71 protein-coding genes, 1 tRNA gene and 1 other RNA gene (1 of these 73 cut by a window edge) are annotated in these 53057 nt (G+C 64.8%); 27 read left to right on the top strand and 46 right to left on the bottom strand.

Features of this window, described 5'->3' with window-relative positions:
• Together BCL79_RS13810 and BCL79_RS13805 are read right to left on the bottom strand one after the other, a co-directional pair.
• Positions 1-216: the 5' portion of an RnfH family protein gene (locus BCL79_RS13810; RefSeq protein ID WP_121042054.1), read on the bottom strand. Its footprint begins 45 nt before the window's first position; 216 of the gene's 261 nt are visible here — the first part of the coding sequence; it begins with the start codon at positions 214-216; its stop codon lies off the left edge, out of view.
• Between the two features lie 3 nt (positions 217-219).
• Positions 220-648, bottom strand: a complete 429-nt coding sequence (locus BCL79_RS13805; RefSeq protein WP_026069778.1) for a type II toxin-antitoxin system RatA family toxin — start codon at positions 646-648, stop codon at positions 220-222.
• Positions 649-705: 57 nt separating this feature from the next.
• On the opposite strand from BCL79_RS13805, the gene smpB reads away from it, so the two are divergent.
• Entirely contained in the window at positions 706-1209 is a 504-nt protein-coding gene (smpB, locus tag BCL79_RS13800) for an SsrA-binding protein SmpB (protein WP_088433158.1), read from the top strand.
• Between the two features lie 57 nt (positions 1210-1266).
• Here smpB and BCL79_RS13795 read toward each other — a convergent pair whose 3' ends face one another.
• Positions 1267-1980, bottom strand: coding sequence for a hypothetical protein (locus BCL79_RS13795; protein WP_259462179.1), 714 nt, complete (start codon positions 1978-1980; stop codon positions 1267-1269).
• Between the two features lie 203 nt (positions 1981-2183).
• Here BCL79_RS13795 and BCL79_RS13790 point away from each other — a divergent pair, with 203 nt between their 5' ends.
• The 5 genes from BCL79_RS13790 (at position 2184) to BCL79_RS13770 (ending at position 5452) form a co-directional block, all read left to right on the top strand.
• The gene (locus BCL79_RS13790) at positions 2184-2537 is read left to right on the top strand and encodes a hypothetical protein (protein WP_121042052.1); all 354 of its coding nucleotides are present in this window, start codon (positions 2184-2186) and stop codon (positions 2535-2537) included.
• A 107-nt stretch (positions 2538-2644) separates the two neighbouring features.
• Positions 2645-3047, top strand: a transfer-messenger RNA (tmRNA) gene (ssrA, locus tag BCL79_RS13785).
• Positions 3048-3209: 162 nt separating this feature from the next.
• Entirely contained in the window at positions 3210-4457 is a 1248-nt protein-coding gene (locus tag BCL79_RS13780; protein ID WP_121042050.1) for a tyrosine-type recombinase/integrase, read from the top strand.
• 183 nt (positions 4458-4640) lie between these two features.
• Positions 4641-5009: a hypothetical protein gene (locus tag BCL79_RS13775; RefSeq protein WP_121042048.1), complete on the top strand. Its 369-nt coding sequence runs from the start codon at positions 4641-4643 to the stop codon at positions 5007-5009.
• Positions 5010-5101: 92 nt separating this feature from the next.
• Positions 5102-5452: a hypothetical protein gene (locus BCL79_RS13770; RefSeq protein ID WP_183073784.1), complete on the top strand. Its 351-nt coding sequence runs from the start codon at positions 5102-5104 to the stop codon at positions 5450-5452.
• Positions 5453-6321: 869 nt separating this feature from the next.
• Here BCL79_RS13770 and BCL79_RS20115 read toward each other — a convergent pair.
• The 41 genes from BCL79_RS20115 to BCL79_RS13565 all read right to left on the bottom strand — a co-directional run bounded on the left by BCL79_RS20115 (position 6322) and on the right by BCL79_RS13565 (position 38038).
• On the bottom strand, positions 6322-6771 hold the full coding sequence (locus tag BCL79_RS20115) for a hypothetical protein (protein ID WP_147433904.1): 450 nt from the start codon (positions 6769-6771) through the stop codon (positions 6322-6324).
• Positions 6772-7100: 329 nt separating this feature from the next.
• Complete coding sequence (locus BCL79_RS13760; RefSeq protein WP_121042042.1) at positions 7101-7469, bottom strand: hypothetical protein; 369 nt, start codon at positions 7467-7469, stop codon at positions 7101-7103.
• Positions 7470-7474: 5 nt separating this feature from the next.
• Positions 7475-12514: a host specificity factor TipJ family phage tail protein gene (locus tag BCL79_RS13755; RefSeq protein ID WP_121042223.1), complete on the bottom strand. Its 5040-nt coding sequence runs from the start codon at positions 12512-12514 to the stop codon at positions 7475-7477.
• Positions 12514-12909: a peptidoglycan endopeptidase gene (locus tag BCL79_RS13750; RefSeq protein WP_121042040.1), complete on the bottom strand. Its 396-nt coding sequence runs from the start codon at positions 12907-12909 to the stop codon at positions 12514-12516. Before BCL79_RS13750 ends, BCL79_RS13755 begins: the two co-directional genes overlap by 1 nt.
• Positions 12909-13370 (bottom strand): DUF1833 family protein, encoded by a 462-nt coding sequence (locus BCL79_RS13745; protein ID WP_121042038.1) that lies wholly within the window; start codon positions 13368-13370, stop codon positions 12909-12911. The genes BCL79_RS13750 and BCL79_RS13745 overlap by 1 nt, the downstream gene beginning before the upstream one ends.
• Positions 13367-13723, bottom strand: coding sequence for a hypothetical protein (locus BCL79_RS13740; protein ID WP_121042036.1), 357 nt, complete (start codon positions 13721-13723; stop codon positions 13367-13369). The genes BCL79_RS13745 and BCL79_RS13740 overlap by 4 nt, the downstream gene beginning before the upstream one ends.
• Before the next feature lie 41 nt (positions 13724-13764).
• On the bottom strand, positions 13765-17142 hold the full coding sequence (locus tag BCL79_RS13735) for a phage tail tape measure protein (protein WP_121042034.1): 3378 nt from the start codon (positions 17140-17142) through the stop codon (positions 13765-13767).
• A gap of 2 nt (positions 17143-17144) precedes the next feature.
• The gene (locus BCL79_RS13730; protein WP_121042032.1) at positions 17145-17462 is read right to left on the bottom strand and encodes a phage tail assembly chaperone; all 318 of its coding nucleotides are present in this window, start codon (positions 17460-17462) and stop codon (positions 17145-17147) included.
• Between the two features lie 28 nt (positions 17463-17490).
• A complete protein-coding gene (locus BCL79_RS13725) occupies positions 17491-17883 on the bottom strand; it encodes a hypothetical protein (protein WP_121042031.1) in 393 nt (130 codons plus the stop codon).
• A 96-nt stretch (positions 17884-17979) separates the two neighbouring features.
• Positions 17980-18447, bottom strand: a complete 468-nt coding sequence (locus BCL79_RS13720; RefSeq protein WP_121042029.1) for a hypothetical protein — start codon at positions 18445-18447, stop codon at positions 17980-17982.
• Positions 18448-18916: 469 nt separating this feature from the next.
• On the bottom strand, positions 18917-19159 hold the full coding sequence (locus BCL79_RS13715) for a hypothetical protein (protein WP_121042027.1): 243 nt from the start codon (positions 19157-19159) through the stop codon (positions 18917-18919).
• A 9-nt stretch (positions 19160-19168) separates the two neighbouring features.
• Complete coding sequence (locus BCL79_RS13710; protein ID WP_121042025.1) at positions 19169-19573, bottom strand: phage tail terminator-like protein; 405 nt, start codon at positions 19571-19573, stop codon at positions 19169-19171.
• Positions 19570-19995: a hypothetical protein gene (locus tag BCL79_RS13705; protein ID WP_183073783.1), complete on the bottom strand. Its 426-nt coding sequence runs from the start codon at positions 19993-19995 to the stop codon at positions 19570-19572. The genes BCL79_RS13710 and BCL79_RS13705 overlap by 4 nt, the downstream gene beginning before the upstream one ends.
• On the bottom strand, positions 19976-21067 hold the full coding sequence (locus tag BCL79_RS13700; protein WP_121042023.1) for a phage minor head protein: 1092 nt from the start codon (positions 21065-21067) through the stop codon (positions 19976-19978). Before BCL79_RS13700 ends, BCL79_RS13705 begins: the two co-directional genes overlap by 20 nt.
• Entirely contained in the window at positions 21067-21423 is a 357-nt protein-coding gene (locus BCL79_RS13695; protein ID WP_121042021.1) for a hypothetical protein, read from the bottom strand. The genes BCL79_RS13700 and BCL79_RS13695 overlap by 1 nt, the downstream gene beginning before the upstream one ends.
• Positions 21420-21932, bottom strand: coding sequence for a DnaT-like ssDNA-binding protein (locus BCL79_RS13690; RefSeq protein ID WP_121042019.1), 513 nt, complete (start codon positions 21930-21932; stop codon positions 21420-21422). Before BCL79_RS13690 ends, BCL79_RS13695 begins: the two co-directional genes overlap by 4 nt.
• Before the next feature lies 1 nt (position 21933).
• Entirely contained in the window at positions 21934-22059 is a 126-nt protein-coding gene (locus BCL79_RS20510; protein WP_259462178.1) for a hypothetical protein, read from the bottom strand.
• Complete coding sequence (locus BCL79_RS13685; RefSeq protein WP_121042017.1) at positions 22056-22403, bottom strand: hypothetical protein; 348 nt, start codon at positions 22401-22403, stop codon at positions 22056-22058. Before BCL79_RS13685 ends, BCL79_RS20510 begins: the two co-directional genes overlap by 4 nt.
• 45 nt (positions 22404-22448) lie before the next feature.
• Positions 22449-23381, bottom strand: coding sequence for a DUF2184 domain-containing protein (locus tag BCL79_RS13680; protein ID WP_183073782.1), 933 nt, complete (start codon positions 23379-23381; stop codon positions 22449-22451).
• 12 nt (positions 23382-23393) lie between these two features.
• Positions 23394-23861 (bottom strand): structural cement protein Gp24, encoded by a 468-nt coding sequence (locus BCL79_RS13675; protein WP_121042015.1) that lies wholly within the window; start codon positions 23859-23861, stop codon positions 23394-23396.
• Positions 23862-23864: 3 nt separating this feature from the next.
• A complete protein-coding gene (locus BCL79_RS13670) occupies positions 23865-24989 on the bottom strand; it encodes a DUF2213 domain-containing protein (RefSeq protein WP_121042014.1) in 1125 nt (374 codons plus the stop codon).
• A 3-nt stretch (positions 24990-24992) separates the two neighbouring features.
• Entirely contained in the window at positions 24993-26780 is a 1788-nt protein-coding gene (locus tag BCL79_RS13665) for an anti-CBASS protein Acb1 family protein (RefSeq protein ID WP_121042013.1), read from the bottom strand.
• Positions 26780-28351 (bottom strand): phage terminase large subunit, encoded by a 1572-nt coding sequence (gene terL, locus BCL79_RS13660; RefSeq protein ID WP_259462177.1) that lies wholly within the window; start codon positions 28349-28351, stop codon positions 26780-26782. Before terL ends, BCL79_RS13665 begins: the two co-directional genes overlap by 1 nt.
• Positions 28263-28727 (bottom strand): terminase small subunit, encoded by a 465-nt coding sequence (locus BCL79_RS13655; RefSeq protein WP_121042011.1) that lies wholly within the window; start codon positions 28725-28727, stop codon positions 28263-28265. The genes terL and BCL79_RS13655 overlap by 89 nt, the downstream gene beginning before the upstream one ends.
• Before the next feature lie 2 nt (positions 28728-28729).
• Positions 28730-29206 carry a lysis system i-spanin subunit Rz gene (locus BCL79_RS13650; RefSeq protein ID WP_121042217.1) on the bottom strand — a complete coding sequence of 159 codons (477 nt, stop codon included), beginning with the start codon at positions 29204-29206 and terminating at the stop codon, positions 28730-28732.
• Position 29207: 1 nt separating this feature from the next.
• Positions 29208-29423 (bottom strand): hypothetical protein, encoded by a 216-nt coding sequence (locus tag BCL79_RS13645; RefSeq protein ID WP_121042010.1) that lies wholly within the window; start codon positions 29421-29423, stop codon positions 29208-29210.
• Positions 29420-29743 (bottom strand): hypothetical protein, encoded by a 324-nt coding sequence (locus tag BCL79_RS13640; RefSeq protein ID WP_121042009.1) that lies wholly within the window; start codon positions 29741-29743, stop codon positions 29420-29422. Before BCL79_RS13640 ends, BCL79_RS13645 begins: the two co-directional genes overlap by 4 nt.
• Entirely contained in the window at positions 29740-30366 is a 627-nt protein-coding gene (locus BCL79_RS13635; RefSeq protein ID WP_121042008.1) for a glycoside hydrolase family 19 protein, read from the bottom strand. The genes BCL79_RS13640 and BCL79_RS13635 overlap by 4 nt, the downstream gene beginning before the upstream one ends.
• A gap of 14 nt (positions 30367-30380) precedes the next feature.
• A tRNA-Met gene (locus tag BCL79_RS13630) sits at positions 30381-30455 on the bottom strand.
• Positions 30456-31007: 552 nt separating this feature from the next.
• Positions 31008-31574: a hypothetical protein gene (locus tag BCL79_RS13620; RefSeq protein ID WP_121042004.1), complete on the bottom strand. Its 567-nt coding sequence runs from the start codon at positions 31572-31574 to the stop codon at positions 31008-31010.
• Complete coding sequence (locus tag BCL79_RS13615; RefSeq protein WP_121042002.1) at positions 31564-31788, bottom strand: hypothetical protein; 225 nt, start codon at positions 31786-31788, stop codon at positions 31564-31566. Before BCL79_RS13615 ends, BCL79_RS13620 begins: the two co-directional genes overlap by 11 nt.
• On the bottom strand, positions 31785-32294 hold the full coding sequence (locus tag BCL79_RS13610; protein ID WP_121042000.1) for a hypothetical protein: 510 nt from the start codon (positions 32292-32294) through the stop codon (positions 31785-31787). Before BCL79_RS13610 ends, BCL79_RS13615 begins: the two co-directional genes overlap by 4 nt.
• Positions 32291-32479 (bottom strand): hypothetical protein, encoded by a 189-nt coding sequence (locus tag BCL79_RS13605; RefSeq protein WP_121041998.1) that lies wholly within the window; start codon positions 32477-32479, stop codon positions 32291-32293. Before BCL79_RS13605 ends, BCL79_RS13610 begins: the two co-directional genes overlap by 4 nt.
• Positions 32476-32889: a hypothetical protein gene (locus BCL79_RS13600; RefSeq protein WP_121041996.1), complete on the bottom strand. Its 414-nt coding sequence runs from the start codon at positions 32887-32889 to the stop codon at positions 32476-32478. Before BCL79_RS13600 ends, BCL79_RS13605 begins: the two co-directional genes overlap by 4 nt.
• The gene (locus BCL79_RS13595; RefSeq protein WP_121041994.1) at positions 32889-33113 is read right to left on the bottom strand and encodes a hypothetical protein; all 225 of its coding nucleotides are present in this window, start codon (positions 33111-33113) and stop codon (positions 32889-32891) included. The genes BCL79_RS13600 and BCL79_RS13595 overlap by 1 nt, the downstream gene beginning before the upstream one ends.
• Positions 33110-33691 carry a DUF551 domain-containing protein gene (locus BCL79_RS13590; RefSeq protein WP_121041992.1) on the bottom strand — a complete coding sequence of 194 codons (582 nt, stop codon included), beginning with the start codon at positions 33689-33691 and terminating at the stop codon, positions 33110-33112. Before BCL79_RS13590 ends, BCL79_RS13595 begins: the two co-directional genes overlap by 4 nt.
• Entirely contained in the window at positions 33688-34242 is a 555-nt protein-coding gene (locus BCL79_RS13585; protein WP_121041990.1) for a hypothetical protein, read from the bottom strand. The genes BCL79_RS13590 and BCL79_RS13585 overlap by 4 nt, the downstream gene beginning before the upstream one ends.
• Complete coding sequence (gene dnaB / locus BCL79_RS13580) at positions 34239-35723, bottom strand: replicative DNA helicase (RefSeq protein WP_183073781.1); 1485 nt, start codon at positions 35721-35723, stop codon at positions 34239-34241. The genes BCL79_RS13585 and dnaB overlap by 4 nt, the downstream gene beginning before the upstream one ends.
• Positions 35720-36664, bottom strand: coding sequence for a phosphoadenosine phosphosulfate reductase family protein (locus tag BCL79_RS13575; RefSeq protein ID WP_121041986.1), 945 nt, complete (start codon positions 36662-36664; stop codon positions 35720-35722). Before BCL79_RS13575 ends, dnaB begins: the two co-directional genes overlap by 4 nt.
• The gene (locus BCL79_RS13570; protein ID WP_121041984.1) at positions 36661-37515 is read right to left on the bottom strand and encodes a helix-turn-helix domain-containing protein; all 855 of its coding nucleotides are present in this window, start codon (positions 37513-37515) and stop codon (positions 36661-36663) included. Before BCL79_RS13570 ends, BCL79_RS13575 begins: the two co-directional genes overlap by 4 nt.
• Positions 37516-37594: 79 nt before the next feature.
• Positions 37595-38038, bottom strand: a complete 444-nt coding sequence (locus tag BCL79_RS13565; protein ID WP_121041982.1) for a phage regulatory CII family protein — start codon at positions 38036-38038, stop codon at positions 37595-37597.
• Positions 38039-38183: 145 nt separating this feature from the next.
• Between BCL79_RS13565 and BCL79_RS13560 the strand changes: the two genes are divergently transcribed.
• Positions 38184-38438: a hypothetical protein gene (locus BCL79_RS13560; RefSeq protein ID WP_121041980.1), complete on the top strand. Its 255-nt coding sequence runs from the start codon at positions 38184-38186 to the stop codon at positions 38436-38438.
• Positions 38439-38494: 56 nt separating this feature from the next.
• Here the strand turns inward: BCL79_RS13560 and BCL79_RS13555 are convergent, their stop codons facing one another.
• The gene (locus BCL79_RS13555) at positions 38495-38707 is read right to left on the bottom strand and encodes a transcriptional regulator (protein WP_121041978.1); all 213 of its coding nucleotides are present in this window, start codon (positions 38705-38707) and stop codon (positions 38495-38497) included.
• An 82-nt stretch (positions 38708-38789) separates the two neighbouring features.
• On the opposite strand from BCL79_RS13555, the gene BCL79_RS13550 reads away from it, so the two are divergent.
• The 14 genes from BCL79_RS13550 (at position 38790) to BCL79_RS13490 (ending at position 46795) form a co-directional block, all read left to right on the top strand.
• Positions 38790-39509: an XRE family transcriptional regulator gene (locus tag BCL79_RS13550; protein ID WP_121041976.1), complete on the top strand. Its 720-nt coding sequence runs from the start codon at positions 38790-38792 to the stop codon at positions 39507-39509.
• Between the two features lie 22 nt (positions 39510-39531).
• Entirely contained in the window at positions 39532-39882 is a 351-nt protein-coding gene (locus BCL79_RS13545) for a TM2 domain-containing protein (RefSeq protein ID WP_121041974.1), read from the top strand.
• Between the two features lie 31 nt (positions 39883-39913).
• Positions 39914-40378, top strand: a complete 465-nt coding sequence (locus BCL79_RS20110) for a hypothetical protein (protein ID WP_147433902.1) — start codon at positions 39914-39916, stop codon at positions 40376-40378.
• Between the two features lie 202 nt (positions 40379-40580).
• The gene (locus BCL79_RS13540) at positions 40581-41000 is read left to right on the top strand and encodes a hypothetical protein (protein ID WP_121041972.1); all 420 of its coding nucleotides are present in this window, start codon (positions 40581-40583) and stop codon (positions 40998-41000) included.
• Entirely contained in the window at positions 40997-41236 is a 240-nt protein-coding gene (locus tag BCL79_RS13535; protein ID WP_121041969.1) for a hypothetical protein, read from the top strand. The genes BCL79_RS13540 and BCL79_RS13535 overlap by 4 nt, the downstream gene beginning before the upstream one ends.
• Positions 41233-41355 carry a hypothetical protein gene (locus BCL79_RS20505; RefSeq protein ID WP_259462176.1) on the top strand — a complete coding sequence of 41 codons (123 nt, stop codon included), beginning with the start codon at positions 41233-41235 and terminating at the stop codon, positions 41353-41355. Before BCL79_RS13535 ends, BCL79_RS20505 begins: the two co-directional genes overlap by 4 nt.
• Positions 41355-41603, top strand: a complete 249-nt coding sequence (locus tag BCL79_RS13530; protein WP_121041967.1) for a hypothetical protein — start codon at positions 41355-41357, stop codon at positions 41601-41603. The genes BCL79_RS20505 and BCL79_RS13530 overlap by 1 nt, the downstream gene beginning before the upstream one ends.
• Before the next feature lie 44 nt (positions 41604-41647).
• Positions 41648-42193, top strand: coding sequence for a hypothetical protein (locus tag BCL79_RS13525; protein WP_147433901.1), 546 nt, complete (start codon positions 41648-41650; stop codon positions 42191-42193).
• Positions 42194-42278: 85 nt separating this feature from the next.
• Positions 42279-42587, top strand: coding sequence for a KTSC domain-containing protein (locus BCL79_RS13520; RefSeq protein WP_121041963.1), 309 nt, complete (start codon positions 42279-42281; stop codon positions 42585-42587).
• Between the two features lie 262 nt (positions 42588-42849).
• Positions 42850-43788 carry a hypothetical protein gene (locus BCL79_RS13515; protein ID WP_259462175.1) on the top strand — a complete coding sequence of 313 codons (939 nt, stop codon included), beginning with the start codon at positions 42850-42852 and terminating at the stop codon, positions 43786-43788.
• Positions 43789-43790: 2 nt separating this feature from the next.
• A complete protein-coding gene (locus BCL79_RS13510; RefSeq protein WP_121041958.1) occupies positions 43791-45584 on the top strand; it encodes a YqaJ viral recombinase family protein in 1794 nt (597 codons plus the stop codon).
• Between the two features lie 226 nt (positions 45585-45810).
• Complete coding sequence (locus BCL79_RS13500) at positions 45811-46320, top strand: hypothetical protein (protein WP_121041954.1); 510 nt, start codon at positions 45811-45813, stop codon at positions 46318-46320.
• A complete protein-coding gene (locus BCL79_RS13495) occupies positions 46317-46538 on the top strand; it encodes a hypothetical protein (protein ID WP_121041952.1) in 222 nt (73 codons plus the stop codon). Before BCL79_RS13500 ends, BCL79_RS13495 begins: the two co-directional genes overlap by 4 nt.
• On the top strand, positions 46535-46795 hold the full coding sequence (locus BCL79_RS13490) for a hypothetical protein (protein ID WP_121041950.1): 261 nt from the start codon (positions 46535-46537) through the stop codon (positions 46793-46795). The genes BCL79_RS13495 and BCL79_RS13490 overlap by 4 nt, the downstream gene beginning before the upstream one ends.
• Positions 46796-46800: 5 nt before the next feature.
• On the opposite strand, the gene BCL79_RS13485 is transcribed toward BCL79_RS13490, so the two are convergent.
• Positions 46801-47511, bottom strand: coding sequence for a hypothetical protein (locus BCL79_RS13485; protein WP_121041948.1), 711 nt, complete (start codon positions 47509-47511; stop codon positions 46801-46803).
• 29 nt (positions 47512-47540) lie between these two features.
• On the opposite strand from BCL79_RS13485, the gene BCL79_RS20330 reads away from it, so the two are divergent.
• The 6 genes from BCL79_RS20330 to BCL79_RS13460 are packed head-to-tail and all read left to right on the top strand — an operon-like array spanning position 47541 to position 52937.
• A complete protein-coding gene (locus tag BCL79_RS20330; protein ID WP_183073780.1) occupies positions 47541-47678 on the top strand; it encodes a hypothetical protein in 138 nt (45 codons plus the stop codon).
• Complete coding sequence (locus tag BCL79_RS13480; RefSeq protein ID WP_121041946.1) at positions 47678-47995, top strand: hypothetical protein; 318 nt, start codon at positions 47678-47680, stop codon at positions 47993-47995. The genes BCL79_RS20330 and BCL79_RS13480 overlap by 1 nt, the downstream gene beginning before the upstream one ends.
• Before the next feature lie 52 nt (positions 47996-48047).
• A complete protein-coding gene (locus BCL79_RS13475) occupies positions 48048-49898 on the top strand; it encodes a DNA cytosine methyltransferase (RefSeq protein WP_121041944.1) in 1851 nt (616 codons plus the stop codon).
• Positions 49895-52408 carry a DNA methyltransferase gene (locus BCL79_RS13470; RefSeq protein ID WP_121041942.1) on the top strand — a complete coding sequence of 838 codons (2514 nt, stop codon included), beginning with the start codon at positions 49895-49897 and terminating at the stop codon, positions 52406-52408. Before BCL79_RS13475 ends, BCL79_RS13470 begins: the two co-directional genes overlap by 4 nt.
• Positions 52405-52665 carry a hypothetical protein gene (locus tag BCL79_RS13465; RefSeq protein WP_183073779.1) on the top strand — a complete coding sequence of 87 codons (261 nt, stop codon included), beginning with the start codon at positions 52405-52407 and terminating at the stop codon, positions 52663-52665. Before BCL79_RS13470 ends, BCL79_RS13465 begins: the two co-directional genes overlap by 4 nt.
• Positions 52662-52937 (top strand): helix-turn-helix transcriptional regulator, encoded by a 276-nt coding sequence (locus tag BCL79_RS13460; RefSeq protein ID WP_121041940.1) that lies wholly within the window; start codon positions 52662-52664, stop codon positions 52935-52937. Before BCL79_RS13465 ends, BCL79_RS13460 begins: the two co-directional genes overlap by 4 nt.
• The last annotated feature ends 120 nt before the right edge of the window (positions 52938-53057 follow it).

Below are 53057 nucleotides of genomic sequence, written 5' to 3'. Positions count from 1 at the left end.
GGCCAGCAGCGGACGCAGCAGCTCGACCCGGTCGCCCTCGCGCAGCACCTGATCCGGCTTGGCCAGCAGGCCGTGCACGGCCACTGCCGGGCATTGCGCGCTGCCGTCAATGGCGGCCACGGCGATGGCCTGGGCGATCGTAGTGCCTTCGGGCAGCGACAGCACCCGCGACGCGGCCCGATCGGGCCAGGCCAGCACCACCTCGACGGTGATCACGGCTCAGTCCTGGGCGTCGGCGACGCGGACGAAATCATTCACCATGCGGTCGGCCAGGCCCTGGAAGCCCAGCGCCAGGGCCGGACCGAGCAGGCGTGAGGTCGGCTCGAACTCCAGCGTCAGCGTGACCTTGCAGGCGTCCTCGGCCAGCGCATGGAATTCCCAGCGCCCGTGCAGGCGCTTGAACGGCCCGTCCTTGAGCTGCATATCGATGCTGTGCGGGCGCTGCAGCGTGTTCTCGGTCATGAACCAGGTCGAGAACGACCCAAAGCCCAGATCCAGGCGCGCAACCAGGCGGTCCGGGCCGGACTCCAGGATCTGCGAGGCCGAACACCAGCGGAAGCGGCGCGGATAGGCGTCAATATCATTGACCAGGTCGAACATGCGGGCAGCCGAATGTTCGACCAGGGCACTACGTCGGATAGTTGGCATGCGATACAGATGTCTGATGAATCGACCGGGCGTGCCCGAATCGGAGACAATAGGGAAATGAGCAAGAACAGCGGCAAGGATAAAGCAAAGGACGCGACGGCCAACAAAACCATCGCGCTCAACAAGCGTGCCCGTCACGAGTACCACATCGAAGATCGCTTCGAAGCCGGCCTGGCCCTGCAGGGCTGGGAGGTGAAGTCGATCCGCGCCGGGCGCGGCAACATCATCGATGCCTACGCCTATGTGCGTGATGGCGAGATCTACCTGATCGGTGCGCAGATCACCCCGTTGATCCAGGCCTCTTCACACATGGTGGCCAACGACCGTCGCGAGCGGAAGCTGCTTCTGCATCGCAGCGAGATCGACAAGCTGATCGGCAAGGTGCAGCGCGATGGCTACACGATCGTGCCCACCGCGATGTACTGGAGCAAGAACAAGATCAAGCTCGAGATCGCGCTGGCCAAGGGCAAGCAGACCCACGACAAGCGCGATGCCGAGAAGGACCGCGACTGGGCGCGCGAGAAGTCGCGCACGATGCGCCGGCACAACCGCGACGCGTGATGGAACGCGTGGCGGGCCTGTATCTGCGCAAGCGGCGGTAATGCCCTGCCCGCGCGGTCAGCGCTGGGTATCGTCCGGATCCACCTGATACGGTCGCATCTCCACCGGCGGCGGGTCCACACCGTGCTTCTGGCGATACAGCGCATTGAGATGCAGATTCAGGTGCAGCGCCTCGGCCTCGGCCAACAGGCGCTGCTCGCTGGTCAGCCGCCCACCCAGCATCATTTCCCGGTGCAGCGCCGTGGTGAGGTCGCCGCGCATTTCGGCCACGCGGGATATCGCGTAGGCCTCGGGAATCCCGGCCGCATGGGCGCCCGCCTTCCAGGACGACAGCAGGCTCAGCGCGAACAGATCGCCTTCCGCGCCTGCGGCCAGCAGACGGCTTTCAGCCGTCGGATCGGCGCCCAGCCGCAGCGCATCGCGCATCGTGGCCGCCACCGTGTCGCCTGCCCGTGCCGCCTGGTCAAGCTCGGCATCGGACGCCCGTTGATAGCGGGTCCACTGCGCGCCATTGGGGAAACCGTGCTGGTCGAGCCAGCGCCGCTCCTCCGGGTGACCACTACTGAAGGGGTCTTGGGCGATTTCCAGGCCCTCCCGCGAGCGGCGGAGATCGGGGAAGGGATGCGGCGGCTTGGCCGACGGGGTCGCCGCCGCGTCAACTGAAGGGCTGGCCACCTGTCCTATCGGTTTTGACGCCTGCCCTGCCCCGCCTGGCGCCTGTGCCCCCGACATCGACAGCCACACGCTGGCTGCCCCGAGCATCGCCGCCACCAACACCGCCACTGCGATCCACACCTGCTTTTTCAACACGCCATCCCTGTCTGCAACCGCTCTTCCGGGGCCGGATTGTAGTCCGCACGTGCCCCAGGGCGCCTGCCCCACCTGACCCGCGGACGCCAGCGGGACAACGATCTTTCCCCGCCAACCCCGCACAACTGTCAGAATCCCCGCATTGATACGGAAAGGATCCGCGCGTGACTCTCGAAACTACCCCGGCACCCGCACTGGCGGCGGACGAACTGACCACCCTGCGCGCCGACGTGGCGGCGCTGGAGTTCATCTTTGACGAACTCGCCCGCGCCATGGACCCGGCCGCGCTGCTCAAGGTGCTGACCTACCTGATCCGCAACGCCAAGCGCGTTGCCTCGGAAACCCAGAGCTACGACAGCCTGGAGCACCGCCGCCTGGTGGCACAGGTGGAATCGCTGATGGCCCGGGTCGAACCGCAGGCCAAGAAGCAGGCGATGACCGTGCGTAACGAGCACAACCGCCTGAAGAAGGAAAAGGCCCGCCACAAGGCCGACAGCCGCCGCCAGCTGCAGAAGTAAGCCCTTGGCGGGCAAGGTGACTGTTCAGCTGGATTGGAGTAGCATCCAACCCGTCAAGTAGAGCTCCGGTGCTGTTTTCCGGATGAAGTACGGTTCTTGAAGAAACCGGGGGTGCATTGGTTTCGACGGGGGTTGTGAAGTTACTTGGTGCATGCCGAGGGGGCAGCTTTCCTCGTTAATCCAGCAGCAAACTTTTAGTTGCCAACGACGACAACTACGGTTCGAACGACTTCGCAATCGCTGCCTAAAAACAGCTTTAGCGTTTAGTTCTACAGCCGCCTTAGGCGAACCCCCGAACCTACTTGTGCCCGTGCTCGTAGATGTAGGGTCATTATCACGGAACCGGTTGTGATGGCTGCCTGTCAGTCACGACTTAACTAAAGCAGGCTGGTCCTGGGGTGCGCTTTGCACACCGTGCTGCCACAGGATGAGATTCAACGGTGAGCTAAGCATGTAGTACCGGGGATGGAGTGCCTTCGGACGGCGGTTCAATTCCGCCCACCTCCACCATTAGACGGTCCCACAAGGACCACAGAAAGCCGGAACCTCCCGTCAAACAAGGGGTTCCGGCTTTTTTGTTGTCCGGGGTTGTCCGGCCTGTTCCGTTGCAGCCTATGAGACGGTGGGGGTATATCTAGGGGTATCCGCCCTACCCCAAAACCCGATACCCCCATGCCTTTGACCGACGCTGCCATTCGTCGCGCCAAGCCTGCCGACAAGCCACAGAAGCTTGCTGACGGCGGCGGCCTGTTCCTTTTGATCACTGTTGCAGGCGCCAAGAGCTGGCGCTGGAAGTACCGCGTCGCCGGCAAGGAGAAGCTGCTGACGCTGGGCCTCTACCCCGACGTCAGCCTGGCCAAGGCGAGAGAGGCACGAGAGGACGCGCGGCGCCTGCTGGCCAGCGGCGTGGACCCGAGCGAGCACCGAAAGGCCGCGACCGCCTCCCGGGCCGTGGCGGACGGCGAGAGCTTCGAGGTCATCACCCGGGAGTGGCTGGCTGGCCGCCCCTGGGTGCCGGCCTATGGCAAGAAAGTCATCGCCTGGTTGGAGAACGACGTGTTCCCATACATCGGCGCCCGCCGCGCTCGGGACCTGAAGGCGTCGGACTTCCTGCAGGTGGCCCGACGGATGGAGGCCCGGGAAGCGTTCGAATCCGCCCACCGGGTGATGCAGAACTGCGGGCAGGTCATGCGGTACGCCGTGGCCACCGATCGCGCCGAACGCAACCCGGTCGCAGACCTGCGCGGAGCGCTGGTGCCCGCGCCGGAGAAGAACCATGCTGCCATCGTCGATCCTGTCCAGCTGGGAGGCCTGCTGCGCGCACTGCACGCCTATCACGGCACGCCGGTGGTCCAGGCCGCTCTGAAGCTGGCGCCGATGGTGTTCGTCCGGCCGGGAGAACTGCGGCAGGCGGAATGGACGGAGGTCGACCTCAACGCAGCCGTGTGGAGCATCCCGGCCGCACGCATGAAGATGCGCCAGGCGCACATCGTTCCCTTGGCCAGGCAGGCGGTAGAGGTGCTGAGGGAGCTGCAGCAGATCACTGGCCACGGCCAGTACGTATTCGCCGGCGGGCGCACGGATAAGCGGCCCATGTCGGAGGTGGCCGTGCTGGCGGCGCTGCGCGTGATGGGTTTCGACAAGGACACGGTCACTGGCCACGGCTTCCGGGCGACCGCGCGCACGCTGCTGGATGAGGTGTTGGGTTACCGCCCGGACATTATCGAGCACCAGCTGGCGCACGCGGTAAAGGATCCGAACGGCCGGGCCTACAACCGCACGACCCATATGGCCGAGCGCGTGCGCATGATGCAGGAGTGGGCGGACTATCTTGACCAACTCCAGATAAGCGCCAGCCCATCGACACCCCTGCCCGGACCAAGACGGGCCTACCCAGTTGATGTAAGCTCCGAGGCCTAAGGAGAGGTCATGAAAGACGGGGAACTAGTGCCACCTGTGGAAGATGGTGTACACGCTCTGCAGCAACGTCCGCCTAGGCCAACGCCCGAGCCTAGCCCTCCGTTTCATGACGCTATGGCGCCAACTCTTGCCGATCTCTCCAGACAAGGACGCGGATTGGGCGATGCTCGCCTGAATGCACTGGTGCCCGCACTGTTCCATCAACTAGAGACCCGAAACAGGGAGCTCAAGGATGTGGCGGAAAGACTTGGAAACGACAAAGACTCAGCCCGCGACAAGCTCAGCGAGGCTCGAGAAATGCTCGCACGTAGGGATGGCGAAATTCTCAATTTGGAGGCTGAAGTTCTTCGGCTTAATCAAGCACGAAAGAGCGAAAGCCAGCTCACCAAGCTGGCACTGAGCACCGCCGCATTCTTGATACCCATCGGATATCAGCTTCTTGGTGATCGGCCGCTCATTGGAGGCGGTCTCATCGCCTTTGGAGCACTTGCGGCGATCGCGGGGCTGTACCCAAAGACGCTTCGAATTTTTGGCTTAGGTGAACAGCAATGATTATCGGAATGGCCCCATTGGTCGACCTCTCAATTGACAGCGTACTGGCTCGCGGCCTACCCAACCAAGAGCGTGTCGTCGTGCGAGCGACAATGGATTCTTACACCGCAAACGTAGGGTTGATGCTGGGCTACCGGGATGGGTCTGGAGAATATGTCCCAATTGCCGATCGGCTCTTCTGGCTGGGCCCGTCCTGGTTGCTCGCAGGCAGCGTCCTGAACATCTATACCGGGATCGGACAAAACATGAGTTTCCCGGTTGGGAACGGGACTACAAGCCATAGCTTGTTCTGGAACATGCCATTTGTGGCGTTCGATCGGCCTGAAATCGAGCCCATCCTGTTCCGACTGGGCGAGGCTTCCGTTGGCCAGTCGAACATCCATTCCACCAAGGCGATACCCGGCCCTCAGATGGCTCTACCAAAGCCGCTGGGTCACCTTTAGCAGTACTGCCCTCGTGGCGATCTTTTAAGTTCTGCGCCGAATCAGTGTGGATCACTATCAGCTCCATACGGCCTGCTCGTCGTCGTAGAGGTGTAGCCGGTTGGCGATACCTTCGAACCGCGAGGCCTCGGCGCGGAGCCGATCAGCGACGCGGCGGCGAGTCGCCCTCGCCGGCCAGTCGCCGCTGTGATTCCTGTCCAGCTCGTCGGCCTGCCGCCATAGCGAAGCCGCCCTCGCGCGCGCCCAGCGCGCCTTTCCGATGCTCTTCTGACCCATACAGCAACTGTGGCCGCCGGCGGTCGCACGCGCCGATACGGAGGCAACGCCGGCGGACTGCCTGCCAGGTCCGGTTCTTTCGCTGGGCCGTGCGGGCCACTTCGCGCTGGTCGATCTCCAGGCGAAGCCGCTGCTGATGCCTTACCGCCCACAGTTCCGACCCGATTACGCCCTGCTCGTAGCTGGTGCATAACCGGCGGCCGCGGTGCTGGTCGTCAAGACGACGATCCACCTCGACCCACCAAACCTTATCGTCCACGCGCTGCGATAGCCGCAGCACCTCCGTCGTGCCGCAGTAGATGGCATCGGGTAGCTGGTCAGGGCGGCTGGCGACCGAGCGCCATCGGAAGTCGGGAGGAAGCATGCGCGCAGGATATGGCCAACCGGTCGCAGGTATTGATACAACGAAAAAGCCCCGCCTAAGCGGGGCTCTGGATCAGGTGGACTGAGCGGTCAGGTCGCGGCCTCTTTGCGGTCTTCGACCGCAGTGAACTTGTAGTTGCGCCCGGCGACAACGCCTGCGGCGGCCGCCGCCACCGTGCTGAGCGGGTCGAACTTTGTCCGACCCGCAAATACTTATCAGCAGTCCGACTCTACTGAATATTCAAATTACCCTTCTTATATTCGTAGCCGGAGAGAGCCCAAGAACCGCCACCGGCACTACGGCTGTTCCAAGTATAGGTCCAAGACTCAAACCCACCATTTGCAAACGTCGAAATGATAGTAATCGTCTGTCCGGGCGTACCCGAGGTGGGGAGCGGCACAGGTGGAGATGGCAGTGCAGCGACGGTAGCCTTGTCGCTCGAAACGGTAGTAGTGGTTACTGAAATCTCAGTGCCAGTTACGACAGGAGCATATTCAGGAGACTTGTCCCGGATCCAAGCATAAATGGAGGAACTCTCGGCTGACCCGGGTGCATACACTTTGGTCGTGGTTACCGTACTGGCATTTTGCCGCGGAGCGGCTGATGCATCTGAGCAAATCCATGCTCCACCAAACATCAAAGATACCGCCAACAGGGCATTCAAAGCGTTCGTCTTCACGTACTTCATCCTTTTCCGTGGTTGAACAAGTTGGATTACACGGCGAACCCATCCTTCATGCCGTGCGGTTCCATTACATGGCGCCGATTCTCGTCTGTCAAGCTCAACGCTAGGCCAAGGAACTACCGAGCACAATAGTTTTTAGGTGCCCGGCAACATTGAGCGGCGGAGCACCTTACCGTGGAAGGTCTCGAGGTATTGGCCAAGCGGGTGAAGCAATCGCGGACCATAACCCCACCCTGCTCAAGTCGATGGCGTGATCAGGCAGCAACCTGCTCCTGATCTTCCACCGCGGTAAAGGCATAGACTTTGCCCAAGGTCCAAGCAGCCTACGACGGGACGGCGAGAGACTCGCCCTCACCGCTGGTCTGCTCGTCAACAGGCGCCGTCTCCGCATCCCACACGCGCTCGGTCGCCGCCTTGATCATCGCCATCAGCTTCCAGCCGGGCTCCACCAGCTCTTCGCCGGTGAAGGGGTCGATGATGGCGTATTGGCCACCGATCAGCCCCGCTATGTCGTGCCGGATCGTCCGCTCATACCCGCGCGTGTTGACCATTCCGGTCTCCCGATCCCAGTCCACTCGCTCGAAGTGGAAAAGCACCGGGCCGGTGTTGGTGCGGAAGTCCCACTGCACATCGATGCGGGTGGCGAACATCTCCACCGCGTTGTTGCCGCTTTCCGATTGGATCAGAGACACGTCGGTTACTCCATGGATTCGATGGACTGATACTGAGATTGGAGAGCCAGCGGCGTTGGACCGGGATTGCTGACGCTGTGTTCACGTCGGTCGTAGCTCAGCACACGCGTGCGGAAGCTTGTCTGGCGGGCGCTCGCCACGTCGGTGGCGAAGATCTGTCCGCTGATCGTCTGAGTGATGAATGACGCTGCCCCCTGCTCGTTGAACACGTCATCGCTCCCGCCCAACGTCAACCGCGACAGCTCTGTCCAAGTGGGGTCGCCGGCGAAGTTGCGTTCCAGCACGACCACCGCCGAGGTGCTGCCTGGCCCCAGGGTGATCACCGACGACGCGCCGTTGTACTGCTGCTGGTATTGGTACTGGAAGCGCCCACCCACCTGCACCTCCCGGCCCAGCCGGCCGAGATAGCCAGTTTCCACCGCTACGCCCTGCGCCACAGTGGTGCTGCTCTTGAAACCGCGCGAGATGCCCCCGGTGTAGAGCGCGCCGGCGATGAAGACGTTGCCGGCCGTATCCAGCGCGAACTTGGCATTCGCCTTGACCACCGTGGCCGGGTCGCTGCCCTGCCCGTAGTACATGACCAGGTCGCCCAGGTTTCCGAAGGGCTTGCCTTGAACCAGGATATAGCCGCTGTTGGCCCAGCGCGTGACCCAACGCCCATCCTCAAAGGTGGTGCTGCCGGTTCCGTTGGGATCGCTCACGTTCAAGGCGTCGGCAACGATGTCGAAGATGCCGCGCTTACCGTCGTTGTTGGCCGCCCAGCCGATGACACGGTTGTTGACGTCCACCAGCACGCCTGCGCGCCCCATCAGAACGGTCTGGCCATTCTCCAGCTGCACGGCACGGGCTTCGAGGATCTGCGTCGCGGTCGCCTCCAGCTGAACCGCCGTATCGTCGGTCCAGAGCGTTGGGGTCAGTCCAAGCTCCAGCTTCATGCGCCGGATCGAGTTGTTGGCGTTGGTGTTCTCCCAGATGGGGCGGCAAACCAAGTACGTCGTCCCCGGAGGCGCGGCGATGGCGATGTAGACCTGTTGCCACTGTCCGACGATCGATGGATCGCTGAGAGCCGAAACCGCTCCGATGTAGCCATTCGCGTTGTACGCCGCGACTTCGAGCCGAACCGTGCCGGCATTGCTGTTGCGGTACACCTCGCCGCTGAACACGTAGACGCCTTGGCCCGTCTGCACCGTCTGCGGGCTGGCCGTACCGCCCGAGATCGGGGGAGCGTACATGTAGTTGCCGTAGCGCGGCTCATTGACGATGCCGAGCCCACCCGGCTGTGCCCAATAGGTGAATCCGCGCGCAAAGGATGAGTCCTTCAGCATGTTCGGCGTGCCACCGAGCTGGGCTTTCACCTGCGTTAGCGCCGTGCCCTGCGCGCTCACCGTCCCACCGAGCTGCTCAACATTGGACTGGATCTGCTGCACCGTTCCGGCCTCGGCCTTCCCGGCCAGAACCGCATTGGTCTGATCGATCCGTCGGCCCAGGGCCATGGCCACGTTCGTCTGTGCCTCGTCCAGCTGCCGCACGTAGGCATTGGTTGCCAAGCCCGGTAGCGCCGCCTCCAACACGTTGGTTCGCTGCGCAATGGCCTCCACCCGGTTGGCGACCACATTGATCTGCTCGGTTACGCTCGCCGCCGTCGCCAAGGTGCCGTTCCCGGCCGGCATGCGGACCAGCAGTGCATCCAGGCGCGCGGCCTCGGTCTGCAGGTCTGTAGCGTTCTGGGTGGACATGCTGATGGCGGCGGCCAGCGCCTCACCTACCGAGGTGTACTCGCCGATCGCCTGCCACACCGCCGGATCACTGCCAGGCTCCACACCGTTGTTCTCCACCAACGCCCGGTACAGCACGCCAGCTCGGCGCACGAAATCACCGACCGGGTACTCAGCGTCGGCAGCCCATTCGTCGGCACCCACGATGTCTTCCAGAATGCCGTTGAGCGCGGCCACCTGGGCGTCGGTGTAGGCGCGCGCCGCCGCTACGGCTTCATTGGCAACGCGCAGATCCTCGGCGATGCGCTTGAGGATCTCCTCGGTGATTCTGTTGTTCGCCGCTAGCGCCTGCTCGTAGGTCTCATCAATGCGGCCGTCCAACCCGTCGATGACCTCGCCCAGGTTCGCCTTCAGCTCGACCTGAACCGTCCGCGCCTGACTCGACAGCGTGCTGGCCGTGTTGCGCGAACGACAGGCAAAGGTCCACAGGCCGGCAGCGGGCAATACCGCCTCAAAGGCCGCAGCGTGATACCCGTCATCGCCGAGCGGAGTCATCTGCTCCCAAGCGTGTGGCTCGGTGCCGGCGTGATACCGGATCTCAACGCCGGCAAAGTTGGCCGACTGGATGGTGTCGCTGAAGAAGCCCCACGTGTAGCGGCGTACGCCGCCGCTCAGCTGTTCTACGTCAAAGAAGTCCACCAGCACAGGTGGCGCATCGGCGCCCTGTGTGGTGTAGATCAACGAAGCTGCAACGCCGGCGGCACCGTCGGGGCTGTAGGGCCGCACGGCGATCGGGTACGTGCCGGCCCCGGGAATGCGCCACGCCGCGGTGCGGGTGACCGTGCGTGCCACCTCTTCCAGCTCCCCGTTCCCGTCGATGTCGCTCAGCACCCTCGAGTCGCCCACCGGGCCGGACACCGCGAAGGTGGCCTGCAGCTCGGTGTACTCGGTGTCGCCCTGCACCACTTGGCGCTCAGTGATCATGAGTTCGCTGGCCACCGGCCTGGTCTGCAGCAGCGAGTCGTTTGGCGAGGGAATGTACTCGCCGGTCTTCACGTAATGCCAGAACTCGCGGCTCTCGGCCACGACTTCCACGGCTGCCCCCTTCAAATCGCTCTCCGGCCGAATGCCGGTCACGCGCACGCGCAGGCCCGGGGTCTGTTTGAAGTCGTAGATCCAGATCGTGTCCCATGCCGGGTTGGCCTCGCTGTCGCCCGGTACTGCAGCATCGCGCGGCCACGGATCCACCAGTGTCAACTCCTTCGCGGTGCCCGTGAATGGCCTCACGCGCATCACGCGGTACACCCGCTCGCCGGGGATGCGCAGACCCACGAAGGCGCTGCCCTGGGGCGGGGCCGGGACCGGCTCATCCAGCTGCAGTACCATGCGGCCGCCCACCTCGACAGCACCCATGATCCGGCCGCCGAAGCCCCACTGGGTCATATCGTGCTGCAGCGCCAGCATCGACATGCGACTGTAGGAAAGGTGCTCAATGTCCGTGCTGTAGCCGATGGACTTGTACTGATAGAGGGTCTGCGCGAGGTGCCAGCGCGCGAGCATGGCCGCGTGGGCCTCTGTCGTGACGCCCTCCCCGGTTACCTGAGCCGGGTTGAGCATCGTGGTGACGCCCGGCGCCGGCACGCGCAGCGTCTTTGCCTCCCAGGTCGCACCGTCCAGGTAGGAGTACTCTATGCCGTCGGCCGTGTTGGCCAGCATGTAATCGACCTGGAACTGCCCCTTCTTGATCGTGGCCATATTGACCACGCCGGACAGGGGCTGCTCGTCCGCCGCCCAAGCCACAGAGAGCCGGCCGCGCGGCCAGCACACCTGGCCGAAGCCAGCGAGTGCGACCACGTCCAGCACCTGCTGGTGGCTGCGCACGTCGGTGACCCAGTGGTTATAGGTGAAGCCTTCCGCCTCACAATGGAGCATGAAGGCTTTCAGTCCCTCGATGTCGATCTGGCAGTCGGGCAACGCCATGCCGGCCAGCAGCGTGCCATCGAGGGCGTAGATCCCGCGCGCGTACGCGAGGATCTGGGCGCCCGGGTTGCTGCTGCGCTCAGTAACCCACTGGTCACCCTTCCACACCGGGACCGGGCGCGCGTGCACAACGGTGCGCAGCTCGTCGGGCGCGCCGTTGAGCTGGCCGGTGGCCTTCATGCGGACGCCGATGCGCGCAATGCCCGAGTAGGTGGCCGTGTCTCGCTGGATGCTGGTCAGCGTGGTCCAGGTGAAAGAGGCTTGGGCGCCGCTGCCGTCAGTGTTCTGACCGGCGACCCGCACGCGCACATCGTACTGCCCCTCGGCCACGTCGATCGCGTAGCTGGCGCGCTGAGTCTTGGCCGTGCTGCCGCGTACCGCGTAATTGCCGAAGTTCTGCCAGCCCGTCGTACCGGTGGGGCGATACTGGATCTGGATCTGTTCTCGGTTCTCCTTGTCCTTGCCCTTGCTGGTCTTGTCGTACAGCTGAAACTCGATCCCCACCATCAGCCGCACGGCACCCGCCGAGCTGGAACGCTGCACCCAATCGCCCGGCCTCCCCTTGGGATCGCTGGAGGTGTCCAGCAGCGTGCCGCCATCGCGTACGTCGGCGTTGCTATACAGCGGTAACTCTTGGTTGGGCATGCCGGGGAAGCCGTTGTGCCAGACCTGCACGCCGTCGTAGCTGGAAAGCAGCACCTCGCCGTTGTAGATCGCCTCCACGCTATCGACGTTGATCCCCGGGGTCAGCACCATCGACAGGTACTGATCATCGCCCTCGTAGTGGGTATAGGGCTGGCTGATCAGATCCGGCGCGATGCGGATGGATCCGAAGGCCAGGCCATAGGGCTCATACGCGCGGGCGCGGTTGCGCCCGGCACTGATGGAGTAGCTCGTCGGCGCAGCCTGGCTGGCCTTGGGCTGCTTCGGCGCCAGCACTTGGTTGATCAGCACCGCGCCGGCCATGTACACCGCTGTGGCGGCCAAGGCCCCGTAGGTCGAAGCAACGGCTCCCGCGCCCCACATGCCGGCAGCGGCCGCCGTGCCGATGCCGAAGGTGAAATACGTCAGCGCGATCATCGCCACGATCGCGATCGCGGCTTTGCCAACGCCGCCACGCAGCTCGATCAGCTGGCCATGCTTCGGGAACACTTGGTGCCACAGGTGCCGCGGCACCGCCTTGCCCCCGATGGTGACGTCCCATCGCTGCCCGTCGAGATCCTCCACATGCCGCATCAGGAAGCGGAACAGCGACTCGCCCGGACGGAGATCGGCGACCACGTTGCGCTGTCCGTCCACCAGCACAGGGTGGGGGGTGACGATCAGGCGGCCGGCGGCGGGGTTGCTCATCAGAGCCATTCGTAGAATCCTTCAATGCGCAGGCCGAAGCCATCAATCTCGCGAACGCGATGGAGAACGCTGCACGCGTTCTGTTCGTTGCTGTGAAGAACCCAGCCTTCATGGGCCAGGAAAAAGAAAACCCCGGCATGGCCGGGGCTGCGTTGTCCGTGGTCGAACATGAGCACGAGGTCGCCGTCCTGCGGCGGCCCCTCGCGAAGGCGTGCATAGGGAGCGGAGAGGTCACCCAGCTCGGCAGCGCCGCGCGCGCCGCGAGGGCGCCGCCCTGGCATCACCACAGAGCGCCCGAACAACTCGCGCTGCACCAGGGCGACCAGGTCGGCGCAATCAAATGTGTCGGCGTCGTACGGGATCGCGGTGAACCGCTCAACGTCAGCCAGCCGCATCAGAACAGCCCCGGCGACGTCTGCGGGTTGAAACGCAGACGCACGGCCTGTTGGCGGGTCAGATAGTCAACACCGCATGCAGCCGTGGCCGTCTGGGTGTTCACCGAGACGCTTGTCATAGGCAGGTAGTGATCCTGTTCGATGAGGTTGGGGTCGGCGCGGTCCGTGATCATCAGCCTCGCAGTGACGAGCTCGCCCGGAGCGAGCCGCTCCAAGTCCTCCGTGATTGCCCGGCCCACGTTGCTGAGCACGAGCTGCGCCCGTGGCGCCTGGCCACTCACATCGTCCGGCAGTTTGAACCCGAACTGCACGCCGGTGTAAACCATCCCGTTGCTGACCCAGTCCTGGGTGTCGTTGACGATTCGAAGTACCTCGGCAAATGACGGGGCAGACACTTCCAGCAGCACCAGCGTGCCGGTGGTGTCGGTCACCCGCTGGCGGCGTTCGGCGAAGGTGCTCATCGCAGATACTCCAAGGTGACTTGTCGCTGGGAATAGAAGCCCCGAGGCGCCTGTGCAGTGAGAGTGCCGATCTGCCCTCCGACGAACCGGACCGTCAGGGGCTCCCCTGTTCTGGGATGCGCGAAGGTGAACCAGCCGACCCGGCCCAGCTCACCGAAATACCATTCCTCGAATGCAGAGATGTCCTCGGGGGCCTTAAAAAGCACAGTGGCGGTAATCGTCGCCATAACCTGGCTGTTGATGACACGCTGCTTGGGCACGCCGCGCTCCATCTCCACCCGCTCCACCGACGGGTCTAACTCCTCGGAAAAGCCGGAGAGCCTGATTATCGCGTTGTTCGGAAATACGGCCATTGTTCGTCGCTCGGTTGCAGGGGTGTGAAGTGATTGCGCCGCTATACGCGAGCAGCAACGTCATATCGGCCTTCAAGTGCACTGTTTAGGGGGCTCACGCCTTGGGCGAAGTTGCCAGCAATCCGTCCTTCCATCTGATCCAGCATTACCTCAATGTCGGCCCCGCCGCTTTGGTTCGGCTTCGCTGTGGCGGTCCCTCCACCAGTCGCGCCGTTGATGGTGATGTTGAACTGCGGGGTAGGTGCAGCGGCACTGGCACTGCCCGTGGACGTTGGCGCGGCCGGCACCACGTTCCCGTTGTTCCCGGGGATCAGGTACGTTCGTCCGCGGCCATCGTTGAACAGTTCCGGCTTGCCGCCCTCGCCCACTTCGTACAGCGTGGACCCGCGCACGGGCCCGCCATTGGCTCGACCACCGCCGAAGCTCATCAGGTTGTTGCCGAAACTTCCGATGGATCCCGCTCCAGTTCCGCTACCCGTGTAGGTGCTGCCCCCACCCCACGCACCCGCTACCGCATTGAAGAGGCCTACGGCCGCTTGCTTTGCCGCAATGCGCGCCAAGTCCGCGATGATCGAATTGGCCAGGGAGGTGAACGACAGCTTCCCGGTCTGCGCGAGCCGGACCAGCGCATCCTCCATTCCGCTGAGGCTGTTGGACACCAAGCTGCCGGCCTGATCCGAAGCGTTGCCGGCGGCCGACACGTAATCCGCCCATACGCGGTTTACCCCGGTGCGCCAGTCGCCGAGCATCGCGGCCCGGCGTTCTTGGTAGTTCCGCTCGATGTCCAGCGAGTTGTTGAGGCTCGTCTGGAGGGATGCCGTGTCCTGATCGTACTGAGCCTTCCTGATGACGGCTGCCTCTGCGGTCAGCGACAACCGATCACTGTTGTATGCCTTGTCCAGCTTCTCCTGCTCCCGCAAGAACTGGCGCTGGATGTCCAGCTGCCGCTGCAGCATCTGGGTAGCGTCCCCTCCCCGACCGATCCCCATGAGGTCGATGTCCGCCTGCTCCTGCCTCTGTTTCTCCAGCTGCGTCAGCCGCTCGGTCAGCGCCAGGCTGGCCTGCATACCGCGCTGCCGTTGCACCTCGGCTTGTGCCTGCGCATCGCTCGCCTCCAACTGCGGGATCATCGCCTGCAGCAATGTCCTGGTCGCCGCGGTCATGTTGTTGGTCTTGTCGGCCAGCATCTGGCGCGCCTGGATCACCATGCGGTCGCTCGCCGTGACCTTGTCTCCGCTGTCAGCCAGCTGCTGGTTGGCCGTGATCTGCCGCTCGACATTGGCGATGAAGGTCTGCACCGAGTTGTCGTCGGCGTTCTTCTTGCCCAAGCCGTCGCGCTTGTTGAACTGCTTGTCGATGTCCGCATTCGACCGGGCGATGAGTCTCTCCATAGACCCATCCAGCAACCTGCTATCCGGCGGAAGTTTCTTCCCGTTGATGTCGTAGGCGTCCACATCCAGCTTGTTGTAAAGCTCGATGATCTTGTTGCGCGCCAGCAGCTTGGACGCTTCTCGGTCCAGCCCCGCCAGACGTCCCTTCAGCGCCTCGTCGGCGGCGGCGCGCTCCCGCGCCATGTCCCGCTCGGTGACCACTACGTCCTTGCCGTGCTGGGCGATCTGCCCGAGGATCTTGGCGCCGTCGTCCAGCTCCTGCTTCCACTCGCTGAGCTGCTCGATGCGCCTCTGCATCTCCTGCACGCCAGCATTGCCTCGGGTGGCATCGCCGGGGATGGGGCTGCGCTGCAGGGTCTGGAAGAACGCCAGATCATCCTTCAGGCGCCCGATCTGGCTATCCAGGTCGTTGCGACCGATGGACTTGATCTCCTCCATGGTGCCCCGGAAAGCGGCCAGAGCGCCCTTCCATGCCCGTTCCACCACACCAGCGCTCTCGGCCATGTTCTCGGCACGCTCGTTCATCACCTGGTCGAACTGCTCCAGAGCGGACTGGGTGGCGGCGTAATCACCGCGCTGCTCGCGCACCGCCTCGATGTGTCGATAGATCTCCGGGGTCAGGAAGTTGTAGCGGTCGTTCAACTTCACCAGCGCGTCGGCGCCGCCCGTGGCCAGCGCCTCGATCTCGTTCACCGTGCTGCTGATGGAGCTGCCGGTGAGCGTGGACAGGTTCACCGCCGAGGACGCGATCAGCTCCAGCGCCTGGCCACTGGCCCGTCCTTCGGACACGAGCATGCTGATCGCTGCGGTGGCGTCCTTGTAGTTGCCGGTGGCGCTGCCCAGTTCGGACCGCATGTGCATCAGTTGGTCGGTGGTGTATCCACTGGCGTTGCCCGTGGCGGTCACGATGCCCTCCAGCTGCCGCATCTCCATGTAGCCCTTGGCAGCGACCACAGCGACGCCAGCGATCGCTGCGACCGTGCCGCCTACGGCGAGGCCGGTCAGGGTGAAGGCGCTGCTGAGCGCCCCCGTGCGCGCCGTGAGTGAGGTGATCGACGACTGCGCTTGGCCGATATCGCCGGTGGCCAGCGACCTGATCAGCGACACCAGCGACTGCTGCGTCTCCACGGAACGCAGGTTCAGTTGCCCGAGCTGGCCAGACAGCGTGCCGGTGCCCTGTGCTGCCGCGAGCGTCTTGGCGCGGGTGGCCTCCAGCTGCGCCTGATACTGCTGGAACACCTGCGGCTTGATCAGCCCAAGGTCGCGGGCCTTGGCCAGCCGGTCTTCCATGTCCGCGAGGCGGTTCAACCCGGCCACAGTCGGATCGATCTGGCCCAGCAGCTTCTTCAGGTTGAGCTCCTGCGCCTGCGTGGCACGGGCTGCGTCCTTGGCCTGATTGGTGGCACGGGCTTCGGCCTCTTGCAGGCTCTTGGCACGAGCGGCCAGGCGCTCCTGCTCCGTGCCCATCCGTGCCGTCACAGCAGCGCGGGAGTCATACGCCGAGGTCGCCTCGCGTGCCGCCTCCGCCAACGCACGATCGGACAGGTTGGCGCCTCGCGTGGATTCGGCATAAGCAACGGCCTCACGGGCAACCGACCGGTACCGAGCCTCCTGCGCCGCAAGGTCCGTCTCCAGACGCTGGCTTGCCGTGGCCGTGGAGGTGACGGCAGCTGCTGCCTGCTGCCCGGCCGCTTCATAGGCCTTCAGCGCCGAGGCAGTGCCAGTCAGCCTGGTGTCCAGGCCACCCAGTGCCGCCAGCACCTCGCTCTGCGTCCTGTTGAGCGTCTGCAGCTCAGCAATCACGCTGCCGGTACCCACGCCGATCCGGTCGAGCGCGCCGCCGAGACGGTCGCCCAGCGCCTTCGAGGACTGGTCGACCGTCCGCGACATCGACTGGTATTCCTTCTCCAGCCGTGCAGCGGCATTGCCGGTCTTCTCGGCCGCCGCAGCGTTGTCGTCCAGGGCCTTGGTGCCCTCGACCAGCCCGCTGCTGTCGACCTTGTAACCGAGCTCGGCAATATCAGCCATGTTCAACGACTCCCGTTGTTCTGTGATTCGAGTGCGCGGGCCCGGGCCGCGTCCTGGTCCTCTCGCACCGCGCGGAGGTACTGGTCATCCATCGCCATCAGCATTTCCACCTCCTGCGGAAGGAGGTCGACCATCACCAAGCGCTGCCATTCGCCGACGTCAGCAAACGTCAACGCTTCCGGGCCAGAGCGGCGGCGCGCTGAGAGAGCCCAGAACCAGTCCCAGACGTGGGCCCCTTCCATGGGGACCTCCACGTCGGGGGATTTCTCACCGAAGCGCTCGTTGCGCTGACGGCGTGTTTCACCGTTCTCGTCCGCCATGTCATAGCGGACGGTCTGGTATGTGGTTTCAGCCAGCCTGTTCTTCAGGCTCGCGAAAGAACTCGGCGCGCTCGCCCAGCTCCTGATCGATCTGGTCCTGGATCCACGGCAGGCGCTGGATCACCTTGCGCAGGTTGGTGTCGCTGAAGTCCGGCTTCTCGCCTTCGAAGGTGGCGTCGCCCTTCCATTCCCAACCGCCGATGCTGGCGACCAGCATGGACAGGCGGCTCTCCTCGATCTTCTCGGCGGTCACCTTGCCCTTGCCTTGCAGGCGGTCGTTCAGTGCCTTGCGAGCAGCCTCGCGGACCTTCAGGTGGGTTTCCGGCAGGAGGGTGAGGCGGAGGCCAGTGGCTGTGCCGTTGACCGGGTGGTTGATGTCGATGACGCGCTCGGTGGCAACGATGGTGCTCAGGTCGTTCATGTCGTGATCCTTTGGTGCGATCCGAAAAGGAACCGGCGGGGAAGCTGTCGGATCAGGCAGCCTTTCAGGCGCGCGCCCTACCCCGCCGGTATTCGGTTACGGGACGACCGGGGCCGGCACCACGATGGGGACCTGGTTCAGGCCCAAGATGTAGGTGTTGAGCACGAAGTCCTCGTTGCGGCCACCCGGGGAGTTCGGGCCAGCCACGAGGCCGCGCAGGTACTCGATGGAACCGTCGGCGCGCTCCACCTTGAAGGCGTAAGCATCGGCGACGTTCGGGGCGCCGGCGGCGCGCATGGCGATCTGGCCGGGGTCGGTCAGGTCTTCAGCCACTTCCACCGGCGGGTCACCAGCATTGGTGATGCCCTTGCCCTTCAGCGACACCAGCGTGTCCCAGGTGTCGTAGGTAACGATGTTGGTGTTGATGCCGCGCTCGCCCACGCTGCCGACCTTCTTCACCTGCACGAAGGTCAGTGCGGTGAATTCCGCCTGCGTGAGGTCGGCGTTCTTGGGGGTAGCGCAGATGAAGAGCTTGGAACCTGCGTTGGTCTTTGCCTCGGCCATGGCCGTTCTCCTGTGGGTGGGCAATAAAAACCCCGCCACGGGGCGGGGTCTTGGGAAACGAAAAAGGCCCGCTAGTGGGCGGGCCTATTAGGCTGATCTACTGGGGTTTAACAATATTCCATAAGGCCTTTAGGGCCTCGTCTCCTTTGGGCGTCCGCGCATATATAACTGTGCCAGCCTTAGAGATTCTATAGTTCTGGTGGTAGTCGTCCTTAATAGCAGCTGCTGCAACATTAAATTTGCATTCCTGCCTTTTTTTTAGCCGCGCAGTGAATGCTGCGACCACGACCAAAGGTGGAGGATCCCTATATCCATTCTGATGTGCTTTGACCCATGAGACCCAGTCCTGCAATGGCCTTGCCAATTCATTGAACTCCTTCCGCCGATCTCGCCCCAGCGCCAGCCAGTGACCGAGAATCAAGCCAAGGAAAAAGCTCAACGCACTCCATGCGTATGGCGAAACTGACATCTATCTGCTACCAGGATGAAGTTTGGCCGCCACCAGCTGCATGGCCTGCGGCCGGGTAAACCCCGCTTCCACATAGGCTAGGAACTCTGAGCGCACGAACAACGCCTGCTCCCTGTTGAAGGCATCCAGCAGCGTGCGGTTCCGTCGCATCCGATCGACCGCCTCTCGCAGCTCCGCCAGCTCGCCCTCGGTGGGCGGCGCGTCGCTTCGGACCAGGTGCAGGTTGGGCGGCTTCGGGCTCATGGCCGGATTCTACCCCGACACGAACCCCTGCCACCTGATGGTCACCGGGTGCATGATCCGCTCCGGATCCTGGATCAGGGCGGAGGTCCACGGCTTTCGGTACACCCGCATCGCGGCGAAGGTCGTGCCCTTGGCGAAGGCCGCGATGATCTGGTCGGTGATGCGCGTGCCAACCATGATCCCTTGCCCGGGCCGGTAGCAGGCCGAGAGCTGGCCGAACCCTTGCATCAGGGACGGGCCGTCATCGGCCAGGCCGTAGTTCTGCGTCTCGTTCTGGAACCACTGCAGCTCCAGCCATGCGCCTGCAGTCGGCGGCTTGAATCCCAGCGCCGGGTAGGAGCAAGGCAGGTTCTGGGCCGCGGCGAAGGCGCCCACCAGCCCGGCGAAGGCGTCATAGATCTCCGTGTCGCTCATTTGATTCTATCCCCTACCGACTTGGTCACGCTGTCCACGATGAAGATCCAGTTCTGGGTGGCCGATCGCATGAAGCCCTTGCCGGGCTGTGCGTAGACCCGGCCCAGGCTGTCTTCGCCGTAGAAGCCGTGCTCCATGCGCAGCGCGTAGGCAGCGGTCCAGCCGGCCCACACCGTCTGCCCAAGCTCAACTGCCGAGAACACCAGGGAGGGATCGCCGCCGGTGCCGTCGGGCGGGCCCTCGGTCGAGGCCACCGCTGAGTTTCGGAGGAACCCGGTGTCGATGGGCATCTTGCCGCCGTCACCCTCCGGGGTGTTCGCCTCCTCCATCACCTGCTGGGCCGACTCGCGGAAGATGGCCAGCTGGCGTTGTTTTGCCTTCTCGGCAAACGCCTTCACCTGGTCACCGAACTTGTTGGCCACGCAGCACCTCCGCCGCCATGTTGATCCGGTACTGCTTCATGCAGCGGCAGCCCACCGTCTCCTCAGCGCCGGCGCCCAGGCTGGTATCACCCGGGTAGTTCAACAGCGCACCGCTCGGCGCTTGGAAAGGCTCGCCGAACATGCGCTTCTGGCCGTTCATTGCACGATGGCTGTGCCGGGTCCGCCGGTCATTGGTGTCCGACCAGGTGCACTCCACGTTCTCCGGCGCCAACTTGCCTGCTTCGATCTGCTGCCGGTAGGCCTCTTCCCTGCCCGCATTGAGCGAAGCGATGGACTCGGTCCTGGCAATCATCTCGCCGCGCAGCGCAAGCAGGCGGTCTGCGTAGCGTCCAGCGATCTTGTCGATGTCCGCCTGCGACACCGGCTTGCCGGCGGCGATAGCGCGCTTGACGATGCCATCCAGGCGCTTATCCCGCCGCTGCCGATCGAAGTACGCCGCCATCGCCTTCGGGTCGCCGCTGGCCAGCTGCGCGCGCATGTTGGTCACGTACTGGCTCTGCTGCGACGTGAGTCCCACGACGCCGCCGGAGCGCCGCCCCGTTTCGCCTACCCGGCCAACGATATCCAGCGCGGTCTGGCGCGGGTTTCGGCCGGCGATCATCCCTTGCTGCAGCACGCCCCGAATCACCTGCCGCTGGCTCTCGATGATCTCGGTGACCAAGCGCGATGAATTGGTGGCCAGCCACCGCTCCGCAGCCGGGTTGCGCAGGTCGAAGCTGGCGCGCAGCACCGGCGACGGCGATCGCGGCCGGTAGCTTCCGGTGATGATCGGATCCAGCGACAGCCGCACCGGCGGGATTTCCTGGACGCCCGCACGAGCACCGGCGACGAATGCAGACCGCACCGCCTCGGCCAGAGGTGAGAACCGTGCGGCATCCATGCCCAGCGCCACCAGCACCTGCTCCACGCGGCCAGCGCGCAGCAGCTCGGCAATAGCCTGCACCGCGGCGTCGTTGCGCGCAGCGACGATGGCCTGCACGAACGCCTTGCGCAGCTCCGGTTCGAGCCGGCGAGCCAGCAGTTCCAGCTCTCGGGAGGTCAGTTTGGCCATCAGCGACGGGCGTGGAACTCGTAGAGCAGGATCTGGCCACCCGGGGAGAGCGGCTGCAGGTCGATGAAGTGGAACAGCTCGCCGCCCAGCAGGATCCGGTCATCCTTGGTCGGCGCGATGTCGATCGCGGTGGAGATCAGGCCGAGCTTGTCGCCCTGCTGCACCAGCGTGGTGTCGCGGTTGGTGAGGCTGTATTCCAGCTCCACCGCTTTGCAGTCGTGCCGCGTCGGCGTGCCCGGCTGCGGATTATGCGGCGGCCCAGTAGGCGCGCCGTCTCGTTCCAACTGCGTGGCATAGCCGTACCGGTCTATCAGCCGCGTGGCCGTGGCCTGCATGCGGTCATAGAACGCGCTCATACGACCCGCACCGCTGGGCCGAGGGCCGGCGTCCGGAGCAGCGGCGCCAGGATCTCGTCGATCGCGGAAATGATCGGACGGTTCGGGGTCGCGCCGGCGGCGGTGCCGTCGGCATAGTTGACCTCGATCGGGCCCACCTTCTCCTTGGTGACCTGCTCCACCGCGACGAAGTCGGGCGAGAGGCTGCCGGGGTTAACCAGCTCTCGCAGCGCCGCCTCGTAGGTTGCGCGTTCGACCTCGTCCGGGATCTCATCCGTCTGGATCTGATCACCGTCGTAGTCCACGGCACCGGTGCGGGGCCATTCGTTCGGCTGGCCCCGCCCGGCAGTGCGCACGCCGGGGAACATCGACGACCAGCGGCCGGAGGCAAGAAGCACCCGGTACCGGCCGTCGATGTAGTCCGTAGCGCGGACGAGCGCGCCGGTGCGGGCGTCTTCTGATCCCGCTGCCCAGGCGGCGTTGCCGCGCGCCTGGTGGTAGCTGTCCGCGTCTTCCAGCGTGCCGTACATGTCAGCCCTCGCCGAAACCGTCGTTGTGGATGACCTCGGCCGCGACCGCGGCAGCCTCGCCCACGGCGGACGAGGGCTCTTCTCGCATTTCGCGCAAGTAGCCGCGGCTCTCGTCGAAGACGCTCACGACTGCGCCTCGCCGCCCGTGTTGCCGGTGCCAGCCTTGGCCTTCTCGGCATCAGCGATGGCCGCCTGCAGCTTCGGCACACCCCAGTTGCCCTTCGCGTCGATGCCCAGCTCCTTGGCGCGCGTGATCAGTGCGTCCTTGTCGGCACCGCCCTCGCCGCCCGGGTTGCCGGTGCCGGCATCGTCGCCACCGGCGGCCGTCAGGATCTTGGCATTGAGCCAGCCCTGCACCACGGTGTTCTTCTTGATCTGGTCCCAGCCGGGGACAACGGTCGGCTCACCCTTCGGGAGGATTGTGCCGTCCGGAAGGCCGAGGGGACCGGTGTGGTTGTTCGTGATCTTCATGCTTTGCTCCAGTGAGGCCCCGGCACTTCGCCGGGGCCGTGGTGATCAGATGCCGTCGAGGTAGACGACTTCCTTCGGCAGGCGCACGTCCAGGCCACCCAGGCGCATCACGCCCGGGATGTCCCAGCGCAGCGGGCCGCTCTGCCAGGCCGGCAGGAAGCGGTGCGGCATCGGCATGTGCAGCTTCAGCACCTGCGGATCGTTGCGGTAGGCCACCAAGCGGGTAATGCCACCCACGCCAGCCGTGTCCAGGCCACGCACACCACGCACCGTCAGCGGCTGACCGGTCTGCACGGTGTAGACGTTGTTGGCCAAGAACCACTGCAGAACGGTCATATCGCTCTGATCGCTCATCTTGCGGGTGGCGATCAGCAGATACTTCGTCCACGGCAGAAGCAGCGTGTTGGCGATGGAGGCCGTGTTGGTGCCGTTGAACACGTTGAGCAGCGCCTGGTTCAGCGTCGCCACGATCAGCTGGGTATCGGTGGTGGCGTCCCAGCCGCCGGTCGGAGCTGCGACCGGGGTCACTCCAGCGGCGTTGAAGAGGCCGGTGAAGCCCTTGCTGGCATCACCCAGCAATGCAACTCGATCAACCATCTCTTCGGACGCACGTCGTGCAGCTGCAGCGTCTTCGGTGGACAGGTTGATACCCAGCATCTGGGCCCGGCCGACCTCTTCCCAGCCAAAGCCGTAACCGATGCCGGCGGTGTAAACCGGGGTCTCGAACTTCGAACGGGTGGTGCCGGCCTTCGGGATGTCATCGGCGTTGCCGTTGATCCAGTCTGCCTTGCCGAACTGGTCGCCCGAGAAGTAGGTCACCGAGGTGGCGAACTCGCTGCCCGACGTGTCCACCGGCACCAAGGTGCGGTACTGAATGTCGGGGTAAACGGTGCGGTAGACGCCCGGCTCGATGATCGAGGCCTGGGCGATCACGAAGCCCAGTGCAGCCTGGGCGTCGATGAGGGGGATTGCGCTCATGTGGTTGGCTCCTTAGCCGAGACGGACGACGGCCAGCTGGCCGGCGGCGGTGGTGCTGGTGTCCCAGCTGGCACCGGGAATTGCGGTGTTCCCGGTGGAAACGTTGGTGTAGGCGCCGGCGGCGGTCAGGTAGACCGGATCGCGAGCGGCCACCGCCACCGATGCGACGACCCAGATGTCGCCCTTGGTACGGATGCGCGCCGACTCGCCGACGCCGAACGCATCGATCGCGCGGCCGGTGACCTGGCCGGCAGCAACCGTCAGGCCGGAGGCCGAGCGGTCGAGCAGCGCGATGCCGACATACTTGCCGCCCGCGAAGGCCTTCGCGGACTTGTCGGTGGCGCCCTGCTCGACGGCCTTGCCGAACGTGACGGCGGCACCTTCGATGGTTCGGGAGATGTCAGTCGCCGGCAGCATGGTGGCCGGGGCGCCGGCAATGGCGACGGGCTGGATATCCGGATAGTTGTTCTGCAGTGCCATGGCTTAGGCCTCCTTCTGGCCGGCGGTGCGGTAGTCCAGGCCGGACACGGACGCGGCATAGCCGTTGTCCTGCACGTTCTGGCGATGGGGCGTGGCGCCATCGCGCAGTGCCTGCGTGACGGGGTCGCGCGGCTTGGCGCCGTCGGCCAGGATGTCGAAGCGGGCCTCGATGTAGGCATCGGGCTTGCCGACCACCGCGGCGTCGCCGAGCTTGGCGACCACGGCGATCTTGCGAACCTCCGCGTCGGTCTTGCCGCTGTAATCGGCATCGTGCACGGCCTTCGCCTTACCGATGAGGTCGCCGCGCTCCTGCACGCGCTTGTCCAGGTCGGCGTCGCTCAGGACCTTTGCCTTCAGGTCGTCGCGCTCGGCTTCGACCTTGGCGATGGCAGCATCCTTGGCTGCAATGGTGGTCTGGTGCGCTGCGTCGGCAGTACCGGCAGCGGTCTGCGCGTCCTTGAGCTGCGCCTGCAGCTTGCTGATCGCCTGGGCGCCGGCGTCGTTGGTGACGACGGACAGCCCATCGACCAAGATGGTCTTGTCGCTCATGTGGTTCTCCTGCGGTTGTGGATGGGCGCTTGGATCCGGTGCACCGGGGGTGCGCCCATCCCCGATGCGAAACTGAGAGCCGGCCCGGCCGTGCTTGACCAGGGCGAGGTGGTTGTTGCGGATGTTTCGCTGGACCGCGTCGTACGGCTCGCCTTCGGGGGTTACACCGTCGACCCAGTCAATCTCGGATGAGTAGCCCTGCGACAGCTCGCGCTTGCCGGCCTCGTAGTCGGCGATCGCGTCCTGGTCCATCAGCACAAGCGGGACACGGACGCGGTTCTTGTCGTGGACGACCTCGTCGCCGGTCTGGCCGACGGCGTACTTCTTCCAGTTCTGAGCGTTCACCTGCTCGGGCGGGTGGTCGTTGGTCATCGGCCGATGCGCGAAGCTGCGCAGCGTTGCGTCGGAGAAAACCTCCTCCGGCGGCCGGTAGAGCCGCACGTTCAAGAGGTCTGGACGGCCCAGCTCCTCCCCCAGATAGGTCTGGATGCCGGTGCGCGCGACGAATGCATCGGCCACGAGGTAGCCGTCCGCAGTGCGGCGGACAGCCGACACCGGGACACTGTCGATCAGGTACATGGGTCAGTCCTCTCGGATCTCTTCGAAGATTTCCGGGCCCAGCACGATGCGGCCGCGGTACGGCTCGACCTTGGTGAGATCGATAGGCGCCTTGGTCAGGCTGATGTGCGGCGTGTAGTCCGGGTAGTCGTGCGATCCGCCGGCGCGGATGATGCTCTCGTGCCGCCAGCACAGCTGCGACGATGCGAACAGGAGCACCGCTGACATGCCACCCAGCGGTTCAACCGCACGCGGTCCGCCTTCGGGGATGACCAGCTGGTCCTTGCTATCACTGCCCCACTCGTTTGCGTTGCCGGCCTTGATCCAGTCGAAGGCTTGACGCGAGTAAGCCACGGTCACGTGCAGGTTATCGGCCAAGTCGGTGATGCCCTGCTCCCGCGCCCAGGCCTCGATCTCGCTGGCGTTGATCACCTTCCGGCTGACGTACAGCGATCGCGGAGAGGCATCGCCCAGTTCCGCCGCGCGTGTCTCTGCCGGCGCGCCATCCTCGCCTTCGTCGCCGCTAGCCGGCGCCGTCTCCGCGTAGTCCTGCATCTCCGCCTCAAGGCCTGGCGCAACCCCGGCCTCGGTGAGCATGTTCACTGCCACCACCGACATCACGTCCTCGGGGATGAGGCGGGTGTCGGCGATGGTCTTGATCGTGTCGGCGGTCGTCTTGCCGATGGTCGCCCGCTCCGTGTCGGTCGTCTGCCACAGACTGCGCCAGTTGTAGAACACTTCCTTCGGCCGGCTACCCAGCGCGGACCGGATAAGGCACTCGTCCAGGACCTGCAGAGACGGGCCGAGCACCAGCTCCTGGCCAGAGCTGATGCGGTCGTAGTAGTTGCGCAGGTCGCTCTCGCCGCTGGCATTCATGCCGCCCGGTGACTGGCCCAGAAGGCGGGTCATCGGAATGTCTGACGCACCCGAGGTCAGCTGCATGAAAGCCATCATCAGGTCAGTCAGGCCGCCAAACTGTGCCTGCTTCTGCTCGTAGTCTTCCTCGGCATCCAGCAGCAGCGCGCCGTTGATGCCCTTGGCCATCATGGCCAGCTGCATGCGCTTGAGCATCTGCTCTTCATAGTCCGGATCCGACAGCATCGACATGAAGTTCGGGATCTTGATCACGTCGACCTTCGCTTCGAACACCAGCGAGGCAATGTTCCCGGCGGTGCTGTCGGCGTCCTTGATCGCCTTGCTGATCGCCAGCAGCACCGAATCGCCCCAGCCGTCGCCGGTATCCAGCTCGGGATCCGGCTTTGTGGCGCCCTGCAGGATGACCAGGCGGGAAGGATGGATCCGCAACTGCCCCGCGGTACCGCTGCTGAGGTTGTAGTACGCCGGCCGGCCATAGCCCGGGGACTCCGGATCGCGGTCCAACTCACCCGCCTGCAGTACTCGCTTGGACAGGACGTTGATGTGCTTGATCCCGCCCTTACTGATGGACTCAGGCTTCAGCAGCTGCATCGGGTCGGACTGCCCGGTGCCGATGTAGAGCGCGGCTCCGCCGGCGAGGCGGGCGCGGATCAGCGCCTCCAGCACCTTTTGCTGCAGCCCCAGCCGCTTCTCCTCCGACTCGATCGCGCTGATCTGCGCTTGGTCGGCGCTCCATCCTCGCCACTTCCGGCAGCTGTCCATCGCTGGGATATCGATCACCTTCCGCGCTAGCCAGGTGCCGCGGTAGGCGTTGGTGGCATCAGCCTCCGACAGCAGCGGCAGGCCGTAGAACGACGCTGCTGCCTTATCGCGAGGCGTACCCAGATTGGCCACCAGATTGACCAGCCCGTCTTTGATTTGTGCGAGCTTGCCCATCAGAGCGCGTTCCCCAAGTTGTAGGTGCTGCCGGTGACCAGCTCAGCGAAGGCGCCGGAAAGCGCGTCCACCTGGTCGTCGTGCTTGGCGTTGGGAAACTCGGCGATCTCGTCCAAGAACGCCGCCACCCATGGGCCAGACACCAGCTTGATGTTCCCGGCCTCGGCCTGAGCCTCGACCGGTGTTGCCCGGACCTCTTTCGATCCGGATTCCAGCGCGGACTTCACGTCCCAGCCGGCCAGCAGCTTCACCTGGTGCGCGGCGTTGCTCTTGCCGGCGGCACCAGGGTCCTGCGGGATGCGAACCTTGATCGATTTCCCATCCCGCAGCGCGGTGTTCTTCAGCATCCGCTCCACGCCGACGGGTGACACCTGGTCGCGAACGACGTCCAGCACGTAGTAGATGCCCTGGCTTTCACCCAGCAGCAGCCCGACCGTGTAATCGGGGTCGCTGCTGTTCTTCTCCTTCGGGTCCGTAGCGGCGAAGTCCCAGCGCCGGACCTTGCGCGCCGATGCGATCGCCGGCGCCGCCTCCACCACCTCGAACCATTCCCGCTTGAACTTGCCGCCGTCGCGCGGCGTTGGCCGCTGCTGGTACTGGCCGGCCCATGCATACGAACCCTTGGCCCGCTTCAACCTATCCACTTCGGCGCGCGGGAAGCGCTCCGGGAACAGCAGCTCACCCTCATCCGTGCGGGGATCTTCGAAGAAGGGCTTCCCATCCACGTAGGTGCGGCACGGGCCGCCGGACTTCTTGCCGTCCTTGTCGACCCGCTCCGCTTCGAACTCCATCGGCAGGTTCAGATGGACGAACCCGAGATCCAGCTCCATCGCCACCGCTGCAACGTCCTGCTGGTGCAGGCGCTGCATGATGATGACCATGGCCGACGATGTGATGTCGTTGAGGCGGTCGGTGATGCCCTCGCGGAAGATCCGGACGGCGGTCTTGCGCTCAGCGTCGCTCTCGGCCGTCTCAGTCGAGTGCGGATCGTCCACCTTCACCCGGTCGCCGCGGCCACCGGTCATCGAACTGAAGGGCCTGGCCTCGCTGAAGCCGTTGCCAGTGTTCTCGAACTTGCCTTTGGCGTTCTGGTCGCCGCGAAGCTTCAGCGGCCACGCTGCCTGGTACTGGTCGCTCTCGATGAGGCGCCGCAGTTTCAGGTTGTCGCGCAACACGTTGGGCTGGCTGTAGGAGGTGGCCAGCGTCTGCAGGTCCGGGCGGCCAACCGGCCCCCACTCCCACGCTGTCCAGAACACCATCAGCAGCGACTTCATCATGCCCGGGGGCACGGTCATCAGCAGGAACTGGATGCGGCCTTCTGTGACCGCCTCCAGGTGCTTGCACATCGCCCGAAGCGCCCAGCCAAACTTCAGCGGCCGTGTCGGCTCCAGGACGTGCCAGTGCTCGAGGATGAAGCCCTCCAGCGACTGGGATCGTGCCCGAATCCCCTCCACGTTCTCGGCGATGCGCGCCCGCTCTCGCTCAGTCGCCCGCCTCGCCCGCTCCGCCCGGATCTCCGCCAACGTCGGCAAGCGGACCGAGGATCTGTTCAAGGCGGTCGAGTTCTTCATCCGAGATGTTGGTCAGGTCGTAGGTGCCGATAGCGCCCGAGTGGCGGTGTTTCTCCACCAGCAGGCCGGCCAGCTTTCCCTTGCCCATCGTCGCGGTGACCGCGGCGCTAGCCTGCTTTTCCTTCAATGCCAGCTTGCGTGCCTGTTCCAGCTCGCCCATCAGGCTCTCGACGGTGACCTCGGCCTTCTTGGCTACCTTCTGCTGGCCAGCCCGGACTGCAGCCTGCACGTGCGGTTCGGCCAGCAGGCGCGAGCCTTGCTGCTTTGCAGTCTTCGCGCTGTATCCGGTTCGGATGGCCGCCTGAGTGCCGTTGTGGTCCTTCAGGTACTCCGCAACGAAGAGTTTCTTCTTGGCGGTGAGTGGTGCCGCGGCCATCGTTAGTGCGCCAGTTCAACCCGGTCCGCTGCGATCACGGCTTGGCAGGCGCGGAGCTGGTCGTCGGCGTCGCGGCCGATTCCAATAGCAGGGCCCGCAAGCGTGACTCCGAGGTCGGCGGGCGCATCACGTTCGATGGCGCCGGCGGCAGCTTCGGACAAGCGACCGGTGTGGCAGGTGGCGAGGTCGTGGCGCAGGCGGACAGTGCCAGAACGCAGCTCAGCAACAACAGCAGCAGGGACGGTCTCGGCCGCAGCTCGGTCTTCTTCATGCTTCGCTCCGATGGAGGCCATCACCTCGGCCTGAGTGTGTTCGGTGGCGCGGGCCTGGGTTACCTGGTGCACTTGGCCGGCGCTGGCGCCTGCCTGCTGCCGCGCCTCGACGCCCTCGGCGCGATCGCCGCGCCACGCCCAGCCAGCGCCGAACATACCGGCCGACCAAGCAACGAAGGCGATCACTGCAATCAGCGTGCGATTCATATCAGGCCCCATTGCCCCTGCGGGTCATGCCGAAGAAGTAGCCGATCACCATGCCGGTGGCATTGTTCAAGCCGCCAATCAGCATGCCGAATGAATCCTTGTTCTCGGGCGGGATGGCGATAGACACCAGCGCGGCCATGGCCATGCCGACCAGGAACAGCACCAGCACGGCGATGCCCACACGGGCCGCGCCGACGTTTCGGGTTGCGAAGGTCATGCGGCACCTGCCAATGCGTGGATCTCGCGCAGCGCCCAGTGGTAGAGCGGCTGGTCGATCACCGTCACCCGGGTGATGTCCTTGCCGCGCACCACCCGCACTGCGACCTCGGTGGATTGCTGGATGGCCAGGAGCACGAAGGCGATCTTCTGCTTCGCGGGGTCCGGCTCCTGCATCACCGCCAGTGCGTCGCTCACCATCCCTCGGATGGTCGACAGCAGCTCAGCGGTCGGAATCTTGGTCCTGCCGTCCAGCACCACCAGCACGCCTTGCAGCTGGCTGACCGGGGACAGCCGCGGCTTCTTCTTTGACGCGGTCATGCGATGCCGAAGAGCTTCTTGGCCTGCGCCAACTTGATTGCCCGATCGGCCAAGCCGTTGAGCCCGCCGTTGACCTTGCGGGTACTGCCCTCCAGGTCATCTCGCCTCGCGGGCTCACCGCAGCCGCGCCAGATCCAGTACCAGCCGGCCGCCAGCACCGCGTCGGGCAGCTTCTCCAGTAGGCCGGGCTCGCGCACTACACGGTCATCGCCGTACATGGCCTGCGAGTAAGCGGTCACGTTGGCGCGGCCGGTCAGGTGGATCAGACTGAGCCCGGGGAACCGGGCACCGTCGCCTGGCTGCGTGTTCCCCAGGTTCTTGGCCCCCCAGGCGCCGCCGTAAATGGCCTCTGCGATTGCGTCACGCCCACCGGCAACGATGACCTTTGCCTGCGCCAACGTCTTCAGGCCGTTCCGGCCAGGGAAGACCTCGAGCAGTCTCTGCGCGCTATAGCCCAGGTTCTCGCGTACGCGGGTGAAGCCCTGCGACTCAACCGCCATATGCGCCAGAAAGTGGGACTTCTCCAGCGCCGTCACGATCCCAAAGCGAATGCAGGCCTCTTCCAGCGCCTGCGCGTACTTCCCGGCGCCCATGGCGGCCGCTACTACCTCAGTGCTCACCATGGTGTCTCCGTAGTTGGTAGCAGCGGCCCGACTCGAACGGGCGACCTCCGGGTTATGAGCCCGGCGAGATGCCTCTTCTCCACGCTGCAATAGGTGCCCGCCACCGCAGCCCGGCTGGCTCTGCGAATGGGTCCGGTAAGGGTGCGCGGGCGTAGAAGGCCGATCACCACCGCTGGATAGGCACATTGGCCGGGGTCATGGACCCAGCCCAGTTTCCGCCCAGGAATAGATGTGCCGGCCCCTGTCGCCTCACGGCGAGGATGGTGGGCCTGGTCGCACGGTGGTCGATCGGTGTAGGGGTCCCGGAAACGCAGAAGCCCCAGCGCAGGGCCGGGGCTTCAGGGGGAATTCTTGACGCTCGCTGAAAGGCTAGGTCTGAGTGTGCAACTTGTCAAGTGAAATGGCGAAACCCCTTCTCAACGAGAATGAATCGGCCAGATTCCTCGTAGTACACATCAACACTTTCCTTATTCTCGCGAAATCGCTCTTCCGCTATTGCCATGGCCACATCTAGCGCATCCGTTCTGCTCATCCATGAGTCGCTCGGAGACATTACCGCCCCCTTCACGGTCGTCCGCACCTTCCAGATGTTGCCCAATTTGTAAACGTCAATTCGGGTTTTTTCCATATCCGTTCCTCTCTCACGCAGCCATCCTGCCGCCAAGCCAGTCTAACGCGCGTTGCAGCTCACGGCGGTACTGCCAGACGGTTAGCTTTCCGCCGTACTGCTCTTCTACCATCCTTGCTTTAACTGCTTGGCTGGCCGAAACCGTAAACTCAGTTCGCACAATTAGCTCCCTAAGTTGGCCTTGCAGCACGAAATTTCCGTCCTTCTCTACCTGATGCCGCGACAGAGTGGCCAGCGCTCGATCCACCCAGCGCAGATCGTCGGGCGTGCCGGTGTCCACCGCTATCTCCGGGTTGTCGTGTGGGTGATCAGCGTCGTTGGCCGAACGAATAGGGCTGACGGCCCACATCGGCAGCATGCTCATCTCCTGGACGCCGGAGCGCGCGGCCATGAAACGCCGGCGGTCTGTCCCATCCCGGCCCACTAGTTCCCGCGCTGCCCGTTCCCGGGTCAACGGGGCATGGTCCCGGACTTTGTCCAGAACATGCACGCTGCGGTCGGCGCGGCTCAGAGCAAAGCGGTTCACCTGGGCGTGCCCCCAGCGGCGGAGTTGCTCGGTCAGCGGATCGTTATTGCGCATCGCGCAGGCCCTCCAGTACAGCAGCGTCGAATCGGAACACGGGCAGCCGCCCGTCGGTGTCGCAGCTGCCTTGCCGCGCGGTGAAGCCCTTGCAGTGATAGCCGTCGGTGCCCTGCTGCCGGAACTGGCAGGCCCAGCACCGGCCATGCCGCCGCAGCTGCAGGCGGTAGCGCTTCCGCAGCCGGAGGTTGCTGATCGCCTCGCTGTCGGTCATGCCGCCTGCTTCCCGTCCCAGTCGTGGGAGTCGTGATAGAGCGCCAGCAGCAACGCGTCCGCCCGGCCATCATGCTTCTTGAACTTCAGCTCGCCGGCGGCCGACGGGAAGCGTCGCAGCGCCAGTTGGCGTGCCGCATCCTTGTCCTTGCCGATGAGCCCCATGGAGCGCTTCCACACCGACGGGATGACCCGGGTCTGCGGGATGCCCAGCACTTCCAAGATGGCCTGGAGCTTGCCGGCGGTCTGGCCGAACCGGAAGGCACTGGTGCCGCCGTCGTCTGGCCGCGCGCCGACCTTCTCGATACAGGCCGAGACATAGGCGCCGGGGTTCTTTGCACGCTGTTCGCGGATGAAGAGGACGATGGGCCGGGCATCGATCTCCCCCCAGCCATCTACGTCCACCGTGGGCAAGTCCAAGATCGGGCCAGGCACGCCGTCCAGTAGCGTGGCCACCGCGCCCTTCAGGCCAGGGTCGATACCGAAGGTCAGGCGCAGAGCGCTCATCGTGCCCTCCGGCGTGCGGCCGCGTTCTCGCTGTCCTGTGCCAGCCAGCCGAGGTCGTGCTGCTCGTGCAGGTCGCGGACCAGCTTGGTGCTGCCCTGGTAAGGATTGGCGCTGCGCGGCTTCCCACCGCGGCGTGCCGTGCGGCCCTGTTCGTGGGCAGTGGCGTATCGCTTCTCGTCGTTCATGCTGCTGCGTCCTTCGGTGCTGACTGCTGGAGTAGTTGGTCCTGATAGCCCTGCCATGCCTCGGTGCCGCGGCCGAGGCCGGGCAGCGCGTCGAGGGTCCACATGCGGAACTCGCGCGCCTGCTCTTGGAAGCTGGGACCGTAGATGGCGTACATGGCTTTGCCGTTCTTGCCGGGCATCGGGATGCCCTGGTGGTGCCAGTCGCCCATGGCGACCACGGCGTGCTGGCCGATCTGCTTCTGGCCATGCAGGTCGCCGATGTTCCGGTGGTGGATCCGCACCGGGCCGCAGCCGATGCCGCGTTGCAGGCCGGCGGCGTGCCGCCAGCGGCAGACCACGCAGCCCAGCGCACGAGCGGCGTCCTGGTATGCCTGTTCGGACCTGGTCGCGGCCTTGATCGCGCGGCGCATCAGCGGCTTCCTCCGACTCGGCGGATTTCGCCGACGCGCAGCGAGTTCCGGAGATACGACGACCGCGAAGCCCCCGGCGTGTAGAACTCGTAGGGCACGCCGTCCTTCTCCCACATGAAGTGGACCCGGCCGGCGCGATTACGCATGCTGCGGATGCGCACGCGGCGGGGGGCTATCAGCTTGGCGGCCAGGGCCACAACGAGGCAGTTGCCGACCAGCTTCACGGCGACACCTCCGGCGGGGCCGGCAGCGGCATCCAGTGGGTAGGCGATTCGGTCAGGACTGTACAGCCGCCAACGTTTCGCCACTCACCCGAACCCAACCGGTCCCAATAGACCATGTATTGGTTCTGGCGCTCGGGGCACCACACCAAGATCGAACGCGTAGCTTTCGGCGCCGACTCAATCGGCTGCCACTGCGGCGTCACATGTCGGTCATGGGCTAGGTGTACACCAGCCTCATGCTCCGCTGCGACCTCTGCCAGCTCGACGCCGACGGATTGGTCACTCTGACCACCGACCACTACGGCACCTTCTTCGTCTGCACCGAGTGCGGCCGCAGGAACTACATCGAGTATCTGGGCCGCGACGATGACGGAGTTCTCCTGGCCCAGCAGGTTGACCGCCCCACCAGCCAGTAGCTCGCCATCTCGAAGCGTGATGGCGGCGACGATGGCACACACCGCCAGGTGGTCGTCTCGGGATACAGATTTGTGCCCGATTCGGATTCCCTTGGCGCGTCGCTGGTCGTGGCGGTGTTCTATCGCCAGCAGCTCCCGCGCCCTCTTCTCGATGTGGTTCATGCGCCCTCCCGGGGCTTCTGGATTATCAGCTCGACTGCCTCGCGGCTCTCTGCGGCTAAGCCGCCGAACACCTCACGGCGCAGCCAGCCGATCCAGCCGCCGTCGCCAGTACCGCCGTCCCACAGTTCGCTCCACCGGCCCTCGTCCATGTCGGCGAAGTTCAGCGATTCCGCCTCGGTGCGGGTCAGCTTGCCGATGCCCGGCAGGTCGTATTCCACCGCTTCGCAGCCGATGCCGGACAGCTCCTGCAGCTTCTTCAGGGCGTCGTGCTGGGACAGGCCAGTGAATGCTTCAACGTTGTCTGCCAGCCAGCCGGAGAGGACGTGGGCCTTGCGGTAGAACATCGGGTTGCGGTCCTGCCGCAGCGTGGCGCGCAACAGCTTGCCGGTGCCGAACTTGCGCTCGCGCAGCGACCGCTGGTCCACCTGGTGCGCCGGCACAAGCGCGCCGATCATTTCGCCCGTATCGGGGTCCACCAGCTTGCGCACCTCAAGGTTCACGTCCCTGGTGCGCAGCTTCCTCTTTGCCTTGGCCATCGCGGTCGTGTTCATTCGTCGTCTCCTGCCGCCATGCCACGGCTGCTACGGCGGCGCCCGCGCGGCATCGGCAGGCCGAATTCATCCTGTCCGCCGGCGGATGCCGCAGTGGCCTTGACGGTGTAGTTCGGGCGCGGGCCGGTGTAGTCGTCGAACGAGCTGCACTGCAGGCGGTGCTGCAGGTAGCAGGTGCCCGTCTCGCCTTGGCGGTTCTTCGCCACGATCAACTCGGAGATGCCCGGCGCGCCGCAGGCATCCTTGGTGTAGTAGTCATCCCGGTACAGGAAGGCGATCACGTCGGCGTCCTGCTCGATCGCACCGGACTCACGCAGGTCGGCCATGCCGGGGCGCTTGTCGGTCTTCCCTTCCAGCCCACGATTGAGCTGGGACAGCGCCATCACCGGGCAGTTCAGATCCTTGGCCAGTCGCTTCAGCTGCCGCGAGATGTAGGACACCTCGGCCGTGCGGTTCTCGGACTTGGCCTTGCCAGTGAGCAGCTGCAGGTAGTCCACAACGATCAGGCCCAGGCCGCCCGCCACCTTGGCGTGCATGCGGGAAGCTCGGGCAGCCAGAGCGTCGACGGACAGCGAGCCGCAGTCGTCGATCGCCAGCGGCAGCGTGTGCAGGTACGCACGGGCCTGCGACAGCCTGCCCCACTCGTCATCGGTCAGAGCGCCCTTCTCACGCATGCGGCTCAGGTCGACACCGGCGTGGGCGGCCATCAGCCGCATGCTCAGCTGGGAGGCCGACATCTCCAGGCTGAAGACCGCGACGTTCCGGCCGCCGGCGGCGGCGTCTTCCGCCCAGTTCAGCGCATGCGCGGTCTTGCCCATCGACGGGCGCGCGCCCAGAACGATCAGGTCCGTAGGCTCCAGGCCGGGAATCTTGCGGCGCACGCTGCTCCATCGCGGCGCCAGGCCAAGCGTGCCCTCGCCGTGGAAGCGGGATTCCATTTCGTCCCACGCCCGCTGCACGCCGCTGCGCACCATGACCAGCCCACCGTTGCCGCTGGACTTCACGGTCAGGCCGGCCAGCTTCGCCGCAGATGCTGAAACGACCTCCTCCGCCTCATCGTCACTGGCCTGGTAGGCGCTATCTGCGATGTCCGTGGTGGTGTCGATCAGCTGCCGCAGCAGCGCCTTGTTACGCACGATGTCGGCGTAGGCGCGGACATTGGCCGCCGACGGCGTGCTGCTGGCCAGCTCGTACACCGTGGCGATCAGGTCTTGCGCACCGACCTCGACGTTCGCGGTGATCCAGTCACCCACGGTGACCACGTCGACCTCGCGCTTCAGGTCGTCAACGTCGCAGATTCCCTGGTAGATCACCTGGTGCTCGCGCCGGTAGAAGTCCTCGGGCGCCAGCTGGTCGCGGACCTGCTTCAGGGCCTCAGGTGCCAGCAGCAGCGCGCCGATCACCGACTGCTCGGCCGGGACCGAATGCGGCGGCATGCGCAGCTGGGAGACGTTGTCGAGGTATTCGGGAACAGCACTCATGCAGCGCTCCTTTCGCAGAGCCCGAGATCGGACGTGCAGCCCCCGCCGGCCTGAGCTTGGAAGAAGAGATCGAACTGCCGCCCGCCTCGGGCGGTTCGGCTCCATTCGACCAACGTGTCGATCCGGGAGTAGCTGCCTGGCCGGTCAGCGTCGGTCGGGTCGGTGACAGCCGGGAAGAACGTTGCGCTCCGGCGTTTGTTGGCCGAGGCCACGATCTCTTCCCACTGCCGGATCCGGTCGATGTGGTCGGGGAACAGATCGGCGATGTTCCGCAGCTCGCTCTTCCGGCAGTTGATGCAGGGCATGCACCCGACGCGGCCCATGCCCAGGGCATAGAGCGGGTTCGGGGCGATGCCGTGCTTCCGGTGTTGCGCCCACACCTGCTCGACGGACCAGTCGAAGATCGGCCGCCACACCATCGAGCCCGACTCATGCCGGTTGAATCGCGACTGTTTGGCGCGGTTGGCGGATTCGTCTGCGCGAATTCCCAGCCACTGCAGGACCGGCCCGGTTTTCAGCATCGGCCCGACCACCTGCAGGGTGATGGGCAGCGTCTTCAGCTCTTCGGTGCAGAACTGCGCCATGCGGGACGGGAATCGCCCCTTGCTGATGCACAGGTCCAGGAAGGGGTTGCCGGTGGGCTCGTGGAGGGCCGCAGCCTGCTGAACGATCTCGTTCGAGATACCCTCGCCCGGCCAGCGCTCCAGGATGTAGGCGCGGTGCTGCGCCAGCTGCCGCGCGAAGTCGGCGCGCACGGTTTCCACCACCGGGCCGCCTGTGCGGCCGGGAAGCTCGGCGATGTAGTCGTAGACCCGCTGGTCCTCGTTGCCGGTGTCGGCGAAAACCGCACGGAACGGCCGGCCCGACTCGATGGCACGCAGGTACACCGCCGTGCTGTCCTTGCCGCCAGAGACGTTCACCAAGTGCTGGATGGTGCTCATGCGGCCTGGTCCTGTTGGGCCTGATGCTCGAGCCGCTCACGATCGCGCTCGGCATCCCGCTCCCGCTTCACCTGCACGCCGCTGGTGGTCAGCTCACAGCCGCCGCCATTCGGGCACCACCAGAGCTTGAACCAGTTCCGGCGCACGGAATCGCGGAAGTGGGCCCGCCAGTCCTTCTGCTGCTTGCCGCTGTCCCGGTGCTTGATCGCGAACTCGCGCCACGCCAGCGCGATGAACTCCTTCGGGATTCCGGCGTCCTCAGCAAAATCGAAGATTGGGTCATCGAGGCGGATCATCCGCTCCCCGGCAGCTCGGCAGCCCTCCACGAAACTGGGGAAGGTCATCAGCTCCCGTTTGGGACGCTTCACCTTCGGCTTCGAACCCACGTTGGCGCCCCCCTTGGGGGGTACGGGGGGTTCTTGTGTTCCTTGGGGTGTTAAAGCTGGGGTGTTAGGGTCGTCCTGCGCGACCACCCCTGGTTGTCCTGCGCGACCAGGGTGGTCGTCCTGTGCGACTAGGGGTGGTTGTTCTGTGCGACTACCCTGGTCGTCCTGCGCGACCACCGGAAAGGCGATCTGGTAGGTATTGGAGTCGGCTTCGATGCGGCCAGATCCGCAAACTACACGGACCCGGCTACGCTTCTTCAACCAGCCCTGTGACACCGCGATTTCGACATGACGGATGACCGTCGCACGGTTGAGGGATGCACCGGCGGCGATGGTCCTGTAGGACGGGAAAGCGCCGTCACCGTGCTGGTTCATGTACGTGCCGATCACCAGCAGTACCAACTTCGTGGAGCCCTCCAGGTTCGACTTGGTCACGGCCGACTGCCATGAGAACTGGACACTCATGCAGCCCCCTTCAGCACCAGCAGCACCCCGGCGATGTGCCAGAGCTGCCTTACGGTGATCAGGGCCATCGCTGTGGCATTCATGCCCCACCCCTCGCCGCCGCTGCCTCAGCGTGCTGGCTGACCTGCACGATCGCGGCCATCACCTGCGCGCACGCACGGGTGATCTGGTCAGCATCGTTCGGGCTGATCTGGCCATCGGCCATGGCGGCGGAGATGACCTCTGCCAGGTCACCCTTTGCAGCCGACGCTGCCAGGAGCGCGCAGATCATCGTGCCGCTGGCCGGAGCATCGACACGCTGCGCCACGAAACCGTGGGTGGCCGCCAAGGCGTGCAGGATCCGGAAGTCACCGGTCTTGCCCATCAGCGTATCGGCCTCCTGCAGGCTCAGCAGGTTGCGGTCGGTGTTCGGATTGACCTTGCCGCGAAGGGTGGCGTCGGACATCCCCATACGCGGGGCCAGCGCGACCGATCCACCCGGGTGCTGGTGGACGGTGTCGTAGGCGGCATCGGAAACATTCATGGGCGGACTTCTCGATTGGAGACGCCTGGGCGTCGGCGGCGCACGATGGGCGCCATGGATACGGTCAGATCACGGACGGAAGAAGGAGTCGCCCCCCTTGCGGTAGGCTGCGGTCACCACACGCACAGCCCGCAAGGAGGACGACATGGAATTGAGAGAGGACCCGCTGTTCATGGCCTTGTTTGGCCAGGTGCAGACCTTGGACGCGGTGCTGACCGCAGTCATAAGCACCCATCCCCGCCCTGCCGAGCTACTCGCCGCAATCGAAGAAGAAATCGCAAGAGCGCGCTCAGTGAGCGGCACGAACTCTGCTTTGAATCCGGTTGGCCAACTTGCGCATCAGAAGCTCGTGGAGAAAAGCGAGGCTTGGCTGAAGTACTGCCGACAGGTGCTGAGGTAGCCGCGTACAGCTCTGCAAAGTTCGCTTCGCACTTCCGGCGCGCGGACGCCTGGCCTTCAGGCAGCATTGGCCACCTCCCCGTCGTTGGCCGCCGCAGGGCCGAACACGTCCGGCCGCAGGTCGTGGCGGGATACGCCCGTCGCCGCTTCAATAGCCAAGACGTGTTCCGCAGGGACGCGCTTCCACTGGCTCACAGCCTGAGAGGAAACGCCACAGACCCTGCCGATGAGCGCCGGGCCGCCAAGTTCTTTGATCGAGGTGGGCTTCATGCGTCAAATGTAAGCCCGCCTTACTATTCAGTCAAGCGACACTTACGTGGACTTGTGTAAGGTGATCTTACAAAATTGTCTGATGAACGCTTCCACCCTCTCTGATCGCATTCGCCATGCCCGCAAGACCGCTCGCCTTACCCAGGCTCAAGTCGCGGCAGCGCTGGACATCAAGCGTGAAGCTGTTGCCCAGTGGGAATCGACCAAAGAAGGCGGACGAACCGCACCGTCGAGGGAGAACCTGGCCGCGTTTGCAAAACTGACCAATGCCCCTATGAACTGGCTCCATGACGATTCCGCAAGCCTGGAAGGTCTAACCGCTGAGGGGCGAAACTTGGAGTTCTCACGCACTGCGACCACGCCCGGCTACATTCGGTTCCACATGATGGATGGGCAGGCAGCCGGAGGTGGTGGTGTGGTGAACCAAGATTATCCGGCTGTACTACGCGAGATCGACATTGCGGAGTGGCAGGTCAGGAGCCAGATCGGTTTTATTCCCGACAAAGGCCGAGTGCAGCTGATTACGATTCGTGGCGACTCGATGTATCCGGACATCAAAAATGGTGATGTCGTGATGGTGGACACTGCGCGCAGCCACTTCGACGGTGACGGCGTGTACCTGATCAACCTCAACGGCTACACGATGGTCAAGCGCCTACAGATGCTGCCCAACGGCCTGCATATTGTGAGCACCAATCCGAAATATCAGAGCTCGGTATTGCCTGCCGGCGAGCTCGACACTCTGCACGTGGCGGGTAGGATCGTTGGTGGTGCGCTGATGCGGCGCGGGGAAGAGTTCTAATTTCAATCAAGGAAGTGACAGCATGGCGCTGGTTCAGTGCTTAGACTGCGGAAAGCAGATTAGTGATAAAGCTATTGCGTGCATCGGCTGCGGCGCGCCAACTGGGACGAAAGGTGCAGATATAGGACTACAGTCTGCGCAACGAATCATAAAGACTGCAAAGAGCCGGGGGGTGTACATCATCCTTGGCCTATTCCTGGGCTGTTTTGGCATACACAACTTCTATGCTGGCTACAACGGCCGCGGTGTGATTCAGCTGTTAATTACATTGCTCACGGGATGGCTCGTCATTGGCCTGGTCATCACAGTTCTTTGGGCATTGATCGAGCTCATCACTGTTGACGTTGACTCGGCCGGCGATCAATTGGTCTGACGCCTCCCACCATCTGGATTAAGGATTTTTGATGGCACTCGTGCGATGCGAAGAATGCACCCGAGAGATCAGCGATCGAGCGACTTCCTGTATTGGTTGTGGTGCTCCTGTTGCACTTCGCGGCGAACAGAACCAGGCGACGCAGAACCACAGCGAACTCAGGAAAATTGACTCTGTCCTTGCGACGGTTAGCACAGTGAACTCACGCCATAACAAGTTGTGGCCATATTTCCTCATCTTGGCGGCTATGTTGTTGTTGCTGTTTTTCCGAATCTCGGCCAGCGGCACGTCCCAGAGTAGCCCGTCTGAGGCGCTGGAGATTCATCAGCAAAGAGAAGAACAACGTAAGTCCGCACGAGCAGTTGCGTTTTGCGACGATGAATATAAGCGGATGAACTCGGACCGACAGTACACCCCGGATGTTCTGCAATTCCACTCCATGGCCTGCCGCAAAATGCGTGATGACTATCGAGCAAAGTGGGGGCGCGAGCCTTAGGCTTGCTGTTGGAAGATAGGATCGAAAGCCCCTGACCAAGGGGCTTTTTTTTGGCCATCACCATAAGCTGAACAGAAATAGTTCTGTTAAGAATTGATCCGGCAAGCGAATGTAAGTCGAGCTTGACACGAACGTAAGTCCGGCTTACCTTTTGATCCACGCCCACCGACACCTCATCCGAGGCAGGGCGATGGAGACCGTCATGGACCAGCCCGTCAGCAGCACCCAGCCCTCGGCCCATCCGGCCGACGAGATCCGCGAGCAGCGGAACATCGCCATCATCCTGCGCACCCACCTGCTGAATCAGGGGCTGGACATGCCGGGCTGCGAGACGGCCTATATGGCCGACTTCTGGGTAAGCAAAGACTGCCAAACCGCGTGGGAGGCCGCCCGCCGCCACCAACTGATGCTGTTGGGCGACGCCTTGGACATCGTTCCCACTGGCCGCGATGCGCGCAGCGATCGCTCCGGGATGACGTCGCTGGAACTGCAGCGCCGCCGGGACGCGCGCCAGGAGCTGATCGACCGCGTGCGCGGCCTGGTCAACCCCTTCGCCGTCGACTCGCTGCTGCCTGCCGACCAGATCTTGCGCGGCAACGCCGATCTGGAGCGCGCGGCATGAGCGCCGTCATCCTCTCCTTCACGCCGTCCGTGCGCTGCCAGCGCGCTGCAGGCGCCTTCGCCGCCGTGAACATCGCGGCACGCCGGATGGGCTATGCCGAGCACCTTGCGTACCGTGCCGCTCGCACTGCACGCAGAGAGGTCTTGGAAGGCAAGAAGAGCGCCGCCCGCGCCGTGGCCGACATGAAGGCTGACCTCAGCCTCGCCGCGCGCGATGACGGTCCGGAGGCCGCATGAGCGAGTTCGGCGCTGGTGTCATCTGCGGGATCTGTCTGGGCGTCCCGCTGGTGACCGGAGTTCTCTACCTGATCGAACTGGTCTTACCCACCCTCCCCGACGAACCCAAGGAGCAGTGATGCGCCGTCTCTCCCCTCTCCTGCTCTGCGGCTTTGTCCTGGGCGCCTTCGGCTGGGCCACTGGCTACTGCTACGAGCGCAACGCGATGTCGCCGGTGGTGGTCGCTCTGTTCGTGCTGCTGCTCACCGCGTGGATCACCGTCGATCAGTTCGGCCGCGTCTTGGCGGTGCTGACCCGAGCCCGCCGTATCCGCGTCATCCGCGCCGCACGCTCGCCGGAAGCGATTTGCACCGACGACATCCACTGATTCCCAATCCGCCGGCGGTGGCCGGCCATACCGACGAGGTTCCCATGTTGCAGTTCGAACAGCACGAAGCATCCGTCCGCAGCGTCAACCAGCGAATTCAGAAGCACGGCAAAGAACGAATCCTGGCCGGTGACCTGGTTCTCGCGTGCACCGCCCCTAACACCATCCTCGAAACCATCGAGCCGGGCCTGCGCCTGAGCCTCTTCCGGAAACACGTGAAGGGCGACCAGCTCGACTTCGACCACGAGCAGAAGGCCGCTGCCGCACAGATCATTGACGGCCTCGTCGCCGTCCGCCATCCCGGCCTGGCTCCAGTGTCGGTGAGCCATAAGTTCACCGGATACGAGCTGGCGATCGAAGACACCTACGACGACTCTTCCGTCGAGCCGATCGTGCTGGTGGCCCTGACCTTGAAGAAGCTCACGATCCAGCCGCTTGAGGGCGGAAGCGTCGCGCTCAGCTTCACGGTGTCGACCGAGCTCAGCAAGGACGAGATCGCAGAGCTTTCCGATGCTCTGGTTCGCGAAAACGTCCGCATCACGCTCACGCCTCCCAGCGCGCAGGCGCAGCAGGAAGACCTCGCTGCCTGATCCCCCTGTAGTCCGTCCCCTGCGGACTACACACCCGCGCCGGCCGGGCAACGCCGGCAACTCTCCAACCGCCCAGGAGCACCCCATGAGCAACACCACGCCGGCCGCTGGCCGCATCGAGCTCGTTGACGTCGAGTCCTCGCAGATCCACAGCATCGGGCACGACCCGGAAACCAACACCCTGGCCATCCGCTTCACCAAGGGATATGGCGCCAACCGCGGCCCCGGCTCGCTCTACCACTATCAGAACTTCAGCGCCGACGAGTTCGAGGCCTTCAAGGCTGCCGACTCCATCGGCAAGCACTTCGGCGCCTACATCAAAGCGTTCCCGGAGAAGTACCCGTACCGCAAGGTCACCGAGACGCCCGACGACAACTACCCGTTGGCCGCCTGACCGACTACGGAGAGGAATGCGCAGGCTGATGCGCTCACGTGCGGGAAAACACCCCCGATGTAGTTCGGGGCTGGTAGCGAAAGCGAATCCGCTGGAGACGGAGGAACCGGCAGACCCGTTTGATGCTGGCGAATTGACGTCTATCGATCGTTAAACGTAAGCGGGTTTGAGTCCCGCCAAGCCGGAGATCAGCACCGGCCCTCTCCTCCAGTAAATCGCGGGTTCGATTCCCGCTAGGTGGCGACGTTCTGGTGAAGACGAGATGCGGTTCGATTCCGTGATTGGGCATTGGAAGCCAAAGCCCGCGTGGTCCCGGCGATACGGGACACCCCATTCCCATCAAGCCGGTCACACCGGCCGGAGATCCAAAGCCATGAATGCCCAGGTGCAACAACAGGTCGCGGTGGCACCACAGCCGCGCCAGCAGTTCGACCTCAGCCCGCAGACGTTTGAGCAGGCCTTGACCTTCGCCGACTACCTCGCCGACAGCGACCTGGTACCGAAGGACTTCAAGGGTAAACCGGCCAACTGCCTGATCGCCATGCAGTGGGGCGCCGAGCTGGGGCTGAAGCCGCTGCAGGCGCTCCAGAACCTCGCGATCATCAACGGCCGCCCCGCGCTGTGGGGTGATGCCGTGATCGCGCTGGTCCGCAGCTCACCGCTGTGCGAGTACATCTCCGAGGCAGACGACGGTCACACCGCTGTCTGCCGGGTGAAGCGCCGCGGCGAAGCCGAGGAGGTCCGCACCTTCAGCATGGATGACGCCAAGGTGGCCGGCCTGCTCGGCAAGGCTGGCCCCTGGACGCAGTACCCGAAGCGCATGCGCCAGATGCGGGCCCGCGCCTTCGCCCTGCGCGACGTCTTCGCGGACGTGCTGCGCGGCATGCCGATCGCCGAAGAGATCATGGACATTCCGGGCTCCGGCGATCCGGGTCGCGGGGTGATCGAAGGCAAGGTTGAAAAGGCCGAGAAGGCTCTGCCGCTCTACTCGGAAGCCGATTTCAGCGCGAACCTGCCGAAGTGGTGGGACATCATCGCCAGTGGCAAGAAGTCCGCCGAGGACCTGATCGCGACGCTTCAGACCAAGGCCCGCTTCACGGCCGAACAGCTGAAGGACATCCGCAATCCGCCGAAGGATGCGGACGAAGGCGAGCCCCAGGGCGATGCCGGCGGGACCACCCAGACTGCGGTGGAGGGCTGATCATGCGCACCGTGAACCTCATCCAGGGCACGCCGGAATGGCACGCCCACCGCGCGCAGCACTTCAACGCCAGCGATGCGCCGGCAATGCTCGGTGCTTCCACCAACCAGACCCGTGCCGAACTGATTCGAGAGCTGGCCGCCGGCGTGCCGCGCGAGTTCAGCGATTTTGTGCAGGAACGAGTGATTGACCCGGGCCACGAGTTCGAAGCGCAGGCCCGTGTGATCGCCGAAGGCCTCATCGGCGAAGACCTGTATCCGGTCACCGGTGCTCAGGACAAGTACTCGGCCAGCTTCGACGGCCTGACCCTGCTTGAAGACATCGCGTGGGAGCACAAGCGCCTGAACCAGACGCTGCGCGACGCCATGTTCGACGGCTGCACCGGAACCGACCTGCCGCTGATGTACCAGGTCCAGATGGAGCACCAGGCAATGGTCTCCCAGGCCGAGCGCATCTTCTTCATGGCGTCGGAATGGAAGCGCGTGGGCGACGAGTGGGAGCTGCTCGAGGAGCGCCACTGCTGGTACACCCCGAACCCCGAGCTGCGTGCGCGCATCGTCGCGGGCTGGGCCCAGCTGGAGGCCGACGTGGCCGCGTATGAACCCGAGGCACCGGCCGCGCCGGCCGCCACCGGCCGCGCGCCTGACCAGATGCCGGCACTGCGCATCGAGGTGACAGGCATGGTCACAGCCTCGAACCTCGCCGAATGGAAGGATCGGGCTATCGCGGTGTTCCAAGGAATCAGCCAGGAGCTGACCACCGATCAGGACTTCGCTGATGCCGAAAAGACCGTGAAGTGGTGCGGCGATATCGAGGACCAGCTGAAGGGTGCCAAGCAGCATGCCCTCAGCCAGACCGAGAGCATCGACGAGCTGTTCCGTACCATCGATGCGATCAGCGATCAGGCCCGGGCCACGCGCCTCGCCCTGGACAAGCTGGTCACGAAGCGGAAGGAAGAGCGCCGCACCGAGATCGGCAACAACGCCCGCCGCGCGGTGCAGGACCACGTCCGCTCGATCAACGAGACCCTTGGCGAGCACGGTCTGGCGATGCCGGCCACGCTGATCGCCGACCTGCAGGCGGCCATGAAGGGCAAGCGCTCCTTCGCCAGCATGCAGGACGCCGTCGACGCGGTGGCCACCAACGCGAAGATCACTGCCAGCCAGGCCGCCGACCGGATCCGCGCCAACATGGCGATCCTCGCCGAGCACCCGGAACACGCGACCCTGTTCGCCGACCGCGTGCAGCTGTGCAGCAGCAAGGCGCCGGAAGACCTGCGCAACCTGGTTGCTACCCGCATCGCTCAGCATCAGAAGGCGGAGCAGAAGCGGCTGGACGATGAGCGCGAGAAGATCCGGCAGGAAGAGGAGGAGAAGGCGCGCCAGCGCGTCGCTGATGAAGCTGCCGCCCAGCAAAAGCGAGATGAGGCGGAGCGCGCTGCGGCCGCCCTGGCGACACCGGAACCTGAGCCCGCGCCAGCGCCGGTCGAGGCAGCGCAGACGGTCCAGCAGCCTGTCGCCCAGGTAACGCGCCCGGTGCCGACCGCGGTGGCCAGCAGCCCCGCACCGGGGAGCACGAGCGCGCCGCGCGAGGTGGTCAAGATCAAGCTGGGCGACATCAATGCGCGCATCGCCCCGCTGTCGATCTCGGCCGACGGACTGGCCCAGCTCGGGTTCAGGCCGATCAACTCGACCGGCGCGGCGAAGCTGTACGACCAGGCGCAGTTCCCGGCGATGTGCGAGGCCCTGATCGAAGGCCTGCGCGACGCCGCCCAACAGTATCCGATGGCCGCCTGATGGACTGCCGGACCTGCACCAAGTGCTGCCGCACCTTGCCGCTGGATTCGTTCCAGCGCGCAGGGAGCCGCGGGCGCGAACCGGCCTGCACCCTCTGCAACAACGACGCTCGCCGTCTGCGCACACCGCTGCCGGCGATCCAGCCGGATCCGGTGCAGGTCCGGATCAACAACACTTTCAACCTGTGGCACGGGCCGGTGAGCCGCGTGCCCCTGAGGACCGCAGCATGACCACTATTGAAAAGGATTGGACGACTGCCGCCGGCCTTCGCGCGGTCGTATTGCTGCTCGACCGCGGCCATCGTTGCGGCTACGTCGGGATTCCCGCTGCTCACCCGCTGCACGGCGTTGACTACGGTGCCACCAGCCAAACCGTGCACTTCCCGGAAAACGAATCGGTCGGGAAGCGCGGCGTCCTGGCCCTGCTCGCCAATCCCGATGGCCATGCGCGCTTGGACAGCGTATTCGACGTGCACGGCAGCCTGACGTTCTCCGGCGGCGGTGACAGTTACCCTGCCCCGTCCAATGGCCTGTGGTGGTTCGGCTTCGACTGCGCGCATCACGGCGACGCTCCCAGCGATGTGTACCTGCAGTCGATGCGAGAAAAGCACCCAGAGCACCCCTTTCTGTGGGAGCGGGATGCGTTCGCTGTCCACCGCGACCTCCCCTATGTCGAGCAGGAATGCGAGTCGCTGGCTACCCAGTTGATTCAGCGTGTCGCCGGAGCAGCGGCATGACCAGTATCCACGTGAAGCCGCTGTTCGGCAGCGCCAGTGATCGCGAGAAGGCCACAGAGCGCCAGAAGCTGGCCGCCGACGTCGCGCTGTTCGAGCGCAAGGGCGGCAAGGTCCAGGTGCTGGGCACCACCCGCATCGACAAGAAGGGCATCAGCCGACGGCGGGTCGTCGAGGGTGGTGCGGATCGGCGGAAAGCCGCGAAGGCAGGCAAGCCGTGAGCCGCCATCCCGCAGTCCGCCGCTCGCCGACCAAGAACACGGGCTTCTCCTGGGGCAGGTTCCCGATGGGCCCGTCAGGCATCGTCGTGTACCGCCTCTTCCGCCGCGACCACGCCGGCGCCCTGCACTTCCTCGGCCTGAACTTCTACCGCCACGACACCCGTCGTGACATGGCGATCGCGCTGCGCGCTGCCTGCCACCGCCTGCGCGATCAGGTTGATGGGATCGACCTGCAGGCGATGGGGGTATTGGGGTGAATCCGTTACTCCGCTGTCTTGATAACGAACCTGGAAAAATCGTGAGGATCGCTGCCTGTGAATTCGCGCAGCATGGCAACGGTAGGTATGCAGTAAGTCGAAAACATCTGGACATACTTCGAGTAATTCTGCATTGCTTCCTTGCTACCGGAGTACATCCGGCGGGGGCCCACGAAGCTTCCAAGTCTTCCCGGAGTTTCCACTGTGTACACCTGTTGCAACATCTCTTCGCTCATAGAACTCAGTGTCCGGCTGTAACCAATGAGTACTGCCAGGTCATTTCCCAGTTCTTCGGGAAGGTTATGGAGCCGATCAGCAGACATTTCAGCGCCAGGCATCAGGGATACAGAGTGTTTTCTGAGGGTGTCCTCAATGAAATCGACCTCTCGATTTTTCAAGCTATCCCAGTCGCCGCTCAGAATGCGGAGACACCGTTCATGAAGAGAGAAGAGCTTGACGGGCAGCTCCGAAACCTCATGAACGAGCAGCCTGCCGACGATACGACCATTGGCCTCACGAACCTGCACGGCCTCTCCGTGCTGCTGCGCGGCAATCTTTTTTGCCTCTTCAGCGATCTTCGTCGCTCGCTCCGAAGTGTCTCGAGCGAGCCAAGCTACCCAGATCGTGCCCCCCGCAGCTGCGGATCCAACAAGCACTGCCGCCCAGTCCGCCCAGTTTCCCCACACCGCGTCAAGCGGACAGAACTCAATAGCCATAGACCCTCCCTGTTGGAGCTGATTCTGCCATGACCTACATCCATCCGAACGACCGCGCCTACGCACTGGAGCGCGCCCTGGCCGCAGCCATCGCGCAGGGCGAGGACCGCAAGGTGCTGGAAGACCTGCGCGAGATCCTGGCCGAAGCCCGGCGGGACGCACGCTGATGACCACCCTCGTTCTGCAGCCGGCGCAAGGCAAGGCCCCTGGCCGGATGAAGCAGCCGACGAAGGACGCGCTGCGCCACTGGCTGGTGCTGGCCGTCGAGCGGAACGAGCAGCTGCAGGGCGAGAACCTGGTGCTGCGCCGGGCCGGCCTGCTGACGCCCGAGGAACGCGAGCCGCTGCTGGCTGAGCTGATCGAAGCGGCGGCCAGCCTGGGCCACCACGAAACGCTGCGCACCAGCAGCGAAGAAACCATCGAATTCTGGCGCGCGGAGGTCCAACGCCTTCGCGCCGCCCTCAACGGAGAACACCATGGCTGACGGATCCCGATCGCCTGAAATTCGCATCAAACCGAAGACGCGATCCCGCTCCATGCTCATTGGCGACCTGTTCTGCGGTGCCGGTGGCCTGTCCAATGGCGCGAAGCGCGCAATGCGGCAGCTGGACCTGCCGGTGAAGCTGATCGGCGTGAACCACTGGCCGGTCGCGATCGAGACGAACCGCCGCAACCACCGGGAGGACGCCGACCGTATCCACTGTGCCGATCTCGAATCAGCGCTGCCGCTCACGCTGGTGCCCGAGGGCCGGCTGGACCTGCTCATCGCCGCGCCATCCTGCGTGTTCCACAGCCGCGCGCGCGGCGGCCGCCCGGTCCACGATCAGCAGCGGATGGATCCGTGGCACGTGGTGCGCTGGTGCACCGAACTGCGGGTGACCCGCATCCTGGTGGAGAACGTGCCGGAGTTTATGGACTGGGGTCCCTGCAGCCTGGTCACAGGCCGGCCGATCCCCTCCCGACGTGGCGAGTACTTCCGCGCCTGGGTGGCGGCGCTGGAGGCCGTCGGCTTCAAGGTGGACTGGAAGGTGGTCTGCTGCGCCGACTTCGGCGATCCGACCACTCGCCGCCGCTTCTTCCTGATCGGGCGCAGCGACGGCAAGCGCCTGACCTGGCCGGAGTTCACCCATGATCGGGTGGGCGGTACCGATCTGCTGGGCACCCGGCAGCGCTGGCGCGGCGCGCGCGAGGTCATCGACTGGAGCATGACCGGCAACAGCATCTTCCGGAGGAAGAAGCCGCTGAAGCCGAACACGCTGCGCCGGATCGCCGCTGGCGCGGTGAAGTACTCGTGGCCGCAGCCGTATATCGATGCGGTGCAGGCGCTGCTGGACGATACCGTGCCGCGTCTGATTTTCAGCCGCGCCGAGGCGATCGAGCTGGGGCTGATCCAGGCCGAGCCGGTGGTCATCCACATGCGCGGCACCAGCGACCAGCACCTGCAGGCGTCTGCGCGCTCGGCTGACGAGCCACTGCCGACGCTCACGGCTGGCGGCACCCATGTCGGTCTGGTGCTGGCCACCAGCAGCGGCGGCGCAGCGCGCGACCTCGACCAACCGTTGCCGACGATCACCACCGGCGGCGCGGGCAGCGAACGGCCGGGCTGCGCACGGCCGCAGTTGGTAGAGCCAATCATCGTTCCGACCTCCAACAGCAGCAGCGCGGGCGTGCCGCGCTCGGTCGCAGACCCGATCCGAACGGTCACCACGGCGAAGGGAGGCGATCAGGCGATGGCCGTGCCGCTGGTCGCGCAGTACTACGGTGCCACCGCGACCGCGCAGTCCGTGGCCGAGCCGGTGCCGTCGGTCACCACCAAGGCGCGCTTCGGCCTGGCCGAGCCGGTGCTGATGCGCGCAGGTCACGGCGACAGTGATGGCCGCGACCCGGCAAGCCGCGTGCTGGACGCCGACGCGCCGATGCCGGCCCTGACTGGTTCGAATGAAATGGCGCTGGCCGAGCCCATCGTGATGCGCGGCAACGTCGGTACCGGCCGGACTGGCGACATGCGCACGGCCAGCCAGCCGATGCCCACCATCACCTGCTCCGAATCGCTAGCGTTGGCCGAGCCGTTCGCCCTGCCCGTCACGCACCACGGCGACCATCGCACCCACGGCATGGATGAGCCGCTTCCGACCATCACTGGCGCCAACCGCGGCGAGCTGGGGCTGGCCCTGCCTGCCGCCGAGCTGGCCGACAAGGTCGTGATCGACATCAACTACCGGATGCTGCACTGGCGCGAGCTGGCCAGGGCCACGTCGTTCGACGACGAGGGCGAGGTCTACGACTTCGCCGGCAACGCCACGGAGATCACAAAGCAGATCGGCAACGCGGTGCCGAACCGCACCGCGAAGGCGCTGGTGATGGGCCTGATGAGGGACGCGGCATGAGCGACCCATACCGCGACTTCCTCGAACGCAAGATCCGCGTCGCCCCGTCGCTGGGCTTCGACGTGCTGCCGGAGGACGTGCACCCGATCCTGAAGCCGCACCAGCGCGATAGCGTCGTGTGGGCCTGCGCGGGCGGGCGCCGCGCGCTCTTCCAGCGCTTCGGCCTGGGCAAGAGTGTGCAGCAGCTGGAGATCTGCCGTCTCGGCCGGCAGCACGCCGGCGGCGCGGCCGGCATCGTGATCCCGCTCGGCGTCCGGCAGGAGTTCCGGCGCGATGCGGCGATGCTCGGCATGCAGACCCGCTTTGTACGGACCAGCGGCGACATCGATCCGGAGTTTGACGGCGTGCACCTGACGAACTACGAGTCCGTCCGCGATGGGAAGCTGGATCCGAACCTTTTCTCGATCGCCAGCCTGGACGAGGCGTCGGTCCTGCGTAGCTTCGGCTCGAAGACCTACCAGCAGTTCCTGACCCTCTTCGACGACGTCCGGTACCGGTACGTGGCCACCGCGACGCCCAGCCCCAACAGGTACAAGGAGCTGATCCATTACGCCGGCTTCCTGGGCGTCATGGACACCGGCCAGGCCCTGACGCGCTGGTTCAAGCGCGACAGCGCGAAGGCCAACAACCTGACCCTCTACCCGCACAAGGAGCGGGAGTTCTGGCTTTGGGTGGCAAGCTGGGCGCTGTTCCTGCAGAAGCCGTCAGACCTCGGCTACAGCGACGAAGGCTACGACCTGCCCGAGCTGACCGTGCACTACCACGAGGTGCCGGTGGATCACGGCAGCGCCGGTACCGAGCGGGACGGCCAAGGGAAGATGTTCCGCGATGCGGCTCTGGGCCTGCAGGATGCAGCGCGCGAGAAGCGGGACACCCTCCCCGCCCGGGTCGCGGCTGTGCAGCAGATCGTCGCCGCCCGTGCAGGTGACCACTGGCTCATCTGGCACGACCTGGAAGCGGAAAGGCACGCCCTGCAGGCTGCGGTACCGGAAGCTGTGAGCATCTACGGGGACCAGGATCTGGACGAGCGCGAGGCAGCCGTTGTGGCCTTCAGCGAGGGCGAGGTCCGGATCCTGTCGGCCAAGCCGGTCATCGCCGGCAGCGGCTGCAACTTCCAGCGGCACTGTCACCTGGCCGTCTATGCCGGCATCGGGTTCAAGTTCAACGACTTCATCCAGTCGATCCACCGCATTCAGCGGTTCCAGCAGCAGCACCCGGTCGAAGTGTGGATCGTCCACGCCGAGAGCGAGCGCGAGGTGCTGGCCAGCCTCCGGGCGAAGTGGCAACGACACGAGCAGATGGTGGAAAAAATGAGCGAAATCATCAGGGAATACGGGCTCAGCAAGGCAGCGATGGCGCAGGTACTGACGCGCTCCATCGGCATCGACCGCATCGAGGCCAGCGGTGAAGGCTGGGTGGTCGCCAACAACGACTGCGTGCAGGAAGCGCGCGGCATGGAAGACAACAGCGTGGACCTGATCGTGACCTCGATCCCGTTCGCGAACCACTACGAGTACAGCCCCAGCTACAACGACTTCGGCCACACCGACGACAACGCGCACTTCTGGGCACAGATGGACCACCTGTCGAAGGAGTTGCTGCGCGTGCTGAAGCCTGGGCGCATCGCCGCGATCCACGTGAAGGACCGGATCCAGTTTGGCGCGGTCACCGGCGCCGGCGTCCCGACCGTCAGCCCCTTCCACGCGGAGGCCATCTTCCACTACCGCTCGCACGGGTTCGACTACATGGGCCTGATTACGATCGTGACCGACGTGGTGCGCGAGAACAACCAGACCTACCGCCTGGGCTGGTCGGAGCAGTGCAAGGACGGCACGAAGATGGGCGTCGGCTCGCCCGAGTACATCGTGCTGCTGCACAAACCGCAGACGGACCGCTCCAAGGGCTACGCCGACGAGCCGGTCAAGAAGGCCAAGACCGACTACACCCGCGCGCACTGGCAGGTAGACGCACATGCATTCTGGCGCTCCAGCGGCAATCGGCTGCTCACGGCGGACGAGCTCGGCCAGCTGGGCCCGGAAAAGCTGGCCAAGCTGTTCACCCAGCACAGCCTGCAGCAGGTCTACGACTACGAGGCCCATGTGCGCATCGGCGAGCAACTGGAATCGCGGGGCGCACTGCCGTCCACCTTCATGTCCTTGGCACCCGGCAGCCACCACCCGGACGTCTGGCACGACGTCAACCGAATGATCACCCTCAACGGGGAGCAGACGAAGCGAGGTCTGGAAAACCACATCTGCCCGCTGCAGTTCGACATCGTCGATCGGCTGATCGAGCGGTACAGCAACAAGGGCGACGTGGTGTTCGACCCGTTCGGGGGCCTGTTCACGGTCCCCTACCGCGCCTTGAAGAAGGGTCGCCGGGGCCGCGCCGCTGAACTCTCGACCGCCTACTTCATGGACGGGGTGAAGTACCTGCAGGCAGCGGAGCGGGAGATGTCCATGCCCAGCCTATTCGACGGCCTGGAAGAACCGATGGACCGGGCAGCATGAGCGCCCATGGCCTGGTGTTTGGCGACTCGGTCGAGCGCACCGCCCACGAGCTCGCAGGCATGAGCGGGGTCGACCTGCAGTCGGCGTCCCCCACCGCCATCCGTGCTTGGGAGGCGCGCGGCCTAGCCCTGCATCACCTTGCCGCCGGCGACATAGCCGAGGCGCTGAAGGTCATGGACGCCACCCGGCCAGCAAGCCGTCCTTCCCCTACTGCTGCAATGAATCAGCCGCGCACTGCGGCGAAGGAGACAAGATGACCAGCAACGTGCAACCGCTCACCCCACGCCGCCTGCTCCGCAGAAGCGAGGTCCAGGACCGGGTCGGCCTGTCCAAATCGACCCTCTATTCGCGCATTTCGGCCGGATCCTTCCCCAAACCGGTCAGCTTGGGGAGCTCAGTTCGGTGGGTGGAAGCCGAGGTTGAGGCGTGGATTTCGGAGCGTGTTTCGGAGCGGGATCATGGCAACGAAACTGGGGGTACGGCTGGGGGTACAGACCCCGCTTCCGGCGCGCCGCCCCTTGCCGCGTAAGGCTCGGCCGGGCGAGTAAGGTAGAGCCCACCTCCACCATTAGACGGTCCCACAAGGACCACAGAAAGCCGGAACCTCCCGTCAAACAAGGGGTTCCGGCTTTTTTGTTGTCCGGGGTTG

This window comes from Stenotrophomonas rhizophila (genome assembly GCF_003651185.1).
GTDB lineage: Bacteria > Pseudomonadota > Gammaproteobacteria > Xanthomonadales > Xanthomonadaceae > Stenotrophomonas > Stenotrophomonas maltophilia_Z.
Note: the sequence above shows the minus strand (reverse complement) of the source record. Positions and strands in the feature narration are given on the sequence as shown.

Coding starts and splice junctions, on each gene's coding strand:
- BCL79_RS13715 (WP_121042027.1), bottom strand. CDS start 19,159: ATGAGCCCGAAGCCGCCCAACCTGCACCTGGTCCGAAGCGACGCGCCG.
- BCL79_RS13565 (WP_121041982.1), bottom strand. CDS start 38,038: ATGAATGTTTCCGATGCCGCCTACGACACCGTCCACCAGCACCCGGGT.
- BCL79_RS13750 (WP_121042040.1), bottom strand. CDS start 12,909: ATGCGGCTGGCTGACGTTGAGCGGTTCACCGCGATCCCGTACGACGCC.
- BCL79_RS13485 (WP_121041948.1), bottom strand. CDS start 47,511: ATGGCTATTGAGTTCTGTCCGCTTGACGCGGTGTGGGGAAACTGGGCG.
- BCL79_RS13535 (WP_121041969.1), top strand. CDS start 40,997: ATGAGCGCCGTCATCCTCTCCTTCACGCCGTCCGTGCGCTGCCAGCGC.
- BCL79_RS13585 (WP_121041990.1), bottom strand. CDS start 34,242: ATGAACACGACCGCGATGGCCAAGGCAAAGAGGAAGCTGCGCACCAGG.
- BCL79_RS13605 (WP_121041998.1), bottom strand. CDS start 32,479: ATGAACGACGAGAAGCGATACGCCACTGCCCACGAACAGGGCCGCACG.
- BCL79_RS13745 (WP_121042038.1), bottom strand. CDS start 13,370: ATGAGCACCTTCGCCGAACGCCGCCAGCGGGTGACCGACACCACCGGC.
- BCL79_RS13780 (WP_121042050.1), top strand. CDS start 3,210: ATGCCTTTGACCGACGCTGCCATTCGTCGCGCCAAGCCTGCCGACAAG.
- BCL79_RS13615 (WP_121042002.1), bottom strand. CDS start 31,788: ATGACCGACAGCGAGGCGATCAGCAACCTCCGGCTGCGGAAGCGCTAC.
- BCL79_RS13710 (WP_121042025.1), bottom strand. CDS start 19,573: ATGAGCGACACGGAGATCTATGACGCCTTCGCCGGGCTGGTGGGCGCC.
- BCL79_RS13770 (WP_183073784.1), top strand. CDS start 5,102: ATGGATTCTTACACCGCAAACGTAGGGTTGATGCTGGGCTACCGGGAT.
- BCL79_RS20505 (WP_259462176.1), top strand. CDS start 41,233: ATGAGCGAGTTCGGCGCTGGTGTCATCTGCGGGATCTGTCTGGGCGTC.
- BCL79_RS13495 (WP_121041952.1), top strand. CDS start 46,317: ATGACCAGTATCCACGTGAAGCCGCTGTTCGGCAGCGCCAGTGATCGC.
- BCL79_RS13655 (WP_121042011.1), bottom strand. CDS start 28,727: ATGGCCGCGGCACCACTCACCGCCAAGAAGAAACTCTTCGTTGCGGAG.
- BCL79_RS20330 (WP_183073780.1), top strand. CDS start 47,541: ATGACCTACATCCATCCGAACGACCGCGCCTACGCACTGGAGCGCGCC.
- BCL79_RS13520 (WP_121041963.1), top strand. CDS start 42,279: ATGAGCAACACCACGCCGGCCGCTGGCCGCATCGAGCTCGTTGACGTC.
- BCL79_RS13560 (WP_121041980.1), top strand. CDS start 38,184: ATGGAATTGAGAGAGGACCCGCTGTTCATGGCCTTGTTTGGCCAGGTG.
- BCL79_RS13680 (WP_183073782.1), bottom strand. CDS start 23,381: ATGAGCGCAATCCCCCTCATCGACGCCCAGGCTGCACTGGGCTTCGTG.
- BCL79_RS13545 (WP_121041974.1), top strand. CDS start 39,532: ATGGCGCTGGTTCAGTGCTTAGACTGCGGAAAGCAGATTAGTGATAAA.
- BCL79_RS13645 (WP_121042010.1), bottom strand. CDS start 29,423: ATGACCTTCGCAACCCGAAACGTCGGCGCGGCCCGTGTGGGCATCGCC.
- BCL79_RS13735 (WP_121042034.1), bottom strand. CDS start 17,142: ATGGCTGATATTGCCGAGCTCGGTTACAAGGTCGACAGCAGCGGGCTG.
- BCL79_RS13600 (WP_121041996.1), bottom strand. CDS start 32,889: ATGCGCCGCGCGATCAAGGCCGCGACCAGGTCCGAACAGGCATACCAG.
- BCL79_RS13650 (WP_121042217.1), bottom strand. CDS start 29,206: ATGAATCGCACGCTGATTGCAGTGATCGCCTTCGTTGCTTGGTCGGCC.
- BCL79_RS13695 (WP_121042021.1), bottom strand. CDS start 21,423: ATGAGCGCGTTCTATGACCGCATGCAGGCCACGGCCACGCGGCTGATA.
- BCL79_RS13740 (WP_121042036.1), bottom strand. CDS start 13,723: ATGGCCGTATTTCCGAACAACGCGATAATCAGGCTCTCCGGCTTTTCC.
- BCL79_RS13700 (WP_121042023.1), bottom strand. CDS start 21,067: ATGGCCAAACTGACCTCCCGAGAGCTGGAACTGCTGGCTCGCCGGCTC.
- BCL79_RS13590 (WP_121041992.1), bottom strand. CDS start 33,691: ATGAACCACATCGAGAAGAGGGCGCGGGAGCTGCTGGCGATAGAACAC.
- BCL79_RS13500 (WP_121041954.1), top strand. CDS start 45,811: ATGACCACTATTGAAAAGGATTGGACGACTGCCGCCGGCCTTCGCGCG.
- BCL79_RS13675 (WP_121042015.1), bottom strand. CDS start 23,861: ATGGCACTGCAGAACAACTATCCGGATATCCAGCCCGTCGCCATTGCC.
- BCL79_RS13460 (WP_121041940.1), top strand. CDS start 52,662: ATGACCAGCAACGTGCAACCGCTCACCCCACGCCGCCTGCTCCGCAGA.
- BCL79_RS13550 (WP_121041976.1), top strand. CDS start 38,790: ATGAACGCTTCCACCCTCTCTGATCGCATTCGCCATGCCCGCAAGACC.
- smpB (WP_088433158.1), top strand. CDS start 706: ATGAGCAAGAACAGCGGCAAGGATAAAGCAAAGGACGCGACGGCCAAC.
- BCL79_RS13540 (WP_121041972.1), top strand. CDS start 40,581: ATGGACCAGCCCGTCAGCAGCACCCAGCCCTCGGCCCATCCGGCCGAC.
- BCL79_RS13610 (WP_121042000.1), bottom strand. CDS start 32,294: ATGAGCGCTCTGCGCCTGACCTTCGGTATCGACCCTGGCCTGAAGGGC.
- BCL79_RS13515 (WP_259462175.1), top strand. CDS start 42,850: ATGCGGTTCGATTCCGTGATTGGGCATTGGAAGCCAAAGCCCGCGTGG.
- BCL79_RS13555 (WP_121041978.1), bottom strand. CDS start 38,707: ATGAAGCCCACCTCGATCAAAGAACTTGGCGGCCCGGCGCTCATCGGC.
- BCL79_RS13510 (WP_121041958.1), top strand. CDS start 43,791: ATGCGCACCGTGAACCTCATCCAGGGCACGCCGGAATGGCACGCCCAC.
- BCL79_RS13640 (WP_121042009.1), bottom strand. CDS start 29,743: ATGACCGCGTCAAAGAAGAAGCCGCGGCTGTCCCCGGTCAGCCAGCTG.
- BCL79_RS13470 (WP_121041942.1), top strand. CDS start 49,895: ATGAGCGACCCATACCGCGACTTCCTCGAACGCAAGATCCGCGTCGCC.
- dnaB (WP_183073781.1), bottom strand. CDS start 35,723: ATGAGTGCTGTTCCCGAATACCTCGACAACGTCTCCCAGCTGCGCATG.
- BCL79_RS13480 (WP_121041946.1), top strand. CDS start 47,678: ATGACCACCCTCGTTCTGCAGCCGGCGCAAGGCAAGGCCCCTGGCCGG.
- terL (WP_259462177.1), bottom strand. CDS start 28,351: ATGAAGAACTCGACCGCCTTGAACAGATCCTCGGTCCGCTTGCCGACG.
- BCL79_RS13755 (WP_121042223.1), bottom strand. CDS start 12,514: ATGAGCAACCCCGCCGCCGGCCGCCTGATCGTCACCCCCCACCCTGTG.
- BCL79_RS13665 (WP_121042013.1), bottom strand. CDS start 26,780: ATGGGCAAGCTCGCACAAATCAAAGACGGGCTGGTCAATCTGGTGGCC.
- BCL79_RS13635 (WP_121042008.1), bottom strand. CDS start 30,366: ATGGTGAGCACTGAGGTAGTAGCGGCCGCCATGGGCGCCGGGAAGTAC.
- BCL79_RS13685 (WP_121042017.1), bottom strand. CDS start 22,403: ATGAAGATCACGAACAACCACACCGGTCCCCTCGGCCTTCCGGACGGC.
- BCL79_RS13730 (WP_121042032.1), bottom strand. CDS start 17,462: ATGGCGGACGAGAACGGTGAAACACGCCGTCAGCGCAACGAGCGCTTC.
- BCL79_RS13465 (WP_183073779.1), top strand. CDS start 52,405: ATGAGCGCCCATGGCCTGGTGTTTGGCGACTCGGTCGAGCGCACCGCC.
- BCL79_RS13530 (WP_121041967.1), top strand. CDS start 41,355: ATGCGCCGTCTCTCCCCTCTCCTGCTCTGCGGCTTTGTCCTGGGCGCC.
- BCL79_RS13525 (WP_147433901.1), top strand. CDS start 41,648: ATGTTGCAGTTCGAACAGCACGAAGCATCCGTCCGCAGCGTCAACCAG.
- BCL79_RS13805 (WP_026069778.1), bottom strand. CDS start 648: ATGCCAACTATCCGACGTAGTGCCCTGGTCGAACATTCGGCTGCCCGC.
- BCL79_RS13575 (WP_121041986.1), bottom strand. CDS start 36,664: ATGAGCACCATCCAGCACTTGGTGAACGTCTCTGGCGGCAAGGACAGC.
- BCL79_RS13720 (WP_121042029.1), bottom strand. CDS start 18,447: ATGGCCGAGGCAAAGACCAACGCAGGTTCCAAGCTCTTCATCTGCGCT.
- BCL79_RS13725 (WP_121042031.1), bottom strand. CDS start 17,883: ATGAACGACCTGAGCACCATCGTTGCCACCGAGCGCGTCATCGACATC.
- BCL79_RS13570 (WP_121041984.1), bottom strand. CDS start 37,515: ATGAGTGTCCAGTTCTCATGGCAGTCGGCCGTGACCAAGTCGAACCTG.
- BCL79_RS20110 (WP_147433902.1), top strand. CDS start 39,914: ATGGCACTCGTGCGATGCGAAGAATGCACCCGAGAGATCAGCGATCGA.
- BCL79_RS13690 (WP_121042019.1), bottom strand. CDS start 21,932: ATGTACGGCACGCTGGAAGACGCGGACAGCTACCACCAGGCGCGCGGC.
- BCL79_RS13620 (WP_121042004.1), bottom strand. CDS start 31,574: ATGCGCAATAACGATCCGCTGACCGAGCAACTCCGCCGCTGGGGGCAC.
- BCL79_RS13475 (WP_121041944.1), top strand. CDS start 48,048: ATGCTCATTGGCGACCTGTTCTGCGGTGCCGGTGGCCTGTCCAATGGC.
- BCL79_RS13670 (WP_121042014.1), bottom strand. CDS start 24,989: ATGTACCTGATCGACAGTGTCCCGGTGTCGGCTGTCCGCCGCACTGCG.